Raw genomic sequence first — 57671 nt, forward strand, 5'->3', positions numbered from 1 at the left:
AGCTGGGTGCGGTGAAAATCGCACGCCCAGATCTAACTGAGAGGGGCAGGGAATAATATCCCTCCTCGACTCAACCTTCCCTGTTCCCCCACTTGGAGTTCCTCTCTCTCCAAAGCGCGATCGAAATATCTGAAAAATGGCAGGAGTGTTCAGACGATAATTTTAGGTGCGATTGTGACCACATTTTTGAAGGAATCTGGAACGGTTGGTGGAACCCGAATTGGATTCCATTCACAAACGAAAGCAATGGTGCTTGCGAATGCGTAGATTTAGCTCCAGCAGCAGGCGGAAATGTTGGACAAGTCATTATTGTTGAGTGGCGGGAGGCTACTAGAGGGCTTATTGCACCTAGTTTTCGAGTTTATCTGGAAACCTTTGCGGATGCACTAGAACGAGGAGAATATCGGTTCTCTGAGAATGGTTATGGGTTAGTTGATCTAGTTGACTTTGAAATATTTATGCAGACACACAATTGAAAGGCCCCAACAAGCAGCACAGGCTGTGGCAGTAGTTTGAAAACGATCGTTTTTTGTGAATAACGTATTGACATTGTAAATACATTTTACCTATACTAGGGAGCATGAATGTATACTTCGTGCTCAATGGCATTACCTTTGTATGGGACGAGGGAAAAGCGCGGATAAATCCCACAAATCATGATGGGGTTACTTTTCAACAAGCTGCTGAAGTCTTCTTCGACCCATTTCTAGTTGTGGTTGATGCCAGCCGCAATGAGGAAGCGCGTGATGCTGTGATTGGGCTAGATAGCCGGTGGAATCTACTGTATGTGGTTCACATTGAGCGTGAAGAAAATGTCATTCGGATTATTTCAGCACGTAAAGCAACTCGTCAGGAGAGGGCAGAGTATGAAAGTTGAAGCATTAAAGCAGAGATTAGATCGAAACCGTCCAATGACTAGCGTGACGATTCGTATGCCCGAAGATGTTGTGGAAGATCTAAAAAAAGTTGCACCATTGTTGGGTTTTTCGGGTTATCAGCCATTAATTCGTGCTTATATCGGTCAAGGTTTGCGCGTTGATTTAGAACGATTTGAGAGCGAGACAGTGACAGCCTTAGTAGCAAGTTTGAAGCGTCGAGGTGTCAGCGATGCAGTGATTGATGAGGCATTAAAGGAAGTCGTTCATGCTAAATCATGTTAATTGTATCTAGCCAGCAGCATCTCATATCCAACCCGTTGACATCGGAATTATTCATCTCTCTCTTCTGCAGACTCTGCGCCCTCTGCGGTTAAATCATTCCGGTACAATCGGAATTGATACCATTACAAAAGTCACTGTCTCATAAACGCAGACGCAACCGTGCTACTTTTGACAAAGCAGTTCGCCTCGGACAAGAATGGCGTAAGTCTGCTGAATAGCTCAATACCTGCACGCGGGAAAAAAATCCGGTTTCTGCGTGAATATCTCAAGGGATTATCCACGATTTTTCCTAGAAACCGGGTTTTTTAGGTTAAGAGTGCCTAAGTCCTGTTAAGCAAACTTAATCTTCAAATAATCATCCTCCATCTTCGCCCCCGAAGGTTGCAGCGCCGCTAAAGCTTGCGGCAACACCAAATTACGGCGGTGATTCCCAATCCGAACATTCAACTCATCTCCCGTTTTGGTCAACTGGATCTGATCCTTAGCAATTCCGGGCAAATACAGTTCAAGACTATATTGATTGTTTTCCTGGACGATCTTAATCGTATTTTCTTTGTAATAAACTTGACTTGGATCTTCGTCTTTGTAAAGCGTTTCTTTCAACCGTTCCAAAGCTGGCAAACCGCACATTTCTTCGGAATAAAGTGGCACCTCCTTAACTGGCAGCGGCATGAAATCTGAGTGAATTTCCTGACGGTACTGTTCCTGGCTTTCTTTCCACCGTTTAAAAAATGGGTCAGTTACTTCTGCGGGAATAATCCGGTTAGCTACTACTAAATCTGTGGCTACATTGTACAAACTCAAATAGGCATGAGCGCGCAGAGATTCTTTAATTACCATTTTTTCGGGATTGGTAACTAACCTTACCGAAGTCACAGTATTGTCAGTTAAAACCTTTTCCAAAGCTTCGATTTGTTCGTAAAATTCGTAAGGTGCATCCATCACCTCTTTGTCTGGTAAAGAAAAACCCGCAATTGGTCTAAAAATTGGTTCAACTAAAGGTCTAAGAGCGGCTGATATGCCTTGCAGCGGCTTGTAAAATTTTCTCATGTACCAGCCGCCAACTTCCGGCAAACTTAGCAGTCTCAATGCAGTGCCAGTCGGAGCCGAATCGATAATTAAAACATCAAATTCGCCTTCGTCGTAATGCCGCTTCATTCGCACCAAACCGAAGATTTCATCCATTCCTGGCAAGATAGCTAATTCTTCAGCTTGCACCCCTTCGAGCCCCTGCGCTCGCAAGACTTGAGTAATGTAGCGCTTAACGGCTCCCCAATTGCCTTCTAATTCCCTGAGAGCGTCTAATTCTGCTCCCCACAAATTCGGTTTTACCAGCCGCGAATCGTGTCCGAGTTCCATGTCGAAGCTGTCGGCTAAGGAGTGAGCGGGATCTGTACTCAGCACTAGGGTTTTGTATCCCAATTCGGCACACCGCAGCCCAGTCGCAGCGGCTACGGAGGTTTTGCCGACGCCACCTTTTCCGGTCATTAATATTAAGCGCATTGATTGTTTAGCTCGCCTGAAAATTCTTTACTTCTTTATTGTAACGTTCTGTAACAGAGATTAATTTAGTCGGCGCTTAATTTTGGCGACAAGCACCAGCCGGACACAGCACATTTCCTGTGACTCACGAAATTGCTGCAATGTCAATATCAGTTAAAATTATTTATCTCAGCTATCAATTGCAACAAATAAAAATCCATCAGCGTTCATCTGTGTTTATCTGCTAACATCTGCGGTTAAAAAAGGGCTCTCGCTCTTGAAAAACTATTTTTTATTGCTAAAAAACCTAAGCCAAATTCTCAAACATTAGTTTTCCGAAGAAATACAAGCTGTTTGAGCACATCCAACCGCGAACAGTCCCAGTAATCGATGTGAGAAACAATTAAACCGTCGCTGTTGACTTTCAGTTCGCTCCTACCGGCGATCGCCATTTTCGGTTTCCAAGGTAGCGGTGCGATCCAGCTCAGAGTCCAGCGAGTGTCTATAGTATCTCCAGACTGCGAAATCCCGTGCAAATCGAGATTTACATCCTGAAAAAAAGTCCCCATAAACCCGATCATTTTGCGGTAGCGATCGACTCCGGTAAATCGATTCACCGGATCTTCAAAATAAACATCTTTTGCATAGATGCTGTAAGTCTGATTATCGGGAAATCGTTGATAATCGTCTTTGAGAATTTCAATAATGTCCATTTCGAGCGATCGTTATTCTTCTATTATTAGAATATAATTTTAACAGTATATATCTAAAATACGCAATTTTCGTCCAAATTGTGATATTATATCAGGTTATTTCCTGCCTTGCCAACTTTCAACTTAACATCACAACTATGATTGACCTCTACACTTTTACTACCCCGAACGGTCGCAAAGTCTCGATCATGCTCGAAGAAATAGGTTTACCCTACAACGTGCACGTCATTGACATCACAAAAAACGACCAATTTAGCCCAGAATTCATCGCCATCAACCCCAACAGCAAAATTCCGGCGATAGTCGATCGAGATAACGGCATCACCGTCTTCGAGTCCGGCGCTATTCTGATCTATCTTGCCGAAAAAAGCGGCAGATTTCTGCCAACCGACAAACAAAAATACTTTCAAGTTATGGAATGGCTGATGTTTCAAATGGCCAGCGTCGGCCCGATGTTCGGTCAGCTAAACCACTTCAAACGCTTTGCACCCGAACAAATTCCCTATGCGATTGGGCGCTACGAAAAAGAAACCTTGCGCCTCTACGGAGTATTAGACACTCAACTAGCAAAATACGAGTACATCTGCGGCGACTATTCTATCGCCGACATTGCTACCTATCCCTGGGTTGCTATTTATGAATTTCAAGGATTAACCCTCGACAACCACCCCCACCTTAAACGTTGGGTAGAAACCGTGCAGAAGCGTCCCGCCGTTGAGCGCGGCATGGCAGTTGGCGGAAGTCCTAACTGAGAATTAAACTTGACGAACGGTCACAAGGTATTTGACTGTTGCTCAAAATCCGGTTTGACACTGCCATGACTTGCTAACCATTGATAAACTTGCAGCATCTGCTGAGCTTTAACATCCCAGGAATAGTGATTCATGGCGTAATTGTGGGCTGCAATGCCCATGCGTACAACACGATCGCGATCGGCGACAAGCTGTTCGAGTTCTGCGGTAAAATATTTTACCAGTGTGTCAAAATTACCGATAGGAACTTTAATCCCCCGATCGGGTCCTACCAGCGCACCTGGTCCGCCGTAGTCAACTACAACACAAGCCATACCGCAGGCCATTGCCTCAACCACAACGCCAGCCCCCAGTTCGCGAATCGAGGGAAAAGCAAAAATCTCAGCTTGGCGCATCAATTCTCCCACTTCAGCTTGGGTTTTTTGACCTAAAAGTTTAACGCAGTTGCCTAAATTGTGTTCTGCGATTAATTGTTCTAGTCTAGGACGTTCGGGTCCGTCGCCAACGATCGCTAATTTATGCTGCTGCAAAATCGAACTGTTAGCGAAAGCGCGAATGACAACTTCTGGCAATTTATAGGGAACTAGCCTCCCGGCAAACAGTACCGTCACTTGTTCGCTACTAGAGCGTTCGGGTAGCTTAAACAATTCGGGATCGATGCCAACTTCGGCATAATTAATTGTCTTCGATCTCGCTGAGGCTGGCAAATCTACGATCGTGTGATCGAATGCCGCCAGAATTCCTGCTGAACGTTCATAAGTAGAGCGGTAAAAAGGCATTAACCTGTAAGCATTTCGCACATAGCTCAACCACTCGCGCTCCCGCTTCAACTCTGTTGTGAAAGCTTTCGGCCAAGGCAGCCCGCCGTTGAGAGGCCCTAGCAAAAAAGGAATAGGACTCCAAGCTGCGATAGGACTTGGCTGCGTGGGCGACATCGGGGTAATCCGGTGAACGACATCGAAATTCCCGCTTTGCAACTCTTGCTTGTAGCGCTGCCAGACTTCCCACTCAAAGGCGAGATAGCTGAAATAACCCAGCGCTGCGTTAATTGTCCAGGCTTTGTTTGAGCCACTTAGTAAAGTCGTTAGCTTTTGAATGGGAGCAGCAACTTTTTCTGTATCTATATAAACTATTTTAGCGTTACCCATTCCGACTTTATCGATATTTTGTTTATTCCTAATTTGGGTAACAACCGTAGCATTAACATAATTGCTTATCGCCCGCGCAAATTTATATCCAACCACCGGTAAAGAAGGCCACTCAGGATTGCAAACATCCGCCAGAATCAAAACCCGCATCGTATCAGTTTTCTCTTTATTTTCCATAAAAACTCCAGTATCTGTACAAGTTGTCATAATTCGGGATATATATAGGTTTAGGAGAAATTCCCTGGGGTTGCCCCCTTGCTTCCCTACCCTAACTAATTGTTCGCGAATGAGTGATAATTGCTCGGGGACTCAAGAACTTTATAACACCGCTATCCCTATCTTGGCAAGTGTACCAATACATAGAAGATCGCGGTGTTGTTTTAAAGCTACTGCTGATTCAGGATTGGAATGATTTTATGACCTGCTTCCAGCACTCAATTGTTGGCGCACCGAGGAACTCAATCCGCGAAATGCTTAATAATCGCCTCAGCAAACTCCGAACACTTCAACTCAGGCACCGGCGGCTCCATCAACCTCGCCAAATCGTAAGTAACTTCACCGTTAGAAATTGCCGCTCCCAAACCCTTCTTAATCAAGTCTGCTGCCTCCTGCCATCTCATGTATTCTAACATCATTACCCCGGACAAAATCAGGGAACCGGGATTGACTTTATCCAAACCAGCGTGTTTCGGCGCAGTGCCGTGAGTCGCCTCAAAAACTGCACATTCATCACCAATATTAGCACCGGGACCCATGCCCAATCCACCGACAATGGCGGCGGCCGCATCGGACAAATAATCCCCGTTCAGATTCATTGTCGCCAAAATCGAATACTCGGCCGGTCGGGTTTGAATTTGTTGAAAAATACTGTCAGCAATTCGGTCGTTGACCATGATTTTTTCTTTCCACTGGCCGCTGCCGTGACTGTCCCAAATTGCAAACAGAACGTCGGCTACTTCTTGACGAATTTTGGCTTGTTTTTCTGGGGTCAAGGCATCGTATCCTGGGTCTATTTGGCGAGCATTATCTTCTAAGCTAATGTCGGGATTTTTTTCTTTGTTGCCCAGAATCCAAGACTCTCTTTCAGTTACGCACTGTTCGCGAAATTCGGTGGTTGCTAATTCATAACCCCAATCTCGGAAAGCTCCTTCGGTATATTTCATGATGTTGCCTTTGTGCACCAAAGTCACTTGCTGCTTATCTTTCGGCAACCGTAAAGCGTGGGTAATGGCCCGCCGTACTAAACGCTGAGAACCTGTTTTGCTAATGGGTTTAATTCCGATGCCAGAATCGAGGCGAATTTGTTTTTTGCCATGTTCTGGTGTTGCGGGAATTAACTCATTATTGAGGAATTCAATCAATTTTTTGCCGATTTCGCTGCCTTTGGCCCATTCAATTCCGAGGTAAATATCTTCTGTATTTTCCCGGTAAATAATTACATCTAGGAGTTCAGGGGTTTTGTGTAGCGATGGTGTTCCAGCATAATATTTGCAGGGCCGCACGCAGGCGTAAAGGTCAAAGATTTGCCGCAAAGCTACGTTTAGCGATCGAATGCCGCCCCCGATTGGGGTTGTCAGTGGCCCTTTGATGGCGACTCCGTATTCTTTGATGGCGTCTAAGGAATCCTGGGGCAGATATTGGTAAGTACCGTAGACATCGCAGGCTTCGTCGCCTACATAGATTTTAAACCAGTTGATTTTGCGATCGCCACCGTAAGCCTTTTCTACCGCAGCATCCATGACTTTCTGGGATGCTGGCCACAAGTCAACGCCGGTACCGTCGCCACGAATAAAGGGAATAATCGGGTCATTGGGGACGATCGGCAAACCGTCTTTGAAAGTAATTTTAGAACCAGTTGTCGGGGCTACAATTTTTTCGTACATATCTTAACAGCGCGGATAGCAATGTTCCCTATTTTGCCACGATTATCTGCCTAAACCTCAACCAATCATAAATATTTGTATAAATTTTTGATAACTTGATTTTTAACCGCCGATAATAGCAGATAGACGCAGATAAACGCAGATGTTTTTGGGGATGTCTGCATTTATCTAGAATTTTATTCTTTTTGCATATTCTTCTTCACAATCCACAAAATACACCAGATGACTATAATCACCGCAACTATTTTGGAAACCGGGCCCAGATAATCCTCTACAAGTGTATAATTTTCCCCTAGTTTATATCCGGCAAAAGTCAGGAAACTTACCCATAAAAGAGTGCCGCCGGTTGAGTATAGTAAAAAAGGAATTAAAGGCATATTATTGATGCCAGCGGGCAGGGAAATTAGGGTGCGAACTCCCGGTACGAGGCGACACAAAAACACGGCTTTGTTGCCGTGTCTGTTAAACCATCTATTTGCTTTGTCAATATCGGCGCCCGATACTGTGATCCACTTGCCGTATTTGTCGGCTAAATTCCTCAAGCGTTCTTCGCTCAATAATTTACCCGCATAGTACCAGGGAAGCGCGCCCAGAATTGTACCGATTACTCCTGCTGCGATCGCCGGCGCTAACTCCATATCATCACCCTTTGAGGCCGTGAATCCTGCCAGCGGCATAATCAATTCTGAGGGTATGGGGGGGAAAATATTTTCTAAAAACATCAACAGGCCAATTCCGAGATAGCCCATCGATTGCATTGTGTTAGTTATCCATTCAACCATTTTGATTCACTAATTTGGTAAGAAGAAGTCAGTAGTCATTAGTCATTAGTCATCGCTCGTTCCTAGACTCTGCCTGGGAACGCATATAAGCGAGGCTCTGCCTCGACTCCCCATGAGGGAGGCAGAGCCTCCTTATATTTATTCCCCGGCACAGCTTGGGAACAATAAACGATGATTAAGTGCCCGAAGTCCAAGAGTTTGTGTACTCAATTTGTTCGGCAGTCAAGGTATCAATGTGAATACCCATTGCTTCCAATTTGAGACGGGCAATTTCTTTGTCAACTTCCACGGGGATTGAGTGAATACCAGGCTCTAGTTTGCCTTTGTTCGTAACTAGATATTCGCAGGCTAAAGCTTGGTTAGCAAAGCTCATATCCATCACGGCGCTGGGGTGTCCTTCGGCTGCTGCCAAGTTGATCAAACGGCCTTCGCCCAACACAATAATCGACTTGCCATTATTGAGGTGATATTCTTGAGTGAAAGACCGAACCGTTTTCACGTCGGTGCTTTTTGCGCCGAGAGATTTGAGGTCAATTTCAATGTCGAAGTGACCGGAATTGCAAACAATTGCACCGTCTTTCATTGTCTCGAAATGTTCGGCACGAATGACGTGTTTGTTGCCCGTAACGGTAATGAATATATCTCCGACTGTTGCTGCTTCGTCCATCGGCATGACGCGGAAACCGTCCATCACTGCTTCGATCGCCCGAATCGGATCGATTTCGGTGACAATTACGTTAGCACCCATACCGCGGGCGCGCAGTGCCGTGCCTTTGCCGCACCAACCGTAACCTGCAACCACAATATTTTTACCGGCCAACAAAATATTGGTAGCGCGGATAATGCCGTCTAGGGTAGATTGACCGGTACCGTAGCGGTTGTCAAAGAAGTGCTTGGTGTCGGCGTCGTTGACGTTCATTGCGGGGAAAGTCAGCACGCCGTCTTTCAACATGGCCCGCAGGCGCACGATGCCTGTGGTAGTTTCTTCGGTAGTTCCGATTAAGTCGGAAATTTGGTTCGGGCGGTGCTGGATCAGGGCCGCTACTACGTCGCTGCCGTCGTCGATGATAATATTGGGGCGGTGGTCTAGGGCTGTGTAGACGTGACGTTCGTAGGTAGCCGCGTCTTCTCCTTTGAGGGCGAAGACGGAAATGCCGTAGTCTTCAACTAAGCAAGCCGCTACGTCATCTTGAGTGCTCAAGGGGTTGCTGGCGATCAGTACGGCGTCGCCACCGCCGAGTTTGATGGCGATTGCCAAATGAGCGGTTTCTGTGGTTACGTGGCAGCAAGCAGCCAAGCGAATGCCAGCAAAAGGCTTTTCTTTAGCGAAGCGTTCTTGAATTTGCCGCAAAACGGGCATTTCCCGGCCGGCCCACTCGATGCGTTGCTTTCCCAAGGGGGCGAGGGACAAGTCTTTGACTTCGTGTTTAATCTTGACGGATGTAGCAACCATGTATGTTATTTCTCAGAAATCATCAAACTTTGTTAGTTTTAGCAGATTAAGTCATCGGGGGGCAAGTGCTGTGATTTTACTCGATCGGGGTCGGCGCTGCTAATCTTAAATTTTGATTGTGTTTTAATGATTAGCGAGCTAGTGGATGGAGTCACCTGCACAGCGAGAGTCAAACATTCTTGTCGGGCGATCGATCTCAATCTTTTGTGTTAGCGTGGCCTTCTTTAATTATTTGACACTCTCACTGGGGCGGCTGGAAGTTTGAGGGCCTGCGTGGCGTTCCCAGCTTGGCAGCCTGCAGATATCATCAGTTGGTTAGGACTTGGTTCCGTAGGGATTAGTTTCCCGTTCCCAGACATCTTCAAATACTTTTTAGCGGAAATATTGTGGGAGCATCTCATATTTGTAAAAACACTTCTTCTTCCTCCTTCCTTCTGACTCTTTCCTCCTGACTCCTGACTCCTGGCTCCTAACTCCAATTTTGGGCTGGGCTGCTTTCATTGAGATGCTCCCAATATTGTTGCTGTTGCACGAACCGTTTCAATTGGGCGATCGGATAGTTGTAGAAGGCTTTGAAGGTACTGTTGAAAAGATTTTGCTGCCTTCAACTCAAATTATTAGTGATCGGGGAGAGCGAGTTATCCTGCCGAAGGCGATCGTCTTTACCAATTCAGTGCGGGTAAGCTAATCCGCATTTAAATTGCATAGTCAAATAAATCTTTACTTGTGTGGGGAGTAGGGGTTGGGCCGGAGCTCACGCCCTCAATATACAATTTAAATGCACAACAGTTTACTAATAGGTCTGCCCCACAGGCGAACTAACTGGCCTTTAAATTTAGCCTATGATGTTGATACTTCAGGCTTTAACGATGGTTCTTTGCATCTTATTGTCCGCTATTGGACGCTGCGCGAACAAGCACAGGTGCGACGGACACACACCAGGGCTGTGGTGGCGATTAAAGTAGCGTGCATCCGGGCGGACATTAAAATTCCTCAACCGGTAAGCTGTTAGTCATTTAAATTTATTGCCTCCACCCCTTGCAGTATGGGGTCTGGCCCACAAATATTGCAGTTTGAATGTCGAACAGCTTATATCAAATCCACTCTTCATCGGAATAGTAAATTCGAGTTGACTGTTGACTGTTGACTGTTGACTGTTGACACCGTGAACAGTCAACAGTCAACAGTCACCAGTAATATCATTTCCGGTAACACCGGAATGATATTACTGGTGACTTTGTACGATCGAACAATTTACCGTGAGTGAGTTTTGAATTTTGAGTTGGGAGAGGGAGAGAGTGGGAGAGTGGGGTAGTGGGAAAAATCCTCTTGTTTCACGCTTGACTTCTTCCCTCAACACCCATCCGTTAAATCCATTAAATCCCGTACACTGGGCGTTGCCGAACTTCCCTCTGATATCAAATCCGCGCTGCGAAAGTCGGGCGTAAAATCGAGTCAACATTCAACACTCAACCATCATTCAGTTTGGCGACGCCGAGTCAACACTCAACAGTCAACAGTCAACAGTCAGCAATTCCGGAGGAGTGCAACCAGAATTGATATGACTTCTCCCTTCTGACTTTTCAAATCAAGCAAAAGGCGAGCCTATTTCTCATTAGCGCGCCTCCAAATTGAATTTTATTTTGTCAAACGTAAATGATGAGATTGTTCCCATTTGAAAAATATCATGAAGTAGTCTTGCTAGCACGGCGGCGACGCGCTGCAATCAAGCCACCTAAACCAAGAGCCAAACCAGTCATTGTCATCGGTTCTGGAACTGCTTCTGCGCTGACTGTGAAATCTTGGAAGTCTGCGTCCTTTCCGTTACCGCGATCGTCGAAGGAGATTAGTGTGCCTCCATTCAACAGAGAACCTGTTCCGTTTGTGTATTGTCCGGCAGCTTTGAAGACGTTCGTTTTTTCTTTGTTGAGTGCGTCCCACAGTTGCGATTGTGCGCCAAACACCGCTTGCTGGCTGCCACCGTTCAAGGCTGAGGTCGAGTAGACAGTGCCGGCTCCGAAGCGGCTGTGGAGTCCCAAAGTATAAATTTGATTTGCCAGGAATGTGAATACTGCCGAGCCAGGACCCAAGACTGTATTGCCCAGAGTTCCTTTCCATTCGTCCGCGCCACCGTTGTCTGAGGATTTAGTTTCCGAAAACAGGGTGCTAACTAGAGAGGTCGCCGAGTTGTTCACACTGTAGATGCCCAAAGAGGAAGTATACCCACCGTGAGATTCTTTGAAGTTAAACTTGACGCTGGTATCTTGGCTGAATGTGATGCCGTTGGTGCCAAAGGAGAAGGCCTGAGCTGGAGCTCCGACGCCAAACAGAGCTGTGGCGGCGGCGGTAGCTGTTAGGGCGGATAATAGTTTGGTATTCATAAACCTGTTCCTTTTGTGCGATGGTCTTAATATTTTCATTATGCGATACTTTGTTTGTATTTGGATCACTTTAGGTAAAGTTTGACATATTCTTTATCAAGCCTTTACATATCCTTCATAAATGCTGTCGCTAGCCGTAGCCCGCGGGGGATGGCTCCCTCATAATACCCACTAAATAATTATAAATATTGTGGCTTGAAACCTTGCAGTCGCGGGCATGGGAGCGCGGGGCTGCCAAAGTGATGGGGATGGGGCTTATGCTAATTTTTTATTATATTCTCAAGTCTAAATCCTCAATAGCAAACACTTAAGTATAAATACGGTAATATTCGTGGGTACTGACAGTTAAAAGAGTTTTCTATTAACCCGAAACTGGGAATATTTGTTTTTGGGACTTGTGTAGGGGAGTTAAAGTAGTTTATCTATCGGGTAAATTACCTACAAAATGCGATCTTTGGGTCTAGGTATTTTGGTTGAATTAAATATATCCCGTGGGGTGAGATATCCCAAAGATGCGATCGAGGAGATGCAATTTCAGCCGATTTAAGCGGTAAAAGACCGGATTGCCCCTCAAGAAAGATTGTATAGAGAAGGTCTGGCCCCGTCTTTGCTCCCGATCGCCCGCATCAAAACAGACCGCTGTAGCGTTCCTCTGCCCAAGGTTCGCCCCGCCGATGGTAGCCGTTGCGTTCCCAAAAACCGAGTTCTTCGGTTTCTGTAAACTCCAGGCCGTTAATCCATTTAGCGCTTTTCCAAGCGTACAGGTGGGGAACTACGAGCCGCATTGGGCCGCCGTGGTCTGCGGATAGAGGTTCGCCGAAGACGGTGTGGGCGAAAAAGTTTTCTTCTCGGAGGAAGTCGGCGATCGCAATGTTGGTAGTGTAGCCGCCGTAGCAGTGTTCCAGGACGTGCAGAGCTTTTGGATCGACTTCTACATACTTCATAAAATCTGTGACTTTGACTCCCGTCCACTGCACGTCGAGTTTTGACCACCGAGTGACGCAGTGAAAATCCGCAGTAAAGTTACTTTGGGGCATGGCCTGGAAGTCCGACCAAGTGAAGGTTTGTGCTTTTGCCAATCCCCAGACTTTAAATTCCCAACTTTCAATGCTGACGGAGGGTGTATCGCCGTAGGTCAGCACAGGAAAGCCGTTGGCGAGGTATTGACCTGGGGGGACGCGATCGATGTTTTCTGATTCTGGCTTGCGAAAAAATTTGCCCTGCATTGATTCACGCTCTACAGTAACTGACTGCAATCCTCACTATAGCTTGCTGAGATGGACGCATCGCAATTCATCTCAAGGTAGAAAGCTTTCAGGACTTCTGTAGAAAGAAAAATCCCTAAATTCTACCTGATGTCAACCTAATTCTGTCTTCGGAGATAGCCGAAGCTAAAAATTACCAACTATTATGATTCCAGCGTAAGTAGGTAAGCGCTGTAAAACGCAATGTAAACGATTGTAAAGTATCCTTAGCCCTAAGCGTAGCTAAGTCAGCCCTGTTTACATACTGTTACATTGAGCAGTTTAATTCCCCCTACCTACTTATTAAGTAAGTAATCTTAAATTTTATCGCAATTGATGGTGCATTTCCGAATCTTTGATGTATTGTTACAATATGCTGAGATGCCATATGTCAAAAAATTGATGGGGTAAAAATCATGATCGCAAGTTGCTTGATTCCGTTGACGGTATGCTTGATTGCTTGGTGGGTGACTGCCGGGACTGACAACAGAACGCTAGACGGAATTCCGGCTCCCATAGCTGCAATTATTGGAATGTGTTCGTTAATTTGGTTGGTGGCGGTGTGTCCTTGGCCTGTTGAACTCGCTCTAGTCTTGGCGGTGGTGGTTTTGGGCAAAGCTTATTTGCAAAAAATCTTGAAAGTCGGCTGAATTTTCAGGGCTAGCGCTCCTATGATTTGCGGGAGCGCGATGATCGAGTGCTGCTACTTTGTTGAAATTCTTCGCGATTTGTCTGGCTAATTTGTCAGATGGGGTCGCAAAGGCGGAACCAACCCTAGAATTGGTGAAATTAAATTTAGATATTTCGGTTAAAAATTAGAACATAAAGATCGACAGAGAAACCCGGTTCATCTTAGATAAACCGGGTTTGTGGGGGCTTAAATTTTCAAACATCCCGCAAGAATTGCTTAGGACTTAGACAGTCGGAACACAAGAAACCGGGTTTCTGAGTCCAGGAATGTTGCTGTATGTGCGTAAAATGGCGAGCTGTTAAATTGGCAAGCGATTGATATCTTTATTAGAACCAATTACTACCATCGCGTCGCCCTTTCTCAAGCGTTCGGTTGGCTCCGGATTAATCTCGAACTTTTCGGCGCGCCCGACTGCTAGCAAGTTCAAACCATACCTGCGCCGGAGCTCCAATTCGGAGACGGTTTTACCGTCAAACTTGTCAGGAACGAGCAACTCAACGATGCTGTGATCTGGGTCGAGGTCAAAGCGTTCTAAAATGCTGGGTTTTGTAAGAAGGCGGGCCACAGAGCAGCCCATTTCTCGTTCGGGAAAAACTACATGATCTGCGCCGACTTTTTTCAACAGTTTTAAGTGAGTTTCCGAAGAAGCTTTGGCTATTACGTGACGTACCCCCCCTTCCTTAAGATTTAGGGTGGTGGTAATGCTTTCTGCTAGGTAATTGCCGATCGCAACAATCACTGTTTCAAATTCAAATATACCGGCTTCCGCAAGAGCGCTAGGCTCAGTAGAATCTAACTGCACAACGTGAGCAGCAATACGATCGTTCAAAGCTTGAGTTACTTTTTTTTCATCGGTGTCAACTCCCAAGACTTCGTAACCCAAGCCGTGCAGAGTCGAACACACAGCTTTGCCGAAGCGTCCCAAACCAATAACGGCAAACTGCTTGTTGTCGGCGCGCAAAGTGCGAAAAAAATTCAAAGATGACAGGTTCACTAAATTTCCAGCGCTGAGCGTCTTGCTGTTTACATTTTAGCAGAGACAGCGCCGCCTCCTTTTGATTTTTGGGTAAGTAGTAAAAGTTGATTTGGGTTGTCACCCATTGTTTAGATTATCAGCAACGAGACAGGATTTTTTTATCCCACTAACAAACTTTCCTCAGCATACTTAAAAGACCTGGGTTTTGGGTCGCCGAATCCAGCACTTATCAGCAGCAGCACCCCAACCCGACCTATGTACATTGTAGCAATCAAAATCAACTTACCGATCGCTGAAATCGTGGGTGTAATCCCAGTGGAAAGACCGACCGTGCCAAAAGCTGAAACTGCTTCAAACAGCGCTGCGATAAATTCTACTTCGGGATTGGTCAGCTCGATTAAAATTGCAGATGTGAACGCGACCAACAGGGAACCGAAGACTACGCTAATGGTTTTCAGAATCATTGCTGGCGGGATTTGACGCTGATAGCATTCCACATCTTCCTGGCCTTCGATAACTGCTGTGGTACAGCAAAACAATATCCTAAAAGTTGTGGTTTTGATTCCGCCGCCGGTGCTGCCAGGACTGGCGCCGATAAACATCAGCGCGATCGTCAGAAATAGCGAGGCTTCGGTCATTTGGCCAATGCTAATTGTATTGAACCCCGCCGTGCGGGGAGTAACAGATTGAAACCAAGCTGCCATCAGCTTTTGAGGAAAAGTTAGAGAGCCGAAAGTGTCTGGGTTGTCGTATTCCAGCACCAAAAAGGCTAGGGTTCCTAAAATTAAAAGGACAGCCGTTGTAGTGGTAACAACTTTGAAGTTCAGGGAAAAAACTGTGCAGATAGGGCTTTTGTTGAAACGATCGCGCAGCCACAGGTACATTTCCATAATTACTTGATAGCCGATTCCCCCAAATATGATTAAACCACTGACTGTGAAGTTAACCATAGGCGAACTGATGTAGCCGATCAAATTCTCTGAATAGATGCTAAAACCCGCGTTGTTAAAGGAATTAACGCTGTGAAATATAGCAGACCACACACCCTCTTTAAATCCGTATTGGGGGACAAAAACCGTCATCAGCAAAAACACTCCTGTTAATTCAAACAAAAGCGTTGTTGCTAGAATTGACTGCACGAGTTGTACTACGCCGGCTAGCCCGGATTTGTCGAGAGATTGTTGCAGAGCAATTTTGTCTTTCAAGCCAAAGCGGCGGCCCAATAACAGCAGCAAGAAAGTCGTGGCTGTCATGTAGCCCAAGCCTCCTATTTGCACCAGTAAAACTAGGCACAGTTGCCCCCAAAAAGAGTAATATTTTCCGACATCCACAACCGACAAGCCCGTGACGCAGACAGCGGAAGTAGAGGTAAACAGTGCTGTTATTGGATCGCTCCAAGTTCCATCAATTGTGGAAAAGGGCATCATCAGTAATAGAGCACCTGCGAGGATGACAGCGAGAAAGCCCAAAGCAATGGTTCGCGAGACAGTCATTCGATTTTAGGTTTTAGATTTGAGATTTTAGATTTGAGAGGGAAGCCACAAATAGATTTGAGATTTTAGATTTGAGAGGGAACCCACAAATAGATCATCGGGCTGGAAATCAGGACATCTCTGTCTGGCGAAGGCCGGAGACCGATCGAACTCAATCGCCAAATTCTATGACAACAGCGGGAAAATAACGGTAGAATTCCTTTAATAACTTGCGATCCGGCGATGACATCAACACTTTACCAGCAAATTCAGCAACTTTACGACGCTTCTAGCGGTTTGTGGGAGCAGGTGTGGGGCGAACATATGCACCACGGTTACTACGGCCCGGATGGCAATTTGAAAAAAGAGCGCCGACAGGCTCAGATAGATTTGATAGAAGAACTGCTGGCATGGGCTGGAGTACCGTCAGAGAAGGCACTGTGTGAATCTTACCGCATTCTCGATGTCGGTTGCGGGATCGGCGGCAGCACGCTTTATTTGACCGAAAAGTTTAGTTCTATCCCTCAAAATAATTTAAAGTTGGATGGCGAGGCGGATCAAAATTATAGCCGATCGCCCGAACTAAATAAAACGGGCGCTAGCGTTACAGCGACCGGGATTACTCTGAGTCCGGTACAGGCCAACAGAGCGACCGAACGCGCTAAAATTGCCGATGCTCAAAGCAATGTGAACTTTTTGGTGGCCGATGCTTTGAATATGCCTTTTCCTGACGAGTCCTTCGACTTGGTTTGGTCGCTCGAAAGTGGCGAACATATGCCCGACAAAATTAAGTTTTTGCAGGAATGCTGTCGCGTACTCAAGCCGGGAGGAACTTTGATTTTGGCAACTTGGTGTCACCGCCCGCTGGGAGAAGCGGCTGGAGAATTAACTGATGAAGAGAGAAAGGAATTGGCAGAAATTTACCGGGTTTATGCTTTGCCTTATGTGATTTCTTTGCCGGAATACGAGGAAATTGTCCGCAGTTTGCCTTTGACAAGTATTCGCACCGCTGATTGGTCAAAAGCTGTTGCTCCTTTTTGGGATGTGGTGATCGATTCTGCTTTGACTCCGAGCGCGATTTGGGGTTTGCTAACTAGCGGTTGGACGACTATTCAAGCTGCACTTGCTCTCGGATTGATGAGCCGTGGATATCAGAGCGGGTTGATTCGTTTTGGGATGATTTGTGCTGTAAAATAGCAGGCATATATCAGAGAAGTTTTGAGTGTTGAGTTGATGAGTAAGGTGTGCAATGCACACCTTAGAAAATATTATTTGTGTGGTGCGGGTGTGAGATTTATGGGCAATGATTCGATTGGCAAGTCTTGGATTGATAAAAATGGCTCGGCTCAGCAAAGCTGGGTGAGGGCATTTTGGGAGTTTTCTCGGCCGCACACAATTGTGGGTACTAGCTTGAGTGTATTGGCTTTGTACGCGATCGCCCAAAGTGCGCGGCTGTTTGTGAATCCTGTATTTGGGCCCCTAGCTTTTGCCTGGTTGGCTTGCATTTGCGGCAATATTTATATTGTGGGATTGAACCAGTTAGAAGATGTTGAAATTGATAAAATTAATAAGCCGTATTTGCCGATCGCATCGGGAGTGTTTTCTCGGAAAACCGGGGAATTAATTGTAATTGCCACGGGAATTATAGCAATTTTGACTGCTGTTTTACAAGGCCCGTTTTTGCTGGCTACCGTTGGCGTTAGTTTGGCGATCGGGACTGCTTATTCTCTGCCGCCAATTCGGCTGAAACGGTTTCCTTTGTGGGCGGCGCTGTGCATTTTTACGGTGCGGGGCGCGATCGTCAATTTAGGGTTATTTTTGCACTTTAATTGGGTGTTGGGTTTGGGAGGGGCGAAAAGCGCTTTTTCGGGCTGGAGTTTGGAGAGTATGTCTTTTGAGATTCCTGCGGAAGTTTGGGTGCTGACGGTTTTTGTTGTGGTGTTTACGTTTGCGATCGCCATTTTTAAAGATATCCCCGACATGGAAGGCGACAAGCAATATAATATTACTACGTTTACGATTGAGCTGGGCAAGCCTGCCGTCTTTAATTTATCTCGCTGGGTGTTGACGGTTTGTTATTTGGGCGCGACTTTGGCTGGAGCGATCGTATTGTCTAATGTTAATTTAGTGTTTCTGGCAGTTTCTCATTTGGCGGCTTTGGGTTTGATGTGGTTTTGGAGCGCGAAAGTTGATTTGGACGATAAAATAGAAATTGCGGCATTTTATCAGTTTATCTGGAAGTTGTTTTTCTTAGAATATCTGATTTTTCCCGCCGCTTGTTTGTTGGGGTAGAAGTTCGGCAACGAGCAATGTACGGGATGTAACGGATGTAACGGATGTCAGTCCGATGGAAGTAAGGAAGTTCGGCAACGGATTATGTAACGGATGTCACGGATGTCAGGAAGAAGGAAGAAGGAAGAAGGAAGTTCGGCAACGGATTGTGTAACGGATGTAACGGATGTAACGGATGTAACGGATGTCAGTCCGATGGAAGTCGGAAGGGGGAAGAAGGAAGGGGGAAGGGGGAAGGGGGAAGGGGGAAGAAGGAAAAAGGAAGGAATAGTTAACAAATTAGAAGAAGTTGGCAATTACAAGTTAGCGAACTCCCAAACAACTAAGACAACTATGGCTTCTCAAAAAAAATCGCGGAAATCTGCCTGCAAACTGGGTGCCGAAGACTCTTTGAAATTAGCTTGGGAACATCACCAAGCGGGACGTTTGTTAGAAGCTGAGAAGTTGTATCTGCAGATATTAGAAGTGCAGCCGGAATCAGCAAACGTGCTGTGTTTGTTGGGAATAGCGGCGAGACAGCAGGGAAAGATTGCAGAGGCGATCGACTTTTACGAACAGGCGATCGCCCAAAACCCCAATTTTGTAGAAGCACATTTAAATAAGGCTAATCTTTTGCTGGATGTAGGCGAATATCAAAGGGCGATCGCCAGTTACGAACAAGTAATCAAAATCCAGCCAAATTCCGCACTCACTTACAATAACTTGGGCTGGGCAAAACAGCAATTAGGCGAAATAGAGTCGGCTATTTTATATTACCAAACAGCGCTGCAACTCGACCCCAACCTGCACGAAACAGCGCACAACTTAGGACATTTATTTAAACAAAAAAATCAATTAAATGAGGCAATCGCCTGTTACCAGCACGCTTTAAAAATCAATCCAAATTTGACATATTCCCTGATGGGATTGGGAACAGTTTTGCAGCAGCAAGGTAAATTAGCCGAAGCTTTCAATTGCTACCAGCAAGCGGTAAAACTAGACCCCGACAATCCCGAAGCTCACAACAATGTAGGAGCATTTTTCCACGAACAAGGCAATGTAAAAGCCGCAATATCCCACTACCGACAAGCATTAAACTTAAAGCCAGACTTCGTGGAGGCTATTAACAATCTCGGACACGCTTTGGTCGATTTAGGAGAGTTTCAAGAGGCTTTTTCTTGTCACAGTCGAGCCTTGGAATTGCAGCCAGACAACGCCATCGCACACCTGGAATTAAGTTTAACTTTGCTATTGTTCGGAGATTTTCAGCGCGGTTTTGCTGAATATGAGTGGCGGTGGCGCACTCCGCAACTACAACCGAGGCAATTTAAACAGCCGGTTTGGGATGGTTCGGATTTGCAGGGGAAAACTATTTTACTGCTCGTCGAGCAAGGCTTCGGCGATTCTATTCAGTTTATTCGCTACGCGCCGATTCTTCGCAGCCGAGGCGCTAAAGTTATGGTGGCTTGCTATCCAGAACTGATGCGGTTGTTTGCGACAGTTGCTGGTATTGAATATTTATCAGTTAGTCTTGAAGGTTTGCCAGAATTTGATGTTCACGCGCCGCTGATGAGTTTGCCGCGAATTGTCGGGACAACTCTGGAAACAATACCGGCAAATGTTCCTTATTTATATCCGCCTGCTGAGTGCAAATTTGCGCTTTCTTCTGATGCCAAGTTGAAGGTAGGGATTGTTTGGGCGGGAAGTCCGAAGCGCCGGAAAGACAATCAGCGTTCTTGCAGCTTGAGCGATTTTATTCGATTTTTGGATGTTCCGGGAATTGCTTTTTATAGTTTACAAAAAAACTTGTCCGAGAGCGATCGCACTTTGTTGCACCAACACTTAGTGCCGGATTTAACTCCGCATTTGAACGACTTTGCTGATACCGCTTCGGCTATATCTCAACTGGATTTAGTCATTAGTGTCGATACGGCTGTGGCGCACTTAGCCGGTGCTTTAGGAAAACCGGTTTGGGTGCTGCTTTCTTTTGCTCCTGACTGGCGCTGGCTGCTGGATCGCGAAGACAATCCTTGGTATCCAACTGCGAGGCTTTTCCGCCAAAGTCAGCCGGAAAGTTGGCAAGAATTGTTTGAAGAAGTACAGGCGGCTTTGAGTTATTTTGCGATCGCCAATACTGTTAGTTATTCCGAGGATTCTGCCAAAGATTCGCTTGACTTCGTTTCACTCGCCCTGACTGCTAATCATACGGCTTCCCTCGATTATGTGGCTCTCACAATGACAGATGCAAGCGTGCTTCAAGAGAGTAAACAAATATTTGTGATTGCGAGTGAAGGGTTAGCAGAAGGCTCCGCAGCTAAGCAATCGCAGGGGATTGAGACATCGATTGCGATCGCAACGGGTGGCGATAACCCGGTTGTTTTAGAGGATTTATTGCGGCAAGCAGAACATTTGATGGAAACAGGAGATCGGGAAGAGGCGATCGCCCTTTACGAACAGATTATATCTCTTGAGCCAAATTGCGTTCAAGCGCGGATTAATTTTGGTTTTCTCAAGCAAGAAAAGGGCGAATTGGAGGCCGCTATCCCGCACTACCGAGAAGCTTTAGCCATCGCTCCAAATATTCCTCAAACAGCTTACAACTTGGCAAAGATTTTTGAGGAACAAGGTCAAGTGGAAGAGGCGATCACACATTACGAGCAAGCTCTTGTAGCTCAACCGGATTTCGTACCTGCGTTAATTAATTTAGCCGTGGCGCTGCAAGAAAAAGGCGAACTTTTCAGGGCGATCGAGCTGTACCGGCGAGCGCTGGAAATTCATCCGCATAGCTGGGAAGCTTACAACAATCTCGCAACAGTGTTGCAAGAACAGGGCAATTTAGAAGATGCGCTGGACTATTATCACAAAGCTCTAGAATTGCTGCCGGATTTTGTGGAAGCTATCAACAATTTAGGCAGGACGTTTCTGGAAAAAGGCGCGGTAGAAAATGCAATATCCTGCTACAGACGAGCGATTCATTTAAGTCCAAATCACGCTAGCGCTCACCTGAATTTATCCTTGGCTTTGCTGTTGGTGGGAGATTTGGAAAATGGTCTCGCTGAATACGAGTGGCGCTGGCAAATTAAAGAATTTCACACTGGTCATTCCTGTTTTTTGGCGGGAGCGGAAAATACTGTTTCGGCGAGAGAATATCGGCCGCTATGGGACGGTTCTGATTTGGTGGGAAAGACTATTTTGCTGCACGCCGAACAAGGTTTAGGTGATTCGCTTCAGTTTATTCGCTACGCTGCGATCGTCAAAAATAAAGGCGGTAGGGTTATTGTTGGCTGTTACCCGCAATTGCACCGTTTATTTGCAACGGTTGAGGGCATTGATTTGCTAATAGTTAAAGGGGAGCCACTGCCGGAATTTGATGTGCAAGCGCCGATGTTGAGTTTGCCCTATATTCTTGGTACAAATCTGGAAACAATACCGGCAAATACTGCTTATTTATCTCCGCCAGCGGGTGCTGAATTTGGACTTTTGCCCGATCGCACTTTGAAAGTTGGCATTGTCTGGGCGGGGAATCCCAAACACCGCAAAAACAAGCAGCGTTCGTGCAGTTTGAGTCAGTTTCTGCCGCTTTTGGACGTTTCGGGGGTAAGTTTTTACAGCTTGCAGAAAGAGGTTTCTGAGGCCGATCGCGCGCTGTTGAATCAAACCTCGATCGTAGATTTGAGCCCGTATTTTGGCGATTTGGCCGATACTGCGGCTGCGATCGCCAAACTGGATTTAGTCATTAGTGTCGATACCGCTGTCGCCCATTTGGCGGGCGCTTTGGGCAAGTCGGTGTGGATTTTGCTGGCGTTTTCGCCGGATTGGCGGTGGCTGTTGGAGCGTGAAGATAGTCCTTGGTATCCAAGCGCAAGGCTGTTTCGCCAGCATCAGCGGGGCGACTGGGAGGACGTTTTCGATCGGGTTGCGGAAGCTCTAGGCGCGGTTGCTGCTGCATTTGTGCCGTCGGATTCGGCGGATGCAGAGTTTCGGCGGGGCGTGGATTTGCAGCAGCAAGCGGATTTTGGTGGTGCGATCGAATGTTATGAGCGGGCGATCGCGATCGATCCTAATTACGCAGCCGCGCACAGCAATTTAGGCGTTGTCAAACAGCAAACCGGCCAGCTAACAGAGGCGATCGCGCACTACCGACAAGCCCTAGCAATCGACCGGAATTTGGCGGAAACTGCGAGCAATTTGGGCAGCGCGCTGGCGGAAGCAGGGGAGACTGAAGAGGCGATCGCAGAATATCAGCGGGCGCTGTCTTTGAACCCGAATTGCGCGGAAGCGCTGATTAATTTGGGCCTGTTGCGGGAAGAACAGGGGAATGTGGCGGAGGCTATAAGCTGCTATGAGCAAGCGATTCAAGTCAATCCTAATTGCGCGGTGGCTTATTTGAATTTGGGAATTGCTTTGGAGGAACAAGGGGAGGAAGCGGGCGCGAATTACGAACGCGCGATCGCGAATTACGAACGGGCGATCGCGATCGCTCCCAATGATGTGGAGGCTTTGCAGCATTTAGCATACGCCTCGATCCGACAGGGCCGAGTTGCAGATGCGATCGCATACTACGATCGAGCTTTGGCGTTGCAACCGGCTTTGGCAGAAACTGATCTCGCTTTGGGGAGTTGGCTGTCAAACCAAGATAAGTTAGATGAGGCTCTAGCTTTTTGCCAGCAGGCGATTCAGAAATTGCCAGCCAGTGTACAGGCTCACTGCAATCTGGGAATTGTCCTGCACAAACAGGGCAAAATTGAAGATGCGATCGCCTGCTATCAGCAAGCTTTGAGCCTGAAACCCGACTTTCCAGAAGCTTTGAACAATCTCGGCAAAGCTTTTGAGGAAGCGGGAAAAATGGCAGAGGCGATCGATTGTTACCGTCGGGCGATCGAACTCAAACCCGGTTATATCAATCCCCTCTACAGTTTGGCAAGTGCTTTGCACGATCGCGGACAATTTGCGGATGCTCTCACCTACTACAGCCAAGCAGTTAAATTCAATGTCGCTAGCCCCGAATCTCACCTAAATTTAGGTTTAGCTTTGCTGCTGGCGGGAGATTTTCAGCGCGGTTTTTCCGAGTACGAATGGCGACTGCTGGTTCCACAAAAAGAGTACCCGGACTACAGTTTTCAACAGCCGGTTTGGGACGGCAAAGATTTGCAAGGAAAAACTATTTTGCTTTGCCCGGAACAGGGTTTAGGCGATGCAATTCAGTTTATCCGCTACGCAGATTTAGTCAAGCAGAAAGGCGGTAGGGTAATTGTTTGGTGTTTGCCGCAGTTGCTGCGCTTGTTTGCACAAGTTTCGGGAATCGATGGGTTAATAGTTAATCCAGAGGATGCGCGAGATTTTCAAGTTCGCGCGCATCTAATGAGTTTGCCGCACCTTTTGGGAACAACTTTAGAAACTATACCCGCCAAAGTTCCTTATTTAGCTCCCCCGCCCGGTTGGGAATTTTCTCTCCATTCAAATACTAATTTGAAAGTAGGGATTGTGTGGTCTGGAAATCCTAAAAATTCCCAAAATAAGGTGCGATCGTTACCCCTGAATTTGTTGACAAAACTGTTAGATATTCCCGGAGCAGAATTTTACATTTTGCAACAGGAAATGACAGCAGACGATCGCGCTTTGTTAGAGCAAATGGCAGTAACAGATTTAAGCTCTTATTTGCACGACTTTGCGGATACTGCGGCGGCAATCTCGGCTCTGGATTTAGTGATTTCTGTAGATACTGCTGTGGCGCACTTGGCTGGTGCTTTGGGCAAACCCGTGTGGATTTTGCTCTGTTTTGTGCCGGATTGGCGGTGGATGTTGCATCGCGAGGATAGTCCTTGGTATCCCACGGCGCGGCTGTTTCGCCAGTCAACAGCGGGAGATTGGGAAGGAGTTTTAGAACGAGCTAGTTTGGCGCTCAGAGAAAGAATTTGTCAGCATCAAGAAGCTCTACCGCCAATAGAAACTCCGACCAATATTCAATTATATCAAAAACAGTTCAATCAGGGGAATATTCTCAAGTCGCAAGGAAGATTGACCGATGCGATCGCTTATTTTAAAAATGCTTTAGTTTTGCAGCCCAATTCGATAGAGGCTACCACTAATTTGGCAGTGACGCTGCACCAAACAGGCAATTTATCCGAAGCGACCGCCTATTATCAGCGCGCGACCGAGATTGATCCCAACTGCGCTCAATCCCACAATAACTTGGGTATTTTGCTGCAAGATCAAGGCAATATAATGGCTGCTATCTCTTGCTTTCAAAAGGCGATCGCCCTGAATCCGGTTTACGTCAAAGCTCTCAACAATCTCGGCGCGATACTCCAGCAGCAGGGCGAGTTGCCAACTGCGATCGCCTGTTTTCATCAAGCACTTTCTGTCAATTCCAATTATGCGCCAGCCCTGGTAAATTTGGGTGCGGCGATGCAAAAACAATCTCAGCTAGCCGAGGCTGAACGCCTTTACGAGCGTGCAATTGAAGCAGAACCGCACAATGCTACAGGACACTATCACCTGGGAACGTTATGCTTGGGGGCGGGAAAAATAGAACAGGCAATTTCTAGCTTGGAACGAGCCATATCTTTGAACCCTAATTATATAGAAGCTATTACTAACTTAGGCAGTGCTGTTGAACAATTAGGAGAGGTGAATCGAGCAATTTTTTGTTACACTAAAGCTCTCGAAATTGATGCAAATTGTGTTAAAGCTCACTTCAATTTAAGCTTAGTCTTGCTGTTGAGTGGGGACTTGCCACGCGGTTTAGCAGAGTACGAGTGGCGCTGGCAAACAGAACAGGCGAAAAAATTACCACGGTTGAATTTTGACCAACCAGTTTGGGATGGTTCTGATTTGAACGGACAAACTATTTTGCTCCGATCCGAACAAGGTTTGGGCGATACTATTCAATTTGTGCGATACGCGGCAATTGTGCAGCAAAAAGGCGGCAAAGTAATCATTTCTTGCTATCCAGAACTGAAGCGTTTATTTAAGCAGATTCCTGGGATTGAACAAGTGGTGAGTCGGATGGATGAATTGCCGGATTTCCAACTGCAAGCACCGCTGATGAGTTTGCCGTATATTCTCGGAACAAATTTAGAAAATATACCGGCAAATGTTCCTTATTTAGTTGCGCCGCCGAATTGGCAATTTTCCCTAAATTTGGATCGCAATTTCAAAGTTGGGATTGTGTGGGCGGGAAGTTCGGAACATTTGAAGGATTTTCAGCGATCGAGCGATTTAAGCTATTTCCTGACATTGTTAGATATTCCCGGTGTAAGTTTTTACAGTCTTCAGAAAGACTTATCGCCTGAATATCGTAGTTTATTAACTCAAATTCCTGTGATAGATTTGAGCGACAATTTGAACGATTTTGCCGATACGGCGGCGGTGATATCGCAACTAGATTTAGTAATTTCTGTTGATACTGCTGTCGCGCACTTAGCTGGTGCTTTGGGTAAACCCGTATGGATTTTGCTGTGTTTTATGCCGGATTGGCGGTGGATGTTGGAACGCGAGGATAGCCCTTGGTATCCGACGGCGCGGCTGTTTCGGCAGCAAAAACCGGGCGATTGGGAGGGAGTTTGCGATCTCGTAAAAACAGCCTTGCTAGAGAGGACGGGCACGGGGGCACCGCCCCTACAATCTACTCGTTTCCAGGCTGTGCCTGGTAACGGAGATACCGAAGCTTCGCCTCGATTTTCTTTATCGCCCGCACAGGTACAATTTCACATAGCAAATGCTTTACAAAAACAAGGTAAAAAAGCAGAGGCAGCCGATCGCTACGAACAAGTAATTGCTGCCTCACCCAACCACGCAGAAGCCCACAGTTGTTTAGGTTGTCTCAAACAGGAAAACGGGCAAATAACCGAGGCAATTTCGCACTACAAACAAGCGCTACAAACCAATCCCAACCTGAGCGAAACTAACTTATACTTGGGTTCCGCCCTCGAAGAACAGGGACAAGTCGCAGAGGCGATCGACTTTTATAATAAAGCAATTCAACTACGTCCCAACTCGCCAAATTGGCGCTTGAGACTAGCCTTAGCTTTGCTCTTAACTGGAAATTTTGAGCGTGGTTTTGCGGAGTACGAATCGCGCTGGCAAACTCAACAATTGGATCGGCGCTCTTTTGAGAAACCACTTTGGGACGGCTCTGATTTGCAGGGAAAAACAATTTTATTGCACCCTGAACAAGGTTTTGGCGATACGATACAGTTTATCCGCTACGCGCCTTTAGTTAAGCAAAAAGGCGGCAAAGTTATTGTGGCTTGTCATGTCTTGCTGAAGCGTTTATTTGAAGGAATTGCAGGAGTCGATCGAGTAGGAGTCAGGCCGAGCGATTTGATAGATTTTCAAGTGCAAGCCCCGCTGCTAAGTTTGCCCAGAATTCTGGGAACGACTTTGGAAAATATACCGGCGAATATTCCTTATTTAGCTCCGCCACAGGATTTTAAATTTTCCCTAGAGCCGAACAATAAACTAAAAGTAGGTATTGTGTGGGCGGGCGGGCCGCTGCACCGCAACAATCATCGGCGATCGTGTAAATTGAGCGATTTTGTGAAATTTGTAGATGTTCCGGGAGTGAGTTTTTACAGTCTTCAGAAAGATTTGTCAGGGGGCGGTTCCTTACAGGATAGCTGCGCTTCACGCACTTTATTAAAGCAACACCAAATTGAAGATTTGAGCGAACATTGCGTCGATTTTGCCGACACAGCAGCAATTATTTCGCAACTCGATTTAGTAATTTGTGTAGATACTTCTGTCGCGCACTTGGCCGGTGCTTTGGGCAAACCCGTCTGGATTTTGCTGTCTTTTGTTCCCGATTGGCGCTGGATGTTGGAACGCGAAGATAGCCCTTGGTATCCCACTGCGCGGTTGTTTAGGCAGCAAAAAGCTGGTGATTGGGATGGAGTTTGCGATCGCATAAAAGCAGCCTTGCTAGAGAGGGCGGGCACGGGGGCACCGCCCCTACAATCTACTCGTTCCCAGACTCAGCCTGGTAACGCCAATCCAGAGGCTCCGCCTCGGCTTCAACCCCCAGAAACTCCGCCTCAAATCCAACCCCCAGAAACTCCCCCACAAATTACCGGAATCGGCATTAGTTGGCCCCTCAGCATCACCAGCGGTTGGGGAATTTACGCCCTGAATTTAACACTACAACTGCGGCAAAATCATGCCTGGGAAGTTGCACTTTTAACACCGCCCTCAATCACCTCAGAATCGATGAATCCGCTGCATAAATCGCTGTTGTTACCTGTAATTGAAAAGCAAAAAGCTTTTCAGGAATTAGTAGCAGCAAATTCCGACAAACAAATCAGTTGTAATTTTCCCGTACTTTACGCTTTGGGGAATAATTTAGCATCCTCTGGAGTTGACAATCAAATTACCAGCGCTTGTCAAATAGGAGTCATATTTTTTGAAGACACACGAATCACAGCAGAAGCACTAGAAACAGCCAAAAAATATAGCGCGATTGTCGCAGGTTCCAACTGGAATGCGGATGTTTTGAGAAGCTGTGGCTTGACTAATGTGGCGATGGTACATCAAGGAATTGACCCAACAATTTTCCATCCTGCACCCAAATCTAATCTATTTGGCGATCGCTTCGTCATTTTCTCCGGTGGCAAACTGGAATATCGCAAAGGTCAAGATATTGTAATTGCCGCTTTCAAACGATTTCGCGCCAAACATCCAGAGGCTTTGTTACTAACAACATGGCACAACTTCTGGCCTCAGTATATGCTAGGAATCGAACAAACCGGCAACGTTGCGGGACTTCCCAATATCAACCGCGACGGAAGTTTAGGAATTTCCCAATGGTTAGTGGCTAACGGTTTGCCGATTGACTCTTTTATCGACATCGGCTTAATTCCCAATCACCTCGCTGGACAAATTTTGCGAGAAGCCGACTGCGCTGTTTTCACTAACCGCTGCGAAGGTGGCACTAATTTAGTCGCGATGGAAAGTATGGCCTGCGGAATTCCGACTATTCTATCAGCAAATACTGGTCATTTAGACTTGATTTACAGCCACATTTGCTATCCTTTATGGAGTCAAGGACGAGTTAAACTAACTCCTCCTTTTTCCGGTGTAGAAGGTTGGGGAGAGTCTGATGTGGCAGAAGTTGTCGAGGCTTTGGAGCAAGTTTATACTAATCTGGAACAAGCAAAAACTCGCGGTTTAGCTGCGGCTAAGTTTATGCTGGATTGGACTTGGGAAAAACAGGTTAAGCGTTTTTTGGATGTGATTGCCGATATGTAGATAACACTAAAGTCCTGACTACAAACTTTCGGCAAATTTTTCGTAGTAAAGACTTTAGTCCTTATAAAAAAGATTAATTTGCGATTGATTCCAATAGTTTGTTAGCACTTTTTACACTTTCAATATCGTATAGTTCTGGATTGTAAGAAACAATTTGTGCGACCAATTTATGATGGTAACTTTGAGCAGTTTCATTCCTAGTACCATGAACGCGACGATAATTAAGAACTATTTCTCTCGTTCCCAAAAAAGGAATGCTATGTTTGTGACAATTAACCCAAAATTCCCAATCCTCATAACCTTCTTTCATCTCTGCTTTGTAACCGTTGACCAAATTCCAAACTGATTTGTGATACAATGAAGACGTGCAAATCATATTAGATTGTTTGATATTTTTTGGTGAATATAAATCATAACTGGGTACGGTGCGATTTTCAGTGCCAAAAAGTTGATAAGAACCAAATGCTATGCAAGGTACTTTTGATTTTAGACATATTTCTAAAAGACAAATTAAGGCATTTGGAGCTAAGATATCATCGGCATCTAAGGGCAGTATGTATTCGCCGTTTGCTGCCGATATGCCAGTATTTCTCGCCATTGATATCCCTTGATTAGTTTGTTCTATTAGCCTAATTTGATGCTGGGGATTTGCTGCGATCGCATTTTTTGCTACTGTACTGGTACTATCTAAACTGCCGTCATTGACAATGATAATTTCCCAATTTTTGTAAGTTTGATTGATAACGCTAGTTACTGCTTGCGACAAAAAATGAGATTGATTGTAGCAGGGAATAATCACAGATATTAAAGGCCGATCTTCCAAGTGGGGTGCTGCCACTTTTTGGACGTTTTCTGACTGTAATTTTTGGGCGGAATTTCGAGCAGCTTGCAAGCTATAAAAATAAATCTTGGGATGGACGATGGCTAATTGATTCAGATCGGTATTTTGATATTCATTTACTAACCTCGGATATCCCGACAAGTGCTCTTGTTTAACAAAAATCAAGATATTCTGAGCGTACCAAGGCTCGACTTTTTCATTGTTCCATATTTTTTTTCTCAAGCAGTCAATAACTGCATAGCCCTTTTTCTGAAAGTAATAAACCCAATATTCGGGCCACTGTTCGTTAACGTGTTCGACGCCTCCTTGAAATGGTATCGCGGCAGAAAACAGAATCACCGGTGCTAGTTGAGTGAGAGAATTAACAAAATTTTCGGCACAGGTAGCCGGCAAATGTTCGGCAACTTCCAGAGAAATTGCTAAGTCAAATTTTCTGTTTATTTGCAGCGGTTGCTTTAAATCGGCGGATTGGAACTGATTTAAAGGAATTTGTAAAATAGTGCGATCGACATAATCGCCATCTATTCCCAAACAATCAGCAATTCCCAACTTCTGAAACGCCGCTAACCAGCTTCCCGTACCGCAGCCCACATCCACCACACTTTTAGGTAAAATTGGTTGCAGCAAGTCTAACAGTAGGGGAATAATTTCTCTAGCAGAACTACGAGTTCCTTCTCCGATTAATTGGTAAAAATCTCTTGTATAAGATGACTGTTGGTTTTGATTTGTTTGGCTGGCTGTTTGAGAATTAATTGCCTCTAAACTGCTAATATTGTAACCGTGCAAATGTGCTGGCAACTGCCAGGAAATCTTGGGGTCGGGTTGATGTTTTACTGGCTCGACATTGCCCCGCCAAGCAGCACCCATAATTTGCATGGTTTGATAAATTACAGTATTCCATCCCCTTTTTTTCAAGTAATCTAAACCTTTAGCAACATCTGGAGCGGTTAAATCGTGAAATAAAATTATTGCATCTTCCTCAGCCAATTGTTCGCAAACAATTGCGTCATTTAATGGCCCATCACCTCCGTGTTCTCCGTCAATAAAAATTAACGACCATTTGCGGTTAAATTGAGCGGAAAATTCTTCTACTCTTTGGGGGCTGTAGCCCGGTATTAGCTCGACTGATGTTTGCACGCCCGACGCATTTAGAGCACCTTGAATTGAGTCTATTACGCTTTGTCTAATGTCCTCTCTTTCTAATAGCGGATCGACGACATCTAACTCAACTCCTGCTAGGGCTAAGTGACAGGCAGACCACCCTAGCCAGCAGCCTATTTCTAAGGCTTTTTTACCTTTGAATTGCAGAGCAGTATTGTAAAGTATGTGTGCTTCGTCGCGGCTGAGAAATCCGACTGAATTAGCACGGCGATCGACATACCAATTGTGCTTGATTTCCCGGCGCAAATAAGGCCACGGACAAGTCTGAGTATCCCCAATAATCATGTTGGGAAAGTACGCATCTGGGAGAACAACTTTCAATCCGGGCGAGACATAATCTCCGGCGGGCGGCAAAGTATTATTTGTAATTTCAGATAACGGCGGTAATGTCATTTTTTTTGGTATTAAATTAGGAGAGTTGGGCTTTTTTTTCGGTTGGTAACGGAGACTAATTTCTATTTGATTTCCGTCCGTTGTTGCTAAGTTTACCAAGTCGTGTTTGTGACCAGTCATGTGCAGAATGCCGATCGCCTCCTGTGGCAAATACGGCTCCACAAAACAGGCTTGGTGCTTGTCCCAAACGGGCAAACCAAAGTTGCAGCTCCAGTTGCACCGAGTTGGCAGCATCTCTGTTTTGTCAAACATTTCAGTGCCGTAAACTAACCTATTTAAAGCTATTTGGTCGGTCATTAAAGAAACGTGCCGCTGCAATCCTTGCTCCAGATATTCTGCCCAAATTTCCCAATGGGGGGCGTCTTTTTGCAGCGCGAAAATACCTGCATTTATGGTTGGATAGCTGTGCAACTGTTGGGCTACTTCTTCGCCAAAAGCGGTCTGATAATCCCGGTAAACAAATTGCCAGTACCAAGGCAGTTTGCCGTAAGCTAAATAATAACCCCGGTCGAGTTCTGCAACAACTGCTAAACCGCGTTTAGCCGCGCCTTTAACTAACAGTTCAACAGCTTGCCAATCTTGCACCCAAGCATCGGCATCTATCCAAAGGTAGATGTCAAAATTGGGAAAATATCGACGGAGAAACGGACGCGCTAAAAGTCCTTTGAGATAGTGAGGGGCTTCATTTTTACCAGGAAAGTCAAAGTCCCAATCTGGCTTTTGAATGATATTAACTTGTGTTTCCAGCCACTGCAACTGTTCGGGAGTACAGCCGAGATCGAAAAAGCCGATCGCCACATTTTCACCCTCTGGTTTTTCCCGCACCGATAGAATAGTGCCTCGCACCAATTCAAAGTAATTTGCATCGGCGGCCGTGATGATGATAATCTGCATAAATATAGGATGTCTGGTTAAGGAATGGGCGTTGGGGATTGGGCATCGGGCATTGGGCATTGGTTATTTGTTATTTCATAATTGCTCATTCTTCCTTCTTCCTTCTTCCTTCTTCCTTCTTCCTTAAATTATACTATTGAGGAGGACTTATGAAAAACCAAAAAGGGAAAGTTTATCTAGTCGGTGCGGGGCCCGGAGATTGTAACTTGATGACAGTGCGATCGCACAAACTGCTCTCCCAAGCCGAAGTCTTAATCTACGATGCTCTCATCGACATCCCGCAACTCGAATTAATCCCAGCAACTTGTCGAAAAATCGAAGTCGGGAAACGTGGCGGCAAACCGTCCACCCAGCAGCAAGAAATCAACCGTTTGCTGGTAGAAAATTGCCACCTCGGAAAACAAATCGTGCGGCTCAAAAGCGGCGATCCGTTTATTTTTGGTCGTTCCAGTTCGGAAATTCAAGCATTAATCACAGCGGGCTGCGAATTTGAAGTAATACCCGGAATTTCCTCCGCCCTAGCCGCACCTTTACTAGCAGGAATTCCCCTCACAGATCCGGTAATGAGTCGCTGTTTTGCAGTGATGAGCGCCCACGAACCGGATGATCTGGAATGGGAAGCATTAGTGCAGATAGAAACTTTGGTAATATTGATGGGAGGGCGAAATTTAAGCGAGATAATTTGGCAATTGCAAAAGCACGGACGATCGACCGAAACTCCGATCGCCATTATCCGAGATTGCGGCCGCCCCGAACAGCAAATTTGGCTCGGCACTCTCTCCAACATTGTACAGCAAACAGCAGGTCAATCTCTATCGCCTTGCGTGATCGTAATTGGGGAAGTAGTCAGATTGCGCGAATATTTAATCCAGCCAGAAAGCACAAATATGATCGATACACCAGTCACCGCTAACAACAGCAAATTGCCGCTAGCAGGAAAAACCATTTTAGTCACGCGATCGGTTTCTCAGTCGGCTGAATTTAGCGATCGACTCCAGCAACAAGGAGCCCGCGTGATCGAAATGCCCGCCTTGGTAATTGGGCCACCTTCGAGTTGGGAACCATTAGACAGTGCGATCGCACAATTGTCAACCTTTCACTGGTTAATTCTCACTTCCCACAACGCTGTAGACTGCTTTTTTCAACGATTACAAGCAAAAGGCAAAGACGCGCGGAGTTTGTTTGGTATTAAAATAGCAGTTGTCGGGAAAAAAACAGCCGAAAGTTTGCGATCGCACTCTTTACAACCAGACTTTATTCCCCCCAACTTTGTCGCCGATTCCCTAGTCGAGAACTTCCCCTGGCAGGGCGGGCACGGGGGCACCGCCCCTACAAACTGCAAAATCCTATTTCCCAGAGTAGAAAGCGGCGGCAGAGAAGTTTTAGTTAAAGAATTTACCGCCAAAGGAGCGCAAGTAATAGAAGTGCCAGCTTACCAATCTTGCTGTCCCGAAACAATCGATCCGATCGCCCTATCCGCACTCCAAAATCAAGCTATAAATATCATAACTTTTGCCAGTTCAAAAACTGTGCATAACTTTTGCAATCTCATAGAACAAAGCCCGGAATTGTCCCGATATCAGGATTGGCTAACAAATGTTTGCATCGCTTCGATCGGGCCGGAAACTTCCAAAAGTTGTCAGAAATTATTGGGTAAGTTAGATGTGGAAGCTAAGGAATATACCTTAGATGGATTGACTGAGGCGATCGTTGAATGGGCACAAGCGAGGTTGTAAAATAGTTGTACGATCATTAGGAGGAAAGAAACATGACCGCAAAAGACCAACTTCTTCAAGAACTCGACCAAGTGCCAGAACCCTTGCTGCTGAAAGTGCTTGAATTTGTCCGTTCCTTAAAGACTGAAGAAGAAGAACAACAAAAACTAGAAGCCAAAGCATGGCAGGCATATCTAGATTCAGAACGCGAAAGAAAGGAGGTTTATCGTCGCCTTGCCAACTCCTAATTTTGTCAGCAAAAGTATGGTTGTCAATATCCACGCCAGACAGATAGAAAGATTTGGTGGCACTCCCGGCCTCAGAGATGAAGGCTTGTTAGAGTCGGCTTTGGCTCAACCGCAAGCAACTTTTGGCGGTCAATTGTTGCATCCGACAATTGCCGAACAAGCTGCTGCTTATCTCTATCACATAGCGATGAATCATCCGTTTATTGACGGTAACAAGCGATCGGCTTTTGCGGTGACAGATACCTTTTTGCGTTTAAATGGTTGCACTCTGAATTTGACAAGCGAATTTCAAAGGTGGTACACGCCACGTGATTTATCCGTGGAATCAATCCAAAATCTAAAATCTAAAATCCTCAAGCCCCCAAATTTATCCGTGGGGTCAATCCAAAATCTAAAATCTAAAATCGAATGACGGACGATGGAGTATATGATTTAGTCATGGGAGTCGCACGGGGAACCATGACTAAGGAAGAACTAACCACCGAGTTCGAGTCAGGTATTTTTAAGTTTTAATAAGTAAGTTGGGCAGCCTACGTTGAGATTAAGTAAGGTGTGGCGTACTCACCCTACATGGAAATAGCGAATCGCGGAACAAAAAAGCGAGTAAAATTATCACTAAAGAACAAAGCCGAGATCCTTTGCGTCAAATCAGTAATAAAACTAAACAGAAAATAGCACCAACTGCCGATCGCCCTTTCTCCCCCAAATCCCGCTACCCAGCTACAAATTAGCAATCGCCATGAATATAAATTTTTCTCGTTACGACACCTTAACCACCCTGCTAGCAGGAACTACCGCAGCCTTAACCATAGTCATCAGCCAGCCCGCGATCGCCAAAACTCCCCAAGAAGTTGCCAGCATTGCTGGGCCGCTGACAGTACAAATTAACAGTTCCCTCGGAGACGGTTCTGGGGTAATTATTGCCAAAACAGGCAAAACTTACACAGTGTTAACAGTCAACCACGTCGTAGAAAAAGCAGACGTGAAATACACCGTTCGCACGTCTAAAGGAAAAAACTATCAAGCAACCTCCGTCACCCGTTTGCAAACCGCCGAAAAAGACCCGGATTTAGCCGTAGTCAAATTTGAAAGCCCCGAAGAATATCCAATCGCGACGATCGCCGATTCCGATCAAGCCGTCATCGGCACTCAAATCTTCGTTTACGGCTATCCCGCTACGGGCGGACTTTTCGGCGCCGAACGAGAACCCGAACTCTCTCCTGGACTCGTTACCAGCCGCCCACGCAACCGCCCGGAAGGTTACACTTTGCGGTATCAGGCCGTAACTTGGAGTGGCATGAGTGGCGGCCCAGTTTTTGACTCCGAAGGCCGAGTCATCGGTTTACACGGACAAGGGGAATTTGGTTTCGCGCAAACGAGTTCCGGCGAAGTCGCCCCGATTAAAACCGGATTTAACGCAGCAGTTCCCATCAATACATTTATCGCGAAGCTGGTGGCGGCGGGAATCAACAAATCTGAGTTGAAAGTAGACAATACTCCCGCAACCAGCGGCCCGGTATCCACCGCCAATCCGCAAGATGCTCAAGCTTATTATTTTCGAGGACTTTCGCTGTTAGATCAAGGAGATGCTTGGGAGGCGATCGCCGATTTCAACAGAGCACTCGCTTTCAAGCCCAAATATACCCCTGAATTGTATTTTAATATCGGTAATGCCCGCACTTTGATCACCGCCGGCTTGCCTCAAACCGAACCCACACGCGGTTCCACTGCTATTCAAGCATACACGCGGGCGCTCGAAGCCAATCCCGGTTTTGCCGACGCTTACTACAACCGAGCTTTAGCTTACCTGGACAACAAAGACCAACCCCAAGCAATTGCCGACTTTCAAAAAGCAGCAGAACTTTACAAGCAAGGCGGCAGAACCAGCGCCTATCAAGACGCGCTCAACAGAATCAAACAGTTGCAATAAACTTAGCACTTAAGAGTTCAAACATCAAAATGAAGCTATTCATTTTGATGTTTGAATTTCCAACTAGGGTAATTAATATAATCAGCAACTACCATGAACGTAAATTTTTCTCGTTACGACACCTTAACCACCCTGCTAGCAGGAACTACCGCAGCCTTAACCATAGTCATCAGCCAAAGTGCGATCGCCAAAACCCCCCAAGAAGTAGCCAGCATTGCTGGGCCGCTGACAGTACAAATTAACAGTTCCCTCGGAGACGGTTCTGGGGTAATTATTGCCAAAACAGGCAAAACTTACACAGTGTTAACAGTCAACCACGTCGTAGAAAAAGCAGACGTGAAATACACCGTTCGCACGTCTAAAGGAAAAAACTATCAAGCAACCTCCGTCACCCGTTTGCAAACCGCCGAAAAAGACCCGGATTTAGCCGTAGTCAAATTTGAAAGCCCCGAAGAATATCCAGTCGCGACGATCGCCGATTCCGATCAAGCCGTCATCGGCACTCAAATCTTCGTTTACGGCTATCCCGCTACGGGCGGACTTTTCGGCGCCGAACGAGAACCCGAACTCTCTCCTGGACTCGTTACCAGCCGCCCACGCAACCGCCCGCAAGGTTACACTTTGCGGTATCAGGCCGTAACTTGGAGTGGCATGAGTGGCGGCCCAGTTTTTGACTCCGAAGGCCGAGTCATCGGTTTACACGGACAAGGGGAATTCGGTTTCGCGCAAACGAGTTCCGGCGAAGTCGCCCCGATTAAAACCGGATTTAACGCAGCAGTTCCCATCAATACATTTATCGCGAAGCTGGTGGCGGCGGGAATCAACAAATCTGAGTTGAAAGTAGACAATACTCCCGCAACCAGCGGCCCGGTATCCACCGCCAATCCGCAAGATGCTCAAGCTTATTATTTTCGAGGACTTTCGCTGTTAGATCAAGGAGATGCTTGGGAGGCGATCGCCGATTTCAACAGAGCACTCGCTTTCAAGCCCAAATATACCCCTGAATTGTATTTTAATATCGGCAATGCCCGCACTTTCATCGCCAGCCTCGAAACAACCCGCGGGCCCAGGCCTAATAGCGCTATTAGCGCTATTAGCGCCATTGAAGCATACACGCGGGCGCTCGAAGCCAATCCCGGTTTTGCCGACGCTTACTACAACCGAGCTTTAGCTTACCTGGACAACAAAGACCAACCCCAAGCAATTGCCGACTTTCAAAAAGCAGCAGAACTTTACAAGCAAGGCGGCAGAACCAGCGCCTATCAAGACGCGCTCAACAGAATCAAGCAATTGCAGTAGAATTAGAAGTTAAGAATTAAGAATTAAAAATGGGATTATTCATTTTTAATTCTTAATCAAGTTCATACAAACAGCAGGTAAATAACCATGACTGCTATCACCTTAAACCTCAATTCCCTGATTAAACTAACTTCAGAACAGTTTTATCAACTGTGCGAAGAAAACCCTGACTTGAAACTCGAACGCAACGCCAACGGAGAATTAATTGTCATGCCGCCAACCGGAGGAGAAACAGGGAAACGCAACTTAACAGCAGGAGCTCAACTCTGGACGTGGAACGAACAAACCGAACTCGGTGAAGCCTTTGATTCCTCCACAGGATTTACTCTGCCCAATAAAGCCGATCGATCTCCTGATGTCTCCTGGGTATAAAAATCCCGCTGGGAAGCTTTGACACCCGAACAAAAAGACAAATTTATCCCCCTATGTCCTGATTTTGTAATCTAGTTGCTTTCTCCCAGTGACAGCTTGAAAAAGACTCAGGAAAAAATGCAAGAATATAGGGAAAATGGCTGCCGTTTGGGTTGGCTGATTAACCGCAAAAAACGCGACGTTGAAATTTATCGCCCCGGTCAAAATGTGGAAGTTTTACACTCTCCTCTCACTCTTTCTGGGGAAAATGTTTTACCTGGAATTGTTCTCAATTTGCAAAAAATTTGGAATTAGCAGAATTCAATTTTGACTTATTATATCATCTTCAATAAAATAACCGTTACCATTTCCTAGTGAGGAAGGCAAGTCAGAGGGATTTGGATCAGGACTCTCGGTTCTCACTACGAATAATTTTTATTATCGTTCCAGCAGACATAATATTAGCTGGAAATTTGATAAAATTATAAGTAGCCATAAAATTAACAGGCTATAATTATGGTTCAAATAATTGCAGCTACAAATGTCACATTAGAAGAATTAAAAACACTTTTTGACCTGCAACTTGTCACAGACAACCAAAGTTTCAGAGAATGGCAAGACGAATTGCCAGAAATCACAGACTTTCAAAAATGACAGCTAGATCAGATTAAAGCGGGTTACTTCAACTTGCGGTAGTATCGGCCGATGCTAAAAAAAACCATCAGTTTGTCGATCGTGTATCCGCTGTTATTTGCTGGCGAGTTTTATCTCAATACGGTTCACTTAAGACTCCTTATGCTCGGAGATCCCCCTAAATCCCCCTTAAGAAGGGGTACTTTAAGAGCTTTCTTGTTCCCCCCTTTTTAAGGGGGGTTAGGGGGGATCGGTCTTAAGTGAACTGTATTGGGATTCATTCCGAAAGCAGACTCAGGACCCAGAAATAAAAAACCTGTATCCGATAAAGGAGCCCCCGAATTGATCCGTGGGGTCAATACTTCAAATCTCAAATCTCAAATCTCAAATCTCAAATCTCAAATCTCAAATCGATTGACTCTTTCCTCCTGGCTTTTGGCTCCTAACTCCAATTTCTAGCTGGGCTGCTTTCATTGAAATGCTCCCTCGATAACTAAACTGGATTCGGGATCAGAGGTCGAATTAACTCCATAATTTGGTCATAGTTAAAGTTATTGACCGAATCAATTAGCGCACTGGAAAGGGTAGATTTAGATGCGGGAATTTGTTGGATTAGCTCGTTCATGACTTCAGGATCAACATAGTAGGCAGCTTGATACATTTGTTCTAACCACTGAGAGGACATCACGGCTATATCTTCGGGAGATAAAGAATCAACCAATAGTTTTTGGGAATCTTTTCCTACAACTGTGTAGATGTACTCTACTCCCAAGTGCTGAGCGAGTTTGTCAAAGATGAGCCGTTCCTGAAATGGCTTGCTCATAAAGTCGTCACAACCAGCCCTAAGAGCTTTCTCTCGATCGTCTTCAAAAGCACTGGCAGTTAAAGCAATAATGACAGTCTCTTGTCCATGAGGGTGTTCTCTAATGCGTTTGGTAGCTGTATAGCCATCCATGATCGGCATTCGTAGATCCATCCAAATCAGGTGTGGGGACCAACTTTCCCACAGGGATAGTGCTTCAACTCCCTGTGTTGCTTCGCGCACCTCAAAACCGACTGAGGTAAGAAGTTTGACCAATAAGCGGCGATTTTCGTCTATATCTTCAACCACAAGGAGGCGATAAGTTGGTTGTCCTGGAGCTATACCAATCACTCTTTGTTTAAGCAATTCTGAGGCAAGGCAGACTGCTTGAGGTAACTTTACCCCAAGTTCAAAGTAAAAAATGCTGCCCTGATTCAATGTGCTTTGAACCCGAATCTGACTACCCATGAGTTGGACAAATCTTTGGCTGATAGCTAGACCTAGACCAGTACCTTGATTCAATTTATGCCCCGCTTCAGCTTGCACAAACGCCTTAAATAAACTCTCAATTTCTGTTGGAGCAATTCCCACTCCAGTATCCTCAATTTCAAAATATAGGCGACAGGACGTTTGGTCGCTCTGTTCCGATATTACTCGTAAGGTGACGCTTCCTTTATTAGTAAACTTTATCGCATTACCGAGCAGATTGACTAAGACTTGATACAGCTTATGCTCATCGGTATGGACAAATTGGGGAAGATTGGGGTCGAGCTCGAAAATTAGTTTCAATCCTTTCGATTGGGCTTTAATTTGCAACATTTCTTCAATAGAAATCAGCAAAGATTTTAGGTCAAAGTCAGAAAGAGAGACTGTCATCTTTCCGGTCTCTATTTTAGATAAATCTAAAATTTCGTTAATCAATGCCAATAAATGTGTGCCGCTACGATTGACGATGGCCAGATCTTGTTGGAGTTCGGGAGTCAGAACAGGATCGTAACTCATCAATTGCGTAAATCCCAAAATAGCATTGAGAGGAGTACGCAGTTCGTGGCTCATATTGGACAGGAACATACTTTTGGCTCGGTTTGCTGTTTCTGCTGCTTCCTTAGCTTGCTGAAGTTCCAACTCGGCTTGTTTGCGATCGTTAATGTCAATTAAATATCCCAACATTTCCACTGGTCTACCTACAGGATCTCGAATTAGTCTGAGTTGACAGAGTATCCAGCGATAAACCCCATCTGAGCGACGAAGACGGTATTCATGGAAATAAAAATCATTGACGAATAAATTGTCTAAGCCATTAACCACTCGTTCTAAATCATCTGGGTGTAAGTTATGCACCCAAAAGTCAGAATCTTCTAAAAAATCAATCCTTTCATAGCCCAATACATCTTTGATATTTTCGCTCATGAACGTTGCTGCATAATTGCCATAAGGTTGACAGCCAAAAATAACGACGGGGCTGTAGTTCAGGAGAAAGTTGAGGCGATTTGTGGTAGATTGCAAGGCTTGCTCAGCTTGTTTCAGCTCTGTCACATCCTCCTGAACGGCCACATATACAGTTCCATATTCAGGATGCTCAAACCTAGATGTATGAACCCTGCACCAAAAGAGAGTTCCATCTTTTTTCTTATTGTAGACTTCATATTGTGCTTCTCCGTCCCGATCGAGTTTAACAACAACATCTTCAACGGTTTCGTCGGGTGTAACCTCTGTATCGACGTAATTTATTACACCAACGGGTTGACCGGCGAGTTCACCCTCTGCATAGCCAAACATCGCGTCAAACTTGGGATTAGTGTAGACGATCGTGAGGTCTGAGGCTTTAATTAAACACACTCCACCTGCCATGTTATGGATAATAAGACTCTGAAGCTCTAACGCCTTTTGAGCTTCTTTTTTAGCGGTAATTTCTTGGATCTGAGCAATAAAATGTAGTGGGTTTCCCTGTTCATCTTGTACTAGCGATCCATTAAGAAGAATCCAAATTATATGTCCTTGTTTATGGAAATAGCGTTTTTCCATTTGGTAAGTTGAAATGGTTCCTGCTAAGAGTTGATGTACATAGCTAAGATCCCCGTCTAAATCGTCAGGATGGGTAATGTCTTGGAAAGTTAACGCTAACAACTCTTCTGATGAGTAGCCAAGAATCTGACATAAGGCAGGATTTACTTTAATCCAGTGTCCATCAAGTGAAACGATCGCCTTTCCAATGGACGCATTTTCAAAGGCATTGCGAAACTGCTCTTCACTGTTTCGTAAAGCCACCTCAATTTGTTTGCGTTCGTTTTCAGCCCACTTGCGCTCATTGATCTCCTTCTCTAAGGCTTGAATCGCCACAATAAGTTGAGCTGGACTAGGTAAAGCTAAGGCTGATGGAATTAAAAACACTAGCTCAGATGCAGTATATATAGAAATCAGAGCAGTAATAGCTTTAAGTCCTCCATAAATCCAATAAGTAGGAAACCAAAGCGTCCAAATTTCCATGATATGAGTTGTACCACAGGCAATGATGAAGGCGCTAAACAGAAATAATACTTTCGGAAAAGGAGTATCTGGGCGCTGTCGCACAAAGTACATTAGCATGATTGGGATGGAGTAGTAAGCTAAAGCAATTAAACCATCGGATAAAATATGTAATCCTACTAAATTTGTTTGCCAGAGATAGCAGTGACCATGAGGAAGGAATCCTCCACTTTCAAAAAAATGTGTAATCATACCTAACCTGAATTATTCATGAGTGCTGAAGTGCTTAGCGATTGAGTTCGGCCATTGCCGGCTTCATCATCGAAGTTTTACCGGCAAAACCACTTTTGAGTAGGGAGATGTCAAATTGCCAATCTAGCAGCACGAGACATCTGATCGCAATGACGAGTAGACTTGCTCTTTCAGAAATGTGCTTGTTCATACAGCAGATTGCGTTGAAAAAATGTTCTCCTAATGTTAGCCGAAACGAAGAAGGGCAACTACGGAGAGATTATCCCTACCTCAACAAGTCAGATTTTGTAGGGGCTGTGGCAGCGTGCCATTCCTCGAACTCTGCGATCGCAGGACTTCTTTCAGGGTAAAGTGAGTGTATCACCTCATGATTCAACTATACTCTTATTCATAGGGTGATAGTCCTCTGGCAAAAAACTATGGAAACCAGTAGCGTTCTCGATAGAACTAGCGATAGAGTTAGCGATCCAGCTACCAACTACCGAGGCAATATTTTAATTGTTGACGATCTGCCTGATAACCTGCGTCTTCTGGGCCGTACTTTGAGCGCACATGGTTATAAAGTTCGCTGTGCCACAACAGGCGACATGGCGATCCGAGCCGCCCAATCACCATGGACGGAACTAATTTTACTCGACATTAAATTGCCAGATTTGGATGGCTATGAAGTTTGTAAACAATTAAAATCTGACGAGCAAACCGCAAGCATTCCGATAATTTTTTTGAGTGTTCTGAATGAAACTTTCAATAAGGTTCAGGGGTTTGCTGTTGGTGCCGTAGATTATATTGCTAAGCCGTTTCAAGTCGAAGAAGTATTAGCTCGTATCGAAACTCACCTAACCATCCGACGGTTGCAAAAAAGCCTCCAAGAGCAGAATTTACGTCTCTTGAGAGAAATGGAAGAACGTCAACGTCTCGAAGCATCCCTCTTTGCCGAAAAAGAACTAGCTCAAGTGACGCTCCAATCGATTGGTGATGCAGTTATTACTACCAATGCTCAAGGTAATGTGCGATTTTTCAATCCTATCGCTGAGCAACTGACAGGCTGGAAGGCTCATGAGGCTAAGGGACTCCCCCTGTCTACAGTCTTTGAAATTGTCAATGAAGTAACGCGAAAGCCATTAGAGAATCCGATCAACAAGGCTTTGTTGGAGAAGCGAATTGTGGGCTTAGCTAACCATACTATACTTATTTCGCGCGAGGGGACTGAGTATGCCATTGAGCACTCAGCAGCACCGATTCGAGACTCCCAAGGCCAAATTATCGGGGCAGTCATCGTCTTTCATGATGTTACCGAATCGCGCAATATTGCTCGTCAACTCTCTTGGGAAGCCAATCACGATGCTCTGACGGGTTTAATCAACCGTCGAGGATTTGAGCAGCGACTAATTGAGGCGATCACCTCTGTTCAAGATAGCAATCAGCAGCACGCTCTCTGTTATTTAGATTTAGATAAGTTCAAAGTCGTTAACGATACCGCAGGTCATTGTGCTGGCGATGAGCTACTGCGCCAAATCACTAGACTTTTACAAAAGGGAGTCCGCGCTAATGACACACTGGCTCGCTTGGGAGGTGATGAATTTGGTCTTTTGCTTACTAAATGTCCCCTCTCTAAAGCCGCTCTAATTGCGGAAAAGCTCAAAGACATAGTGCATCAGTTTCGGTTTATTTGGGATAGCAAAACCTTTATCATCGGGGTCAGTATCGGAGTTGTTGCCATTAACCAAGCCAGCCAAGATTTGATGGAGGTTATGGGGGCGGCTGATGCAGCTTGTTATGCTGCCAAAGGCAAAGGTCGCAACTGTGTTCATGTTTATCGTCGAGACGATGACGAACTAATATAATTAGACAACCTGGTGAGAGGCAGTTGATTCCCCCAATCAGCCATCCGTTAGAAACCAATCGTTTTTGTCTCTACTTCCAAAAGATTGGCTCTATTACCTCTAACCCCTCATTAGATCCGTATGAATTTTTTAAGAATGCTAGATAAAAACGGAGAAAGCGTTGCTCCCCATTAGTTTATTCTCACCGCCGAGCGTTATGGCTAGATAATCAAGAGCAATTGTTGTTGGGTAATCGAAACTTTTTTGTCGAATTATCATAAGTTATTTGAACTAAATGTTTTTAGTAAAAACTTGTATACAATCACTATTTCTGGCGCTAGCAGTCGAGTTTTTTTATTTTTATTGTGCCATTTTATCCCGTTTTAGATGTTGAGGTCGCGGTCTCTAGTGTGAGTTACCGCACTTTTTTAGGTATTCCCATCCTCAGAGTTTGGCGACTTGTTCTATCCCGGTTTTTTGGCCGATCGCACCCTGTTCCTTCAGAATTACCAAGGCGAACCGATCATTGTAAAAGCGGCCCAATAATAAGGATGCGACAAATTTCGATCGCCCCTGGCGGCCAACTCCGACGGCAAAGGCAGAGCTTGATTGTTGCCCGATCGTACCAAATAACCATCTTGCAACCGCACTTCACCCCGCAACATCGCCAACTGCGCTTGCCGCAAAGCCTCCGCCTTAATCGGCGCTGTACGCAACTGCTGGTAAAACTCAGTCATCAGCCCCAAAGTACCGACATCGCTGACATACCACAAACTCGCCAAAGCCGATTTTACCCCCGCGTGCACCGCCAACCCCGCAAACCCCAACTCAGCTTGTTCGTCTCCCACCGCCGTAGTACAGGCACTCAAAACCAACAACTCCACCTGCGGGTTAGATAACTTCAACTGATCCAACTGATTCAACCGCAACTTAGTATCCCAAAACTGAATGTAAGAATTTTGGGCCCCCCCAGGCTGAAAATCGCCGTGAGTAGCTAAATGAATAATTTTGTATTGCGGTTGATTGCGCTTCTGCTTCAAATTTGCCAAAGTAAAAGCTTCATTGAGAAAAGACGAACCCGGCCAAATCTTGCCCACAATTGTCGATATTTCCAGCGGCACCGCAGGCAAAGGATTTTGATCGTATTGGGCCGGAAAATTCGACGCACCCATCGCTAACACTTCGGAACCCTTAACATCGGCATAGCGAGTATCAGTTAAACTTAAACTCGGAATCAGCCCCAAACTGTACTTTTCTACCAAAAACTGCTTGCCGTCGTAAAGAGCAGCCAAAGGCAAAGTTCGCAAACCTGAATCCATCGAAAACACCAAGGTGTCAATCTTGTTAGCATCCAATTCCGGTTGCAGCGGTGCAATTAACCACTGGTAAAGTTCCTCGGCAGGTTCCTTGTAATCAGCAGCATTCAATCTCCTGGGAATTCTGATAGCATTAGTGAATTCTTTAGCAACTTGCAGAACTGTCTCGCGGCTTGCAGGCACGCTTTTAAAAACATTTTTGCCGTCTGGCAATAACAACACAAGTTCTAAATGTTTCTGTTTCGCCCACACGTAAAGGATGGCGGGTTTAACCCCAGTCAACTGATTGACGCTGTTGAGAGTATCTCGAATACTTTTCTGCGTAACTGACTTTTCAGTGACAGTGCCCCCAAAGTAACGTTCAAATTCCCGGCCCTGAGTTCTATCCCTTTGCTGCACTGCGTCGATCGGATTTATTTGCGCGATCGAGTTCGATCGAGAAATCTCAGGAACCCTCACATTCCCGATACTTTCTGCACTCACCGCACTCGCGGGCTTCTGTGCAGTTGCCTGCAAGCTGCCGTTTTCTGTCGCTGCAGGCGCGGCCAAATTGTCTTGTAACACCGACGGCGACAGCAGTACCTGGCCGGCCGCAGTCTCGTTCGACTGAGCCTCAACAGGGACAGCAGTAGGTTCTGGCGAGACATTTGCGTTAGTGCTCTTGGGCACCGGCGCTGCGGGGCCGAGACTCACCTGAGTCACAATTTGTTGAGAATTGGCTGTAGTTTTCAGTTCCACGCTGGTAGTTGGTGCCGGACTCGGCACGAGCGCCAGCCGCCCGATCGCAGTTGAGGAGGTGGCAGTGTTCGACTTCGAGTTTCCCGTCCCAACAGTCGCCGCCGTGCAGGTTCCCGACGGGCAAGAGCTTTGCAGCAGCGTCTGTGAACCCGATCGAGCCAGCCCCTCTGTAGAAATGCTGACCTGGGCGCGCTCAGCAGCCGTTCCTGTTCCCGCAGCCCGAAACGCTCCCCCAGCCTCGATTGCCACATCGCCGCCCGTATTGCCGCGAGCTTTGATCGAAACAACTTCAACATCTTTCTGGCCGGTAATTTGGCTCGAACCGGCACTTCCCGATTGCGAACTCGAGTTGATCACCCCTGTAACGATCCGGCCCGGCGCCGCAATCGAAATATCTCCCCCGCTTCTGGCACCAAAAGCATCGATGTTGCCGGTTTCTACCGCACCGGTGCTGCGAATATTGATAGGGCCCGCCACCCCGGAAGTTGAGCGAGATGAAACCGTACCAGCAGTCAACTTGCCTTGAGTGCTAGTGATGTTAATCCCCGCAGTCGAGGTAACATCTCCGACGGCTACAGTACCGCCCATCAGAGAGATCGTGGCGTTATCAGTGCCGACGGTCGCACCCGTTCCCACGATCGCGCCTGTGCCCGACGGCGATTGAATCGTCGTCGGATCTTGAAATGTCACCGCTACTGGCGTGGAATTCGGCGTTGAATTGGGCGCTGGAGAACCAATCGTGATCGCACCGCTACCGTCAGGGCGCCCGATCGCGATCGAAGCAAACCCATTCCGAAAAGTGTTCAATTCAGCAGCAGTCAAGTTCAGAGCTTCTGTACTGCCCGAACCTTGAATTATAATATTTTGACTAGGATCGGCCGGTTGCAGCACCAGATTGCCGTTGCTGGCGATCGAATTTTTGTCACCCGTCAAGTCTATATCGCTGCCGGTTAAAGTAATATTTCCTGGTGTTTTCGAGCCGCCAGCTTCGATCGCGCCTGCTGTGACTCCATTGCGCCCCGTTAGCGTCACATTCCCCGCGCGATCGCCCCTCGTGTCGATCGCCCCGGCAGTCACGGTACCCTGTGCAGTAACACTAACATCTCCCGCCGAAGTGCCTATATCTTCGGAAGGATTGACAGAAGTGTTGATGGTGCGGGCCGTTCCAGTAAGTAGCTGACCGGTTGTGACATTGCCTGCGGTGCTGACGATGCTAATTTCCTGATTGTTGGTAGTGATATTTCCGGTACGGATATTGCCGTCAGCTTTGAGAGTAATTGAGGCATTGTCTGCCCCTGTCAAGGAACTTGTGGTAGTGATTGTTCCCAAACCCGCTGGCGATTGAATAATTAGCGGATCGTAAAATGTGAAATCGTTAGCAATCAGAATTGAACCGATACCGTTGCTGCGCCCGATCGTAATTCCAGCAAACCCATTTTCCAAACTTCCGAGGTCGTTTGCCGTCAGATTCAAATAAATATTAGTACCGACATCTCCAGAACCGCCGATCGCAATATTTTGACCGGGACTCCAAGGTTGCAGTACCAAAAAGCCAGTACCGCTGAGTGAATTTTTGGCACCAGTCAAATTAATTTCATTACCAGTCAAAGTAATGTTTCCCGATCCCGCTGCGATCGAGCTCACTCCCAGAACATTCCGAGCCGTCACAGTTACATTTCCCGCCGCTTCCGGGCCGCTGGCATCAAGTTTTTGGGCCGTTACGTTCAGGCCGTCGATCGCAATATTCCCGCTGCTGCCGGTGCTGGGATTGGATGAAGAAATGTTGTTGGCAACAGTCGAACCCGGACTAATCAAACTAATATTTCCCCCGTTACTCGACAAATTGCCCGCAGTAATTTGACTTCCCTCCAGGGCGATCGCACCGCCCGCCGTGCTAATTGTATCTCCAGAATTCATCGAAAAAGCACCCGCACCATTGCGATCGGCATCTGCTCTCAATGTTACCGAACCAGTAGTTGCTTGAAAGCTCAACTGATTGTCCGCCAAATCAGCAATTGTAATATCATTGAGCGCTTCGAGAACCACATTTGCAGTCGCCGACATACTTTCCAAAGCTTTAGCCGAAATTGTCAGCGAAGGCTCAGAATTATTTTCCTCTCCTGGTAGCGTTCCTGTTGCCAAAATATTATTGTTGGCAATTATTGCCGCATCGCCCGCAGCTTCTGGGGAATCTGTAATTAAAATATTTTCTGGATCTAACAGCAAAGTCCCCAAACCGTTTGTCCCAGAGGTATCAACAGTACCGTTAAAAATCAATCTTTGCTTGCCCGACACTTCTACAAACCCGCCAACACCTGCGGTTCCCGTTGCAGAAACGCCATTTGCGCTGATGCTGCCCAAAAATGCTGTTGTGTTGTCAGCCCAGACAAAGACTCTGCCGCCGTTGCCTGATTCAGTTGCGTTGGCGGCGATCGAACTTTTGCCATCCACGTAAGTCATCCTGGCATTCGGCACAGTTCCCTCGCCTCGGTAATCTCCCCCGATCCGCACCGTTCCGCCACCGTCCGGCCCCGAAGCCTCAATCTTCGCTCCAAACAGCCCTACCTTGTCGCCCAACACGTTGACGCTTCCTCCCGCGCCCCCCCTGGCAGACACGTCCGCAGCACCCGCTACCAGCGCAGTTCCAGCACCTGCAGGCACTGTTTGGCCGCCTGTGAGCACGACTTCACCTTGAGCGTTCGTAGTTATACCCGTAGCGTTAGCCACGCCGGGGCCCGAAAGCAGCCGAGGTAAACTCTGGGGAGAGAAGGGAACACCTTCGGAACCCGACATTCCGGCTGCCGGAGAAACTTCTAAACTCAGCAAAAGTCCGTTTTGACTCAACCGCACCAGATTTTCGCCCGGAACAGCCGCCACAGTAATTTGACCGCCTGGGGCTGAAAGTTGTCCTGTACTAATGACCGTACCGCCCAGCAAAGTCAAATTTTGCCCCGTGCCGACAGCCAAGTTACCGGCATTGACAATACTCGCCGGCTGTGGGCCAAAAATAAAAGCATTCGGCGTTCCGACGAGGGCCGCGTAGTCGTTCGCCCCAGTACCGTTGAACCAGCCGTTGTCAAAACCGATACCGCTAGCGGTGGTAGCCAAAAAAGACCCGGACACGTCGAGTCGGGCATTTGTTCCGAAGATAATGCCTGCGGGATTCATCAGCAACAAATTAGAATTGCCGCCGCTAACTTGAATTAGGCCGTTAATTAAGGAAGCGTCGCCCCCGACAACGCGGCCGAGGATATTTTTAACGCTTGGGTTGGAGATGAAATTGGCAGTTTCGCCAGCATTCAGGCCAAACCGAGTAAAACTGTGGAACAAATTTGCTCCGTCTCTGGATGTAGTGCCGCCTTGAATGTCGTAGCGAGGGGGCGACGCTGTACCTGGGGCGGTGACATTGGTTCCGGTGCCGTCTGGGGCTGGAGTAATAGATTGTGCCCCAGCAATTTGAGATTGGGGATAAATTGCCACGACTACCCATCCGTTGCTGTTTTCTTTGAGGAAAACCAGGGTGGGGAAAAAATCTAATATTAAAAATCCAGCAAGGGGAATTGCTGCCAGAATCGACCGCACAGCACGTTGAGCATTCATAAGTTTGCCTCGGTCTAGACCTTAATTCGAGTTTAAAATTGAGATTTTAGGTAAAAAAGAGTCGATCGCACCCCAATGCTGACACTTCCTAACGCGAACTCTCGATCGCAAATCTTAAATTTTAAGTCTAAATTTGATTGTGTCACCAACATAGCAAAGACTGACAGTAAGTGTCGAAACACAGTTCCGTTTAAACGCCTGAAAATTATGAGCGATCGAATTATCCGTCTGATTGGTTTAACTGGGGGCATCGCCACTGGTAAAACCGCTATATCTAATTATCTGGCAGATGTCTGTGGATTTCCGATTTTAGATGCCGATATTTTCGCCCGCGAAGCTGTGAACCCCTGTTCGCCAATACTTGACTCTATTGTAAAACGATACGGCGCGGGTATTTTGCTCCCGGACGGCAATTTAAATCGGCCAGAGTTGGGAAGTATTATTTTTTGTAACGCAGACGAGCGGCAGTGGTTGGAACAACAGATTCACCCTTACGTGCGCCGCCGATTACTTGAGGAAACTCAAAGCTGCATTGCTGCATCGAGTTTGGTATCCCAAGACACACAGGATTTAGGTACAAAGACTCAAGAAATCGGCTTTTTTCACCAAAAGCTAGAACCGAGTATTGTTGAAAAAAAATCCGGTTTCTGTGCCAAGGCTGACACGTTGACTTTGGTTTTGGTAGTGCCGCTGCTGTTTGAAGCTAACATGACTGACTTGTGTACCGAAATTTGGGTAGTGTACTGTTCACCCGAAGTGCAGTTAGAACGACTAATGCAGCGAGATGGCTTAAGTTACGATCGAGCTAATGCCCGCATTAACGCCCAGTTGCCGCTAGCTCAAAAGTGTCAACAAGCTGATGTTATTTTGGACAACTCGTCAACCCTCGACTCGCTATTCCGGCAGGTAGATGTGCAAGTCAGTCGATTTTAGATTTTAGATTTTAGATTTTAGATTTTAGATTTTAGAATTGAAGCATTAACGCCACGGATAACTTCGGGGGCTTGTCTATCGGATACAGGTTTTTTATTTCTGGACGGATCAATCCGGGGGCTTGTATCCTCGATGCTTTCGGTCAGTCGCTTTGAGATTTGAGATTGACTCCGCGATAATAGTACGTTACTTTCCTGAGAACCGCTGTAATAGAAGAAAAGAGAATAAAATAAAAGATAAAAGGTTCACAATTCATTTAAAAATACAATAGCAACCACTTATGAAGTTAATGTGAAAAATTAGGTGTTGCCCGCCTTAAGCAATCTCATTCACCAAGATATTTATATGTAGGGTGCTGATGGCGCGCCTGGGTATTCTCCTGTTTTGTCTTTAATCCTTGGGTTGCGGCTTCACATCAATAAATTATGAAGTTAATCATAAAAGTAGGAAAAATTACAATTTGCGGTTGTAGTTTCCTTGTTTGATATCATGTCCGGTCGATTACCCGAAATCAGGTAGGGGCGGGTTCACCAATAATATCTGCCAATAATTGACAATCTCAAAAACCCGCCCGGCCGGGATATTATGGTCAATCATCGGACATGATATGAAGAGTGTTTCAAGAAAATTCCAGCGGTTGAATTCTGCTGCTTGCTCGCAAGCAGCAGGAAACTCGAGCTTACAAGCTAACAGGCGAGCTAGATGATGGATTTAACCCGCTTTTAACCAAAATTCAAAAAAATTGCAGGTGCCGTCACTTACTAATTGATGATTTGACCACAATTATTTTTTTTATCCTGATAGCAGAGTACAGACTGCGTATTAAGAAGGGGAAAATACAAACACCAAAATTTATGATGCGCGTTTACTCTTCCATCCTGATGTCAAGCCTGTTACTGAGTGCTGGCGCAGTTAATGCTCAAAGCTTAGAAACTCGATCGACCTTTTTTGCTCAAGACAACTCTGCTTCAGAAATTTTAACGACTCTAGCTGCCACTCAGACCTGTGACGCAGACGGTAAAGATAAGCCGCCACAACGAGGGCAGGGGAGGGGAGATAATAAAGCCTAAAAAAGCGATAATTGCGAGGAATTAGAGGGACACTGGGAGCATATAAAATTGGGATAAGAAGAGAAAAATTGAAGATTTCGAGCCATGAATGGGGGACTTACGTACTGCGTAGCAAAAAACCGATTTTTCAGCCGTATTTGAGGACTCAAGACATAATTTTTGGCTATTCCGGTTTTTTTGGCCAAATATCCTCAAAATATCAGATACCACAAACGGGCCCGAAATGTTGCATTCAAAAAATAAAGGTAAAGCGCGAGTAGGAATCTTGGGCTTTACCTTTATTTTTTAAACTTTTGCAGCTTTAATCTTCTTCTGCAGCTTCGCCACCAACAACGACATCGCGAATCCGCAAACTCGGGCCGCCGCAGCCGACGGGCAAACCGCTTTGTCCTGCCTTGCCGCAGCCGCCGGATTCATCCCAGTAGAAATCGTCGCCGATCGCCTCAATATCAGCTAAAGTGCTGAAAACATTACCCGAAAGAGTAACATCCCGCACCGGATTGTCTAATTTTCCGTCGCGGATCATCCAAGCTTCGCCGGCACTGAAAGTAAACATTTCGCCGTTAGTCATGCCGCCTTGCCAATTGCGCGCATAAACTCCTTCTTTGATACCAGAAAATAAGTCAGCAACTGGCGTGTCACCGCGTTCGATCCAAGTATTCGTCATGCGGACGATCGGCGGATAATGATAATTCAAACAGCGAGCATTGCCAGTAGGCGTTTCTCCCAATTTGCCCGCCGTTTCCCGCGAGTGCAGCCGCCCGACTAAAGCGCCGTCTTTAATTAACTGAGTAGTAGTCGCGGGAGTGCCTTCGTCGTCGTAGAAATAGCTGCCCCGGTGTCCTTCTGGCGATGCACCGTCGAAAATTTGCAAGTTTTTGGGGCCGAACTGGCGGCCGAGGGTCATAATTTCCAAAATGTCGGGATTTTCGTAGGCCATGTCGGCTTCGGAAAGATGTCCGAAGGCTTCGTGGACGAATAATCCGGTCAAAATTGGGTCGATGACGACGGTGTAGGTGTTGCCTTGGACGGGGGGTAAGGCTAGGGAATCTACGGCTCTCTGGGCGGCGCTGCGAACTTGAACATCGAGATCGGTTAAATCTTCGTAAGCTTTGCGGGAACCAGTGGTTTCGCGGCCGGTTTGTACGGTTTCCCCGCTGCGGGCTGTGGCGGCAAAGCGCATTTCCATGTCTGCCCAACCTTGTTCGAGCATGGTGCCTTCGGAGGTGGCGAGGATGATCCGCTGGGTGCTGTCGCCGTAGCGCACGGAGATTGTGGCGATGCGGGGGTCAATGCTGCGGAGGATGGCCGCGTAACGATCGCACAATTGCTTTTTGTCAATTAGGGGAACCAGACGGGGGTCTGTTCCTGTCAGCGGCAGCAAGCAAATGTCTTGTACTGGGGTGACAGGCGCCAGGATCGTTTCTTCTTCGCCGATCAGTTTGGCCGCGGCGATGGCTTCTTCGATTCTTTCGGCGAGGGTGGAAAGTCGGTTAAAACTGGCAAAGCCCCAACCGCCTTTGTGACAAGCTCTGACTTGGCCGCCAATTGAGACTCCTTCGCTGAGGGTTTCAATTTTTTCGCCTCGCAGCAGGATGTCGGTGCCTTCGGCTTCTTCCAGTCGAATTGCCAGATAATCGACTTGGTGGCGGTAGCGTGCCATTAAGTCTGACAGCAGATTTTTCGAGTCGGCGATCGAGGTGGGCATAAGGAAAGCACGGTGTTTAACTTACTTCATTTTGCACTGTTGTCAGGGCGATCGTACAAAATATCGCCCCAAGCGCGGAGATTGCGACTTATTGGTACGGTTCTGCCAATATCGTTAGTTGACAAATGTGGATATCCTGTGAGTTAGGAGGAAGGCGCAAGAAATTATGCGGGATTTTTCGATCGTGCTGGTGCTTGACCCAGCCCAAAAACGGATACCGTGCCACGTACTCCTGTCGTGGAAAGATAAAAATTTTAGACCAAAGTTCAATCTCCCAGATTGCATCTGTGGGGTAAATCTAAAATCTAAAATCTAAAATCTAAAATCGACTGACTCCTAACTCCTGAACTTTCCTATACATAAATACTTCACCCTTCATGCCTCCGAAGGTGGGTTTATAACTACTATGAATACTTACTTTTTACCGACAATAAGCGAAATTTTAGCCTCCGAAGGCCAAGAAAATGACCTCAGTCTCTTTGATGCTAAGTTGGCGGGAGGAAACAACCGCCATCGGTGTCCTGCAAGCCGTGGGGCTTCTCGGCCCAAAGCTGAACAGGAATGGTATGGGGCGATCGCAGCTTTGAATCAAATGCTCGATCGGCAAAAAGCAGGACAAAAAACAGATGCTGATCGAGCAAATGGTCGATCGACAATCCCCAATTCCTGTCAGGGATTGGTGTTGTCGGGCCCGTCTTCGGTTTTGACTCACCCCGCTTTGGCCAACGGCTTTGCCAATTGGATTTTTACCAGTATTCCCGACAACGATGCAGCTTTGTGGTCTTTTCGGGCTAGACAAACTTTAGCTTTAATGCCGGCGGCTGATGTGCAAATATCAGTGCCTGCGGCGGCCCCGGCTTTGGCTTTGGCAAGTGGTGATCCCTTAGCCAACGAGCAGTTTTGTTTGGTTTTAACTGCTAGTTTTAGCCTGGTGATGGTTTTGGGTGAAAATTCTGCAGGAATTCCGGCTTTTCTATTTTCTTTCGATCCGCAAGTAGTCGCCAAAGCTTGGGAGGTTTTGCGGCGCAGGGTGACTGAAAGCGAATGTTTGCTTGCCAATTCTGACGGTAGCTTCAATTTACCAGTTAGCCAATTAACTAATAATTCTACTAAATTAGACGCGCTGTTCCAGCAGTTTTTGCCTGTGGAGCCAAATTATCAAACAGTGATGCAGTTCAGCCGCTTGCTGTTGCATAATTTGCCGGTTGGGAAAGAGGAAGCAGGCAGGATAAAGGATGAAAGAAGTGATGATGGTTTGAACCATAGACATCACAAGTTATCGGCTACAGATATCAACTGCCAATCTCCAATTCCTCTCGCTACGAAAGAGGTGGAATTGCTACAGGCGATCGCCCACGAAGTCCGCACTCCTTTGGCTACTATTCGCACGCTGACTCGATTGTTGCTGAAACGTCCCAAACTTGAGCCAGTGGTGGTCAAGCGTTTGGAAATGATTGATGCTGAGTGTACCGCTCAGATCGATCGCTTCGGTTTAATTTTCCGCGCCGTGGAATTGGAAATGTCGCAAGCTAAAAATTCTGGCGTGCAGCTAACAGCAATGTCCCTCGGTGAAGTGCTACAAAATAGCATTCCCCGCTGGCAAAAACAGGCGGCTGTGCGAAACCACACTTTGGAAGTTATTGTGCCGAAAAAGTTGCCGGCGGTAGTCAGCGATCCGACGATGCTGGATCAGGTTTTAACTAATTTGATTGAGAATTTTACTCGAACTTTGCCTTCCGGGAGTCGCATTCAGGTGGAGGTGACACTAGCCGGCAATCAGTTAAAGTTGCAGTTGGAATCGGAACACTTACCTGAAGGTAATGTCGCATCGACTTTTGCAGAAGCGGCGCATGCTCCTTTGCGCTCGATCGGGCCTTTGTTGATGGTGCAGCCGGAGACGGGAAGTTTGAGTTTAAATTTGAGCGTGACTAAGAATTTATTTCGGGCTGCTGGCGGGAAGTTGGTAATTCGCCAGCGGCCCCAAAAGGGTGAGGTGATGACGGTATTTTTGCCGCTGCAATAGTCAGTTGTCAGTTGTTGGTTGTCAGTTGTTGGTTGTCATATCAATTGCGGTTGCATCGGAATAATTTAACCGCAGAGGACGCAGAGAACGCAGAGGAAGAGAAGAGAGAGATTAATAATATCGGTCAACAACGGACAACGGACAACGGACAATGGACAACGGACAACGGACAACTAACCTTCAATCAATTAAAATCTCAATGACAAACTCCGTTCCTTCTCCCGGTGTAGAAAAACAACTCAGTTTGCCGCCGTGTTTTTCTTCTACAATTTGACGCGCGATCGCCAGTCCTAACCCCGTTCCTTTGCCCACATCTTTAGTGGTAAATAGATGGTCGAAAATACGATTTTTCACTTCTTCTGACATTCCTTTTCCGTTATCGGCGATGGAAATTTTTACTTTTTCACTTTCTACTTTTGTCCGAATAGTGATGTGATTGGGATGGGCTTGAATTTCGGCAAAACTCCGTCCTTGATTCGATTCTTCTAAGGCATCGATCGCATTTGCTAACAAATTCATAAATACCTGGTTTAATTGTCCCAAATAACATTTTACTTTGGGAATATTGCCGTACTCTTTAATGATTTTAATTTCAGGATGCTTGTCGTTCGCTTTCAGGCGATGGCGTAAAATCATCAAAGTGCTATTGAGGCCTTCGTGGATATTGGCCTCAACTTTATCAACCGTATCGGCCCGAGAGAAAGTGCGGAGGGAGGTGCTGATGTTTTTGATGCGCTCGCACCCTATTTTCATGGAACTCAACATTTTGGGTAAATCTTCTACTAGATAATCTAAATCTATTTCCTCTGCTTTCTCAATCAATTCTGCTCCCGGTTCAGGAAACTTTTCTTGATAGAGGTGCAAATAATCAATTAAGTCTTGGAGTCCAGCATGAGCTTCATTAATGTTCCCGGCAATGAAACCAACGGGATTGTTGATTTCATGGGCAACCCCTGCCACTAGATTACCTAATGCTGACATCTTTTCACTTTGGATCATGTGCATCTGAGTTTGCTGAAGTTCATTCAAAGTCTGCTGCACTTGGTGATAGAGGCGGGCATTTTCCAGAGCGATCGCCGCTTGACTAGAGAGAAAATTCAGCACTAGGAGGCGATCGCGACTAAACACCCCTGTGGTTATCCGATTTTCTAGATACAAAATTCCGACCAGATTCCCCTGATTTAGAATTGGCAAACCCAGCAAACTCTCTGGTTGGTGGTGTTCTAAATAATCGTCCATCACAGGCAGATCAGTTTTGGCGTGATCAATGACAACTGTTGCTAGGGTGTTTTTGACATACTGAATTAATTTAACCGGAACAGTGGGATTGTTCTCTAGGGGTTCCGTTTGCAGGCTAATGTGTTCCCAGGTAGCTATCGCCCGCACTTGCCATTGTTGATCTTGGCACAGCATCAGTACACAGCGATCGGCTCCCGAGTTTTGTAACATGGTTTGGGTCACAATTTGCAGCAACTCATCGAGGTCGATCGTGCTGGAGATCATTTGGGAGATTTGCAGCAGAGTCGAAAAATCTAGAGCCTGGTTGATCGAGGTGCTTGAGGTAGTGTGGTGGGTACTCGAATGAATTGAGTAGGTGGGATTGGTGAGGGTGGATAGGGTTTCTAAAATAGTGAAGGGTTGGACGCACTGTTGTAAGATGGGACGCAGCAGATCGGGATAACGTTTTTCTAGGTCATCGGTTTTGGCTTTTGCTCCCCAGCGAGCGTAACAATAGTAGGCTTCCTGCATATAGCCTGCAGCGACTTTTTCTTTGCCCCAGCCGAGATAGAATTTAGCGGCGAGTTCGTTGGCGAGGGCTTCTTCGTTGAGGAATTGGTTTTCTTTAGCGAGTTGAATGGCGCGATCGTAAAAATCAGCAGCCTGCCATTTTTCTTCAGCAACACGGGCCATCTCCGCCTCTAAAAGCCGAAATTTTGACAGACAGTTTTCAGGACAGTTGTGTGCCCAGATTTGAAGTTGTTCCCGATTATTCTGAACAACTTCTTGATAATCTTTTTGTTGTTTTTCCGGTGCTAGCCCATAAAGTTGCAATACACTCAAAGACTGATAAAAACAATGCAGAACACGTTGAAATTGTCCATATAGTGTATTAGAAAACTCTGCCGCAGCTACTAACATTTCATAAGCTTTAGCATACTCACCATAGGTGAAAAACAAAAATGCTTTAGCGAAATAGTAAGTGCTACTGCCATAGCCATAGCCAATTTCAGTGAATGTTGCTAGCGCCGACTCTTCATCAAATGTTTCAGAGCTAATGCTATACTTCCCTATCGTTAGCCCTTGCAAATTCTCTAGGAGCTTGCACTGAAGAATTAGGGCAAAAGCTGTCGTAATCTCCGTTCGTTCCGCAAAGCTGATGTACTTTTCATGTCGAGCCAGCAAACTGTGAATATCGCTTGAGACGATCGCCTGCTGCCAGAAACTGAACAGAGCACTGTGATGACACCAAGAAAAATCCCCTACCTCCATTGCGCCCTGATAAGCAGCTTGTTGCAAAACAAGATTGGAACTGACGTGCTTACGCCAATGGTTGATAAAGTTGCCGAAGGACATATAAATTTTGCCATTTAGGGTAGTGTTATGAAATTTTTCATTCACCTTCAACCCTAAAACTCCAAACTCATAGCCCAGTTCATAGTCTTGAAAGCGTTGGCAGAGGATTGTGCCATACCAAACATAAACAAAACCCGCCACATTGGTATTCCCGTATTGCAAACAGAGATTGGTCATGTGTAAAACAACCAACACTAACAACTCCTGATTAGTCAGGTAAGTGGGCGGTACCATGTTCATTAGCAGTT

General features: G+C 46.2%; 37 protein-coding genes and 1 pseudogene (1 of these 38 running past the window's edge). 21 read left to right on the top strand and 17 right to left on the bottom strand.

Features of this window, described 5'->3' with window-relative positions:
* The first annotated feature begins 92 nt into the window (after window positions 1-92).
* The 3 genes from QUB11_RS14980 (at window position 93) to QUB11_RS14990 (ending at window position 1160) form a co-directional block, all read left to right on the top strand.
* Window positions 93-476, top strand: a complete 384-nt coding sequence (locus tag QUB11_RS14980) for an SMI1/KNR4 family protein (protein WP_333202397.1) — start codon at window positions 93-95, stop codon at window positions 474-476.
* Window positions 477-580: 104 nt separating this feature from the next.
* The gene (locus QUB11_RS14985) at window positions 581-877 is read left to right on the top strand and encodes a BrnT family toxin (RefSeq protein WP_333202399.1); all 297 of its coding nucleotides are present in this window, start codon (window positions 581-583) and stop codon (window positions 875-877) included.
* Window positions 878-911: 34 nt separating this feature from the next.
* Window positions 912-1160 (top strand): hypothetical protein, encoded by a 249-nt coding sequence (locus tag QUB11_RS14990; protein ID WP_333257025.1) that lies wholly within the window; start codon window positions 912-914, stop codon window positions 1158-1160.
* A gap of 330 nt (window positions 1161-1490) precedes the next feature.
* Here QUB11_RS14990 and QUB11_RS14995 read toward each other — a convergent pair whose 3' ends face one another.
* Together QUB11_RS14995 and QUB11_RS15000 are read right to left on the bottom strand one after the other, a co-directional pair.
* Window positions 1491-2663, bottom strand: coding sequence for a TRC40/GET3/ArsA family transport-energizing ATPase (locus tag QUB11_RS14995; protein ID WP_333053180.1), 1173 nt, complete (start codon window positions 2661-2663; stop codon window positions 1491-1493).
* Between the two features lie 299 nt (window positions 2664-2962).
* Window positions 2963-3355: a DUF2358 domain-containing protein gene (locus QUB11_RS15000; protein ID WP_333202403.1), complete on the bottom strand. Its 393-nt coding sequence runs from the start codon at window positions 3353-3355 to the stop codon at window positions 2963-2965.
* Window positions 3356-3492: 137 nt separating this feature from the next.
* On the opposite strand from QUB11_RS15000, the gene QUB11_RS15005 reads away from it, so the two are divergent.
* A complete protein-coding gene (locus QUB11_RS15005; protein WP_333202405.1) occupies window positions 3493-4107 on the top strand; it encodes a glutathione S-transferase N-terminal domain-containing protein in 615 nt (204 codons plus the stop codon).
* Between the two features lie 20 nt (window positions 4108-4127).
* Here QUB11_RS15005 and QUB11_RS15010 read toward each other — a convergent pair whose 3' ends face one another.
* The 4 genes from QUB11_RS15010 to ahcY all read right to left on the bottom strand — a co-directional run bounded on the left by QUB11_RS15010 (window position 4128) and on the right by ahcY (window position 9373).
* The gene (locus tag QUB11_RS15010; RefSeq protein WP_333257022.1) at window positions 4128-5432 is read right to left on the bottom strand and encodes a glycosyltransferase family 4 protein; all 1305 of its coding nucleotides are present in this window, start codon (window positions 5430-5432) and stop codon (window positions 4128-4130) included.
* Window positions 5433-5713: 281 nt separating this feature from the next.
* The gene (locus tag QUB11_RS15015; protein ID WP_333202408.1) at window positions 5714-7138 is read right to left on the bottom strand and encodes an NADP-dependent isocitrate dehydrogenase; all 1425 of its coding nucleotides are present in this window, start codon (window positions 7136-7138) and stop codon (window positions 5714-5716) included.
* Window positions 7139-7314: 176 nt separating this feature from the next.
* Window positions 7315-7920: a DedA family protein gene (locus QUB11_RS15020; RefSeq protein WP_333202410.1), complete on the bottom strand. Its 606-nt coding sequence runs from the start codon at window positions 7918-7920 to the stop codon at window positions 7315-7317.
* Between the two features lie 175 nt (window positions 7921-8095).
* Window positions 8096-9373 (bottom strand): adenosylhomocysteinase, encoded by a 1278-nt coding sequence (ahcY, locus tag QUB11_RS15025; protein ID WP_333047387.1) that lies wholly within the window; start codon window positions 9371-9373, stop codon window positions 8096-8098.
* Between the two features lie 505 nt (window positions 9374-9878).
* On the opposite strand from ahcY, the gene QUB11_RS15030 reads away from it, so the two are divergent.
* The gene (locus QUB11_RS15030) at window positions 9879-10061 is read left to right on the top strand and encodes a mechanosensitive ion channel domain-containing protein (RefSeq protein ID WP_333202412.1); all 183 of its coding nucleotides are present in this window, start codon (window positions 9879-9881) and stop codon (window positions 10059-10061) included.
* A 90-nt stretch (window positions 10062-10151) separates the two neighbouring features.
* Window positions 10152-10385 (top strand): hypothetical protein, encoded by a 234-nt coding sequence (locus tag QUB11_RS15035; RefSeq protein ID WP_333202414.1) that lies wholly within the window; start codon window positions 10152-10154, stop codon window positions 10383-10385.
* A 213-nt stretch (window positions 10386-10598) separates the two neighbouring features.
* On the opposite strand, the gene QUB11_RS15040 is transcribed toward QUB11_RS15035, so the two are convergent.
* From QUB11_RS15040 to QUB11_RS15050, 3 genes are all read right to left on the bottom strand, one after another.
* Window positions 10599-10835 (bottom strand): hypothetical protein, encoded by a 237-nt coding sequence (locus tag QUB11_RS15040; RefSeq protein WP_333202415.1) that lies wholly within the window; start codon window positions 10833-10835, stop codon window positions 10599-10601.
* Between the two features lie 223 nt (window positions 10836-11058).
* Window positions 11059-11754, bottom strand: a complete 696-nt coding sequence (locus QUB11_RS15045; RefSeq protein WP_333202417.1) for a PEP-CTERM sorting domain-containing protein — start codon at window positions 11752-11754, stop codon at window positions 11059-11061.
* 626 nt (window positions 11755-12380) lie between these two features.
* Window positions 12381-12980 (bottom strand): sulfite oxidase-like oxidoreductase, encoded by a 600-nt coding sequence (locus QUB11_RS15050; RefSeq protein ID WP_333202419.1) that lies wholly within the window; start codon window positions 12978-12980, stop codon window positions 12381-12383.
* Between the two features lie 434 nt (window positions 12981-13414).
* Here QUB11_RS15050 and QUB11_RS15055 point away from each other — a divergent pair, with 434 nt between their 5' ends.
* Window positions 13415-13648 (top strand): hypothetical protein, encoded by a 234-nt coding sequence (locus QUB11_RS15055; RefSeq protein ID WP_333202421.1) that lies wholly within the window; start codon window positions 13415-13417, stop codon window positions 13646-13648.
* 339 nt (window positions 13649-13987) lie between these two features.
* Here QUB11_RS15055 and QUB11_RS15060 read toward each other — a convergent pair whose 3' ends face one another.
* Together QUB11_RS15060 and QUB11_RS15065 are read right to left on the bottom strand one after the other, a co-directional pair.
* Window positions 13988-14683, bottom strand: a complete 696-nt coding sequence (locus tag QUB11_RS15060) for a TrkA family potassium uptake protein (protein ID WP_333202423.1) — start codon at window positions 14681-14683, stop codon at window positions 13988-13990.
* A gap of 140 nt (window positions 14684-14823) precedes the next feature.
* Window positions 14824-16158 carry a TrkH family potassium uptake protein gene (locus tag QUB11_RS15065; RefSeq protein ID WP_333390980.1) on the bottom strand — a complete coding sequence of 445 codons (1335 nt, stop codon included), beginning with the start codon at window positions 16156-16158 and terminating at the stop codon, window positions 14824-14826.
* A 222-nt stretch (window positions 16159-16380) separates the two neighbouring features.
* On the opposite strand from QUB11_RS15065, the gene QUB11_RS15070 reads away from it, so the two are divergent.
* The 3 genes from QUB11_RS15070 (at window position 16381) to QUB11_RS15080 (ending at window position 28653) form a co-directional block, all read left to right on the top strand.
* The gene (locus QUB11_RS15070; protein WP_333390983.1) at window positions 16381-17334 is read left to right on the top strand and encodes a methyltransferase domain-containing protein; all 954 of its coding nucleotides are present in this window, start codon (window positions 16381-16383) and stop codon (window positions 17332-17334) included.
* Window positions 17335-17370: 36 nt separating this feature from the next.
* Window positions 17371-18429 (top strand): homogentisate phytyltransferase, encoded by a 1059-nt coding sequence (locus QUB11_RS15075; protein ID WP_333390985.1) that lies wholly within the window; start codon window positions 17371-17373, stop codon window positions 18427-18429.
* 93 nt (window positions 18430-18522) lie between these two features.
* The gene (locus QUB11_RS15080) at window positions 18523-28653 is read left to right on the top strand and encodes a tetratricopeptide repeat protein (RefSeq protein ID WP_333390988.1); all 10131 of its coding nucleotides are present in this window, start codon (window positions 18523-18525) and stop codon (window positions 28651-28653) included.
* Between the two features lie 73 nt (window positions 28654-28726).
* Here the strand turns inward: QUB11_RS15080 and QUB11_RS15085 are convergent, their stop codons facing one another.
* On the bottom strand, window positions 28727-31942 hold the full coding sequence (locus tag QUB11_RS15085; protein WP_333257019.1) for a glycosyltransferase: 3216 nt from the start codon (window positions 31940-31942) through the stop codon (window positions 28727-28729).
* 149 nt (window positions 31943-32091) lie between these two features.
* Here QUB11_RS15085 and cobA point away from each other — a divergent pair, with 149 nt between their 5' ends.
* From cobA to QUB11_RS15120, 7 genes and pseudogenes are all read left to right on the top strand, one after another.
* Window positions 32092-33678 (top strand): uroporphyrinogen-III C-methyltransferase, encoded by a 1587-nt coding sequence (gene cobA / locus QUB11_RS15090; RefSeq protein WP_333202435.1) that lies wholly within the window; start codon window positions 32092-32094, stop codon window positions 33676-33678.
* Window positions 33679-33710: 32 nt separating this feature from the next.
* On the top strand, window positions 33711-33905 hold the full coding sequence (locus tag QUB11_RS15095; RefSeq protein WP_333034987.1) for a DUF2281 domain-containing protein: 195 nt from the start codon (window positions 33711-33713) through the stop codon (window positions 33903-33905).
* A gap of 16 nt (window positions 33906-33921) precedes the next feature.
* Window positions 33922-34317 carry a type II toxin-antitoxin system death-on-curing family toxin gene (locus QUB11_RS15100; RefSeq protein WP_333202436.1) on the top strand — a complete coding sequence of 132 codons (396 nt, stop codon included), beginning with the start codon at window positions 33922-33924 and terminating at the stop codon, window positions 34315-34317.
* A 327-nt stretch (window positions 34318-34644) separates the two neighbouring features.
* Window positions 34645-35835, top strand: coding sequence for a tetratricopeptide repeat-containing serine protease family protein (locus QUB11_RS15105; RefSeq protein WP_333257015.1), 1191 nt, complete (start codon window positions 34645-34647; stop codon window positions 35833-35835).
* A gap of 93 nt (window positions 35836-35928) precedes the next feature.
* Window positions 35929-37134, top strand: coding sequence for a tetratricopeptide repeat-containing serine protease family protein (locus tag QUB11_RS15110; RefSeq protein WP_333390991.1), 1206 nt, complete (start codon window positions 35929-35931; stop codon window positions 37132-37134).
* Between the two features lie 87 nt (window positions 37135-37221).
* Window positions 37222-37800: pseudogene (locus QUB11_RS15115) on the top strand (Uma2 family endonuclease).
* 201 nt (window positions 37801-38001) lie between these two features.
* The gene (locus tag QUB11_RS15120) at window positions 38002-38139 is read left to right on the top strand and encodes a hypothetical protein (protein ID WP_333202440.1); all 138 of its coding nucleotides are present in this window, start codon (window positions 38002-38004) and stop codon (window positions 38137-38139) included.
* Between the two features lie 472 nt (window positions 38140-38611).
* Here the strand turns inward: QUB11_RS15120 and QUB11_RS15125 are convergent, their stop codons facing one another.
* Window positions 38612-41638: a PAS domain S-box protein gene (locus QUB11_RS15125; protein ID WP_333390994.1), complete on the bottom strand. Its 3027-nt coding sequence runs from the start codon at window positions 41636-41638 to the stop codon at window positions 38612-38614.
* 34 nt (window positions 41639-41672) lie between these two features.
* Window positions 41673-41828 carry a hypothetical protein gene (locus QUB11_RS15130; protein ID WP_333202444.1) on the bottom strand — a complete coding sequence of 52 codons (156 nt, stop codon included), beginning with the start codon at window positions 41826-41828 and terminating at the stop codon, window positions 41673-41675.
* Between the two features lie 229 nt (window positions 41829-42057).
* Between QUB11_RS15130 and QUB11_RS15135 the strand changes: the two genes are divergently transcribed.
* Entirely contained in the window at window positions 42058-43482 is a 1425-nt protein-coding gene (locus tag QUB11_RS15135) for a diguanylate cyclase domain-containing protein (RefSeq protein ID WP_333390996.1), read from the top strand.
* Window positions 43483-43967: 485 nt separating this feature from the next.
* Here QUB11_RS15135 and QUB11_RS15140 read toward each other — a convergent pair whose 3' ends face one another.
* Window positions 43968-49115 carry a CHAT domain-containing protein gene (locus QUB11_RS15140; protein ID WP_333390999.1) on the bottom strand — a complete coding sequence of 1716 codons (5148 nt, stop codon included), beginning with the start codon at window positions 49113-49115 and terminating at the stop codon, window positions 43968-43970.
* A 207-nt stretch (window positions 49116-49322) separates the two neighbouring features.
* Here QUB11_RS15140 and coaE point away from each other — a divergent pair, with 207 nt between their 5' ends.
* Both coaE and patX read left to right on the top strand, forming a co-directional pair.
* Window positions 49323-50048 (top strand): dephospho-CoA kinase, encoded by a 726-nt coding sequence (gene coaE / locus QUB11_RS15145; protein WP_333202450.1) that lies wholly within the window; start codon window positions 49323-49325, stop codon window positions 50046-50048.
* Window positions 50049-50902: 854 nt separating this feature from the next.
* Complete coding sequence (patX, locus tag QUB11_RS15150; RefSeq protein WP_333391002.1) at window positions 50903-51118, top strand: heterocyst-inhibiting protein PatX; 216 nt, start codon at window positions 50903-50905, stop codon at window positions 51116-51118.
* A gap of 301 nt (window positions 51119-51419) precedes the next feature.
* On the opposite strand, the gene QUB11_RS15155 is transcribed toward patX, so the two are convergent.
* Window positions 51420-52826: a TldD/PmbA family protein gene (locus QUB11_RS15155; RefSeq protein WP_333391005.1), complete on the bottom strand. Its 1407-nt coding sequence runs from the start codon at window positions 52824-52826 to the stop codon at window positions 51420-51422.
* Window positions 52827-53232: 406 nt separating this feature from the next.
* Between QUB11_RS15155 and QUB11_RS15160 the strand changes: the two genes are divergently transcribed.
* Complete coding sequence (locus QUB11_RS15160) at window positions 53233-54849, top strand: HAMP domain-containing sensor histidine kinase (RefSeq protein WP_333391008.1); 1617 nt, start codon at window positions 53233-53235, stop codon at window positions 54847-54849.
* Between the two features lie 180 nt (window positions 54850-55029).
* Here QUB11_RS15160 and QUB11_RS15165 read toward each other — a convergent pair whose 3' ends face one another.
* Window positions 55030-57671, bottom strand: the 3' portion of a protein-coding gene (locus tag QUB11_RS15165) for an AAA family ATPase (protein WP_333391010.1). 2875 nt of this gene lie beyond the right edge of the window; only the last 2642 of its 5517 coding nucleotides appear in the window; its start codon lies beyond the right edge, outside the window — the gene reads right to left on this strand; it ends in the stop codon at window positions 55030-55032.

The organism is Microcoleus sp. B6-A1, from assembly GCF_036705085.1.
In the GTDB taxonomy this organism is placed as follows: Bacteria; Cyanobacteriota; Cyanobacteriia; order Cyanobacteriales; family Microcoleaceae; genus Microcoleus.

Coding starts and splice junctions, on each gene's coding strand:
- QUB11_RS14985 (WP_333202399.1), top strand. CDS start 581: ATGAATGTATACTTCGTGCTCAATGGCATTACCTTTGTATGGGACGAG.
- QUB11_RS14990 (WP_333257025.1), top strand. CDS start 912: ATGACTAGCGTGACGATTCGTATGCCCGAAGATGTTGTGGAAGATCTA.
- QUB11_RS14995 (WP_333053180.1), bottom strand. CDS start 2,663: ATGCGCTTAATATTAATGACCGGAAAAGGTGGCGTCGGCAAAACCTCC.
- QUB11_RS15000 (WP_333202403.1), bottom strand. CDS start 3,355: ATGGACATTATTGAAATTCTCAAAGACGATTATCAACGATTTCCCGAT.
- QUB11_RS15005 (WP_333202405.1), top strand. CDS start 3,493: ATGATTGACCTCTACACTTTTACTACCCCGAACGGTCGCAAAGTCTCG.
- QUB11_RS15010 (WP_333257022.1), bottom strand. CDS start 5,432: ATGGAAAATAAAGAGAAAACTGATACGATGCGGGTTTTGATTCTGGCG.
- QUB11_RS15015 (WP_333202408.1), bottom strand. CDS start 7,138: ATGTACGAAAAAATTGTAGCCCCGACAACTGGTTCTAAAATTACTTTC.
- QUB11_RS15020 (WP_333202410.1), bottom strand. CDS start 7,920: ATGGTTGAATGGATAACTAACACAATGCAATCGATGGGCTATCTCGGA.
- ahcY (WP_333047387.1), bottom strand. CDS start 9,373: ATGGTTGCTACATCCGTCAAGATTAAACACGAAGTCAAAGACTTGTCC.
- QUB11_RS15030 (WP_333202412.1), top strand. CDS start 9,879: ATGCTCCCAATATTGTTGCTGTTGCACGAACCGTTTCAATTGGGCGAT.
- QUB11_RS15035 (WP_333202414.1), top strand. CDS start 10,152: ATGCACAACAGTTTACTAATAGGTCTGCCCCACAGGCGAACTAACTGG.
- QUB11_RS15040 (WP_333202415.1), bottom strand. CDS start 10,835: ATGTTGACTCGATTTTACGCCCGACTTTCGCAGCGCGGATTTGATATC.
- QUB11_RS15045 (WP_333202417.1), bottom strand. CDS start 11,754: ATGAATACCAAACTATTATCCGCCCTAACAGCTACCGCCGCCGCCACA.
- QUB11_RS15050 (WP_333202419.1), bottom strand. CDS start 12,980: ATGCAGGGCAAATTTTTTCGCAAGCCAGAATCAGAAAACATCGATCGC.
- QUB11_RS15055 (WP_333202421.1), top strand. CDS start 13,415: ATGATCGCAAGTTGCTTGATTCCGTTGACGGTATGCTTGATTGCTTGG.
- QUB11_RS15065 (WP_333390980.1), bottom strand. CDS start 16,158: ATGACTGTCTCGCGAACCATTGCTTTGGGCTTTCTCGCTGTCATCCTC.
- QUB11_RS15070 (WP_333390983.1), top strand. CDS start 16,381: ATGACATCAACACTTTACCAGCAAATTCAGCAACTTTACGACGCTTCT.
- QUB11_RS15075 (WP_333390985.1), top strand. CDS start 17,371: ATGAGTAAGGTGTGCAATGCACACCTTAGAAAATATTATTTGTGTGGT.
- QUB11_RS15080 (WP_333390988.1), top strand. CDS start 18,523: ATGTCACGGATGTCAGGAAGAAGGAAGAAGGAAGAAGGAAGTTCGGCA.
- QUB11_RS15085 (WP_333257019.1), bottom strand. CDS start 31,942: ATGCAGATTATCATCATCACGGCCGCCGATGCAAATTACTTTGAATTG.
- cobA (WP_333202435.1), top strand. CDS start 32,092: ATGAAAAACCAAAAAGGGAAAGTTTATCTAGTCGGTGCGGGGCCCGGA.
- QUB11_RS15095 (WP_333034987.1), top strand. CDS start 33,711: ATGACCGCAAAAGACCAACTTCTTCAAGAACTCGACCAAGTGCCAGAA.
- QUB11_RS15100 (WP_333202436.1), top strand. CDS start 33,922: ATGGTTGTCAATATCCACGCCAGACAGATAGAAAGATTTGGTGGCACT.
- QUB11_RS15105 (WP_333257015.1), top strand. CDS start 34,645: ATGAATATAAATTTTTCTCGTTACGACACCTTAACCACCCTGCTAGCA.
- QUB11_RS15110 (WP_333390991.1), top strand. CDS start 35,929: ATGAACGTAAATTTTTCTCGTTACGACACCTTAACCACCCTGCTAGCA.
- QUB11_RS15120 (WP_333202440.1), top strand. CDS start 38,002: ATGGTTCAAATAATTGCAGCTACAAATGTCACATTAGAAGAATTAAAA.
- QUB11_RS15125 (WP_333390994.1), bottom strand. CDS start 41,638: ATGATTACACATTTTTTTGAAAGTGGAGGATTCCTTCCTCATGGTCAC.
- QUB11_RS15130 (WP_333202444.1), bottom strand. CDS start 41,828: ATGAACAAGCACATTTCTGAAAGAGCAAGTCTACTCGTCATTGCGATC.
- QUB11_RS15135 (WP_333390996.1), top strand. CDS start 42,058: ATGGAAACCAGTAGCGTTCTCGATAGAACTAGCGATAGAGTTAGCGAT.
- QUB11_RS15140 (WP_333390999.1), bottom strand. CDS start 49,115: ATGAATGCTCAACGTGCTGTGCGGTCGATTCTGGCAGCAATTCCCCTT.
- coaE (WP_333202450.1), top strand. CDS start 49,323: ATGAGCGATCGAATTATCCGTCTGATTGGTTTAACTGGGGGCATCGCC.
- patX (WP_333391002.1), top strand. CDS start 50,903: ATGATGCGCGTTTACTCTTCCATCCTGATGTCAAGCCTGTTACTGAGT.
- QUB11_RS15155 (WP_333391005.1), bottom strand. CDS start 52,826: ATGCCCACCTCGATCGCCGACTCGAAAAATCTGCTGTCAGACTTAATG.
- QUB11_RS15160 (WP_333391008.1), top strand. CDS start 53,233: ATGAATACTTACTTTTTACCGACAATAAGCGAAATTTTAGCCTCCGAA.